56 protein-coding genes, 4 pseudogenes and 1 other annotated feature (1 of these 61 cut by a window edge) are annotated in these 56,989 nt (G+C 53.1%); of the genes and pseudogenes, 27 read left to right on the forward strand and 33 right to left on the reverse strand.

The genetic code is table 11. From position 1 onward, the window contains the following. The 7 genes and pseudogenes from DOU50_RS23895 to DOU50_RS17520 all read left to right on the forward strand — a co-directional run. A pseudogene (locus tag DOU50_RS23895) lies at positions 1–110 on the forward strand (phage baseplate assembly protein V); the annotation flags it as partial. After that, positions 107–304, forward strand: a pseudogene (locus DOU50_RS17495) (baseplate assembly protein); the annotation flags it as partial. The pseudogenes DOU50_RS23895 and DOU50_RS17495, both read left to right, overlap by 4 nt. Before the next feature lie 123 nt (positions 305–427). After that, a pseudogene (locus tag DOU50_RS23720) lies at positions 428–613 on the forward strand (phage tail protein); the annotation flags it as partial. Next, positions 610–1,766, forward strand: a pseudogene (locus tag DOU50_RS17505) (phage late control D family protein); the annotation flags it as partial. The pseudogenes DOU50_RS23720 and DOU50_RS17505, both read left to right, overlap by 4 nt. Positions 1,767–1,854: 88 nt before the next feature. Next, on the forward strand, positions 1,855–2,076 hold the full coding sequence (locus tag DOU50_RS17510; RefSeq protein WP_069602140.1) for a DNA-binding transcriptional regulator: 222 nt from the start codon (positions 1,855–1,857) through the stop codon (positions 2,074–2,076). A gap of 74 nt (positions 2,077–2,150) precedes the next feature. Continuing rightward, a complete protein-coding gene (locus DOU50_RS17515) occupies positions 2,151–4,292 on the forward strand; it encodes a CHAT domain-containing protein (protein WP_148769830.1) in 2,142 nt (713 codons plus the stop codon). A gap of 231 nt (positions 4,293–4,523) precedes the next feature. Continuing rightward, a complete protein-coding gene (locus tag DOU50_RS17520; RefSeq protein WP_148769831.1) occupies positions 4,524–5,489 on the forward strand; it encodes a bifunctional helix-turn-helix transcriptional regulator/GNAT family N-acetyltransferase in 966 nt (321 codons plus the stop codon). 29 nt (positions 5,490–5,518) lie between these two features. Here DOU50_RS17520 and DOU50_RS17525 read toward each other — a convergent pair whose 3' ends face one another. Further along, positions 5,519–5,815, reverse strand: coding sequence for a YciI family protein (locus DOU50_RS17525; protein ID WP_024907101.1), 297 nt, complete (start codon positions 5,813–5,815; stop codon positions 5,519–5,521). 220 nt (positions 5,816–6,035) lie between these two features. Between DOU50_RS17525 and tonB the strand changes: the two genes are divergently transcribed. Then, positions 6,036–6,758, forward strand: coding sequence for a TonB system transport protein TonB (gene tonB / locus DOU50_RS17530; RefSeq protein ID WP_024907102.1), 723 nt, complete (start codon positions 6,036–6,038; stop codon positions 6,756–6,758). A 39-nt stretch (positions 6,759–6,797) separates the two neighbouring features. Here tonB and yciA read toward each other — a convergent pair whose 3' ends face one another. The 4 genes from yciA to DOU50_RS17550 all read right to left on the reverse strand — a co-directional run bounded on the left by yciA (position 6,798) and on the right by DOU50_RS17550 (position 9,067). Then, entirely contained in the window at positions 6,798–7,193 is a 396-nt protein-coding gene (yciA, locus tag DOU50_RS17535; protein WP_008502796.1) for an acyl-CoA thioester hydrolase YciA, read from the reverse strand. 104 nt (positions 7,194–7,297) lie between these two features. Continuing rightward, entirely contained in the window at positions 7,298–7,837 is a 540-nt protein-coding gene (locus DOU50_RS17540) for a septation protein A (protein ID WP_032647595.1), read from the reverse strand. A 56-nt stretch (positions 7,838–7,893) separates the two neighbouring features. Beyond that, positions 7,894–8,637, reverse strand: a complete 744-nt coding sequence (locus DOU50_RS17545) for a YciC family protein (protein ID WP_148769832.1) — start codon at positions 8,635–8,637, stop codon at positions 7,894–7,896. A gap of 25 nt (positions 8,638–8,662) precedes the next feature. Beyond that, complete coding sequence (locus DOU50_RS17550; protein WP_032645143.1) at positions 8,663–9,067, reverse strand: YkgJ family cysteine cluster protein; 405 nt, start codon at positions 9,065–9,067, stop codon at positions 8,663–8,665. A 281-nt stretch (positions 9,068–9,348) separates the two neighbouring features. On the opposite strand from DOU50_RS17550, the gene ompW reads away from it, so the two are divergent. Then, complete coding sequence (gene ompW / locus DOU50_RS17555) at positions 9,349–9,981, forward strand: outer membrane protein OmpW (RefSeq protein ID WP_024907105.1); 633 nt, start codon at positions 9,349–9,351, stop codon at positions 9,979–9,981. A gap of 46 nt (positions 9,982–10,027) precedes the next feature. Here the strand turns inward: ompW and DOU50_RS17560 are convergent, their stop codons facing one another. The 3 genes from DOU50_RS17560 to yedE form a co-directional block, all read right to left on the reverse strand. After that, the gene (locus tag DOU50_RS17560; RefSeq protein WP_063621876.1) at positions 10,028–10,366 is read right to left on the reverse strand and encodes a hypothetical protein; all 339 of its coding nucleotides are present in this window, start codon (positions 10,364–10,366) and stop codon (positions 10,028–10,030) included. 126 nt (positions 10,367–10,492) lie between these two features. Next, a complete protein-coding gene (gene yedF / locus DOU50_RS17565; protein ID WP_003856774.1) occupies positions 10,493–10,726 on the reverse strand; it encodes a sulfurtransferase-like selenium metabolism protein YedF in 234 nt (77 codons plus the stop codon). Then, on the reverse strand, positions 10,723–11,934 hold the full coding sequence (yedE, locus tag DOU50_RS17570) for a selenium metabolism membrane protein YedE/FdhT (protein ID WP_090416685.1): 1,212 nt from the start codon (positions 11,932–11,934) through the stop codon (positions 10,723–10,725). Before yedE ends, yedF begins: the two co-directional genes overlap by 4 nt. 249 nt (positions 11,935–12,183) lie before the next feature. Between yedE and DOU50_RS17575 the strand changes: the two genes are divergently transcribed. Further along, positions 12,184–12,600 carry a hypothetical protein gene (locus DOU50_RS17575; RefSeq protein ID WP_048990757.1) on the forward strand — a complete coding sequence of 139 codons (417 nt, stop codon included), beginning with the start codon at positions 12,184–12,186 and terminating at the stop codon, positions 12,598–12,600. Positions 12,601–12,676: 76 nt separating this feature from the next. Here DOU50_RS17575 and DOU50_RS17580 read toward each other — a convergent pair whose 3' ends face one another. From DOU50_RS17580 to trpL, 7 genes are all read right to left on the reverse strand, one after another. Next, positions 12,677–13,591 (reverse strand): GNAT family N-acetyltransferase, encoded by a 915-nt coding sequence (locus DOU50_RS17580; RefSeq protein ID WP_148769833.1) that lies wholly within the window; start codon positions 13,589–13,591, stop codon positions 12,677–12,679. 178 nt (positions 13,592–13,769) lie between these two features. Further along, entirely contained in the window at positions 13,770–14,579 is an 810-nt protein-coding gene (trpA, locus tag DOU50_RS17585) for a tryptophan synthase subunit alpha (RefSeq protein ID WP_048990761.1), read from the reverse strand. Continuing rightward, entirely contained in the window at positions 14,579–15,772 is a 1,194-nt protein-coding gene (gene trpB / locus DOU50_RS17590) for a tryptophan synthase subunit beta (RefSeq protein WP_024907111.1), read from the reverse strand. Before trpB ends, trpA begins: the two co-directional genes overlap by 1 nt. A gap of 10 nt (positions 15,773–15,782) precedes the next feature. Further along, positions 15,783–17,141, reverse strand: a complete 1,359-nt coding sequence (trpCF, locus tag DOU50_RS17595) for a bifunctional indole-3-glycerol-phosphate synthase TrpC/phosphoribosylanthranilate isomerase TrpF (protein ID WP_148769834.1) — start codon at positions 17,139–17,141, stop codon at positions 15,783–15,785. Positions 17,142–17,144: 3 nt separating this feature from the next. Continuing rightward, positions 17,145–18,740, reverse strand: a complete 1,596-nt coding sequence (gene trpD / locus DOU50_RS17600; RefSeq protein ID WP_032647582.1) for a bifunctional anthranilate synthase glutamate amidotransferase component TrpG/anthranilate phosphoribosyltransferase TrpD — start codon at positions 18,738–18,740, stop codon at positions 17,145–17,147. Further along, positions 18,740–20,302 carry an anthranilate synthase component 1 gene (locus tag DOU50_RS17605; RefSeq protein ID WP_048990764.1) on the reverse strand — a complete coding sequence of 521 codons (1,563 nt, stop codon included), beginning with the start codon at positions 20,300–20,302 and terminating at the stop codon, positions 18,740–18,742. The genes trpD and DOU50_RS17605 overlap by 1 nt, the downstream gene beginning before the upstream one ends. A gap of 25 nt (positions 20,303–20,327) precedes the next feature. Beyond that, positions 20,328–20,421, reverse strand: a sequence feature (Trp leader region). Beyond that, complete coding sequence (gene trpL, locus DOU50_RS24020; protein WP_106993556.1) at positions 20,398–20,442, reverse strand: trp operon leader peptide; 45 nt, start codon at positions 20,440–20,442, stop codon at positions 20,398–20,400. It overlaps the preceding feature by 24 nt. A gap of 139 nt (positions 20,443–20,581) precedes the next feature. Here trpL and rnm point away from each other — a divergent pair, with 139 nt between their 5' ends. From rnm to rluB, 3 genes are all read left to right on the forward strand, one after another. Continuing rightward, complete coding sequence (gene rnm / locus DOU50_RS17615) at positions 20,582–21,463, forward strand: RNase RNM (protein WP_032647580.1); 882 nt, start codon at positions 20,582–20,584, stop codon at positions 21,461–21,463. Continuing rightward, positions 21,460–22,080 carry an L-threonylcarbamoyladenylate synthase gene (locus DOU50_RS17620; RefSeq protein ID WP_148769835.1) on the forward strand — a complete coding sequence of 207 codons (621 nt, stop codon included), beginning with the start codon at positions 21,460–21,462 and terminating at the stop codon, positions 22,078–22,080. The genes rnm and DOU50_RS17620 overlap by 4 nt, the downstream gene beginning before the upstream one ends. A gap of 96 nt (positions 22,081–22,176) precedes the next feature. After that, positions 22,177–23,052, forward strand: coding sequence for a 23S rRNA pseudouridine(2605) synthase RluB (gene rluB, locus DOU50_RS17625; protein WP_023312076.1), 876 nt, complete (start codon positions 22,177–22,179; stop codon positions 23,050–23,052). A 34-nt stretch (positions 23,053–23,086) separates the two neighbouring features. Here the strand turns inward: rluB and cobO are convergent, their stop codons facing one another. After that, a complete protein-coding gene (cobO, locus tag DOU50_RS17630; protein ID WP_024907116.1) occupies positions 23,087–23,677 on the reverse strand; it encodes a cob(I)yrinic acid a,c-diamide adenosyltransferase in 591 nt (196 codons plus the stop codon). Then, on the reverse strand, positions 23,674–24,435 hold the full coding sequence (locus DOU50_RS17635; RefSeq protein WP_024907117.1) for a YciK family oxidoreductase: 762 nt from the start codon (positions 24,433–24,435) through the stop codon (positions 23,674–23,676). Before DOU50_RS17635 ends, cobO begins: the two co-directional genes overlap by 4 nt. Before the next feature lie 251 nt (positions 24,436–24,686). Here DOU50_RS17635 and sohB point away from each other — a divergent pair, with 251 nt between their 5' ends. Next, a complete protein-coding gene (gene sohB / locus DOU50_RS17640; RefSeq protein WP_148769836.1) occupies positions 24,687–25,733 on the forward strand; it encodes a protease SohB in 1,047 nt (348 codons plus the stop codon). A gap of 34 nt (positions 25,734–25,767) precedes the next feature. On the opposite strand, the gene DOU50_RS17645 is transcribed toward sohB, so the two are convergent. Further along, the gene (locus DOU50_RS17645; RefSeq protein WP_023312072.1) at positions 25,768–26,019 is read right to left on the reverse strand and encodes a YciN family protein; all 252 of its coding nucleotides are present in this window, start codon (positions 26,017–26,019) and stop codon (positions 25,768–25,770) included. A gap of 399 nt (positions 26,020–26,418) precedes the next feature. On the opposite strand from DOU50_RS17645, the gene topA reads away from it, so the two are divergent. The 5 genes from topA to acnA all read left to right on the forward strand — a co-directional run bounded on the left by topA (position 26,419) and on the right by acnA (position 33,904). After that, complete coding sequence (gene topA, locus DOU50_RS17650; RefSeq protein WP_024907119.1) at positions 26,419–29,016, forward strand: type I DNA topoisomerase; 2,598 nt, start codon at positions 26,419–26,421, stop codon at positions 29,014–29,016. Between the two features lie 187 nt (positions 29,017–29,203). After that, positions 29,204–30,178: an HTH-type transcriptional regulator CysB gene (cysB, locus tag DOU50_RS17655; RefSeq protein WP_024907120.1), complete on the forward strand. Its 975-nt coding sequence runs from the start codon at positions 29,204–29,206 to the stop codon at positions 30,176–30,178. 338 nt (positions 30,179–30,516) lie between these two features. Beyond that, positions 30,517–30,657 carry a YmiA family putative membrane protein gene (locus tag DOU50_RS17660; RefSeq protein WP_213327741.1) on the forward strand — a complete coding sequence of 47 codons (141 nt, stop codon included), beginning with the start codon at positions 30,517–30,519 and terminating at the stop codon, positions 30,655–30,657. A 311-nt stretch (positions 30,658–30,968) separates the two neighbouring features. Further along, entirely contained in the window at positions 30,969–31,067 is a 99-nt protein-coding gene (gene ymiC / locus DOU50_RS23905) for a small membrane protein YmiC (protein WP_032623144.1), read from the forward strand. Between the two features lie 161 nt (positions 31,068–31,228). Continuing rightward, positions 31,229–33,904 carry an aconitate hydratase AcnA gene (gene acnA, locus DOU50_RS17665; protein WP_148769837.1) on the forward strand — a complete coding sequence of 892 codons (2,676 nt, stop codon included), beginning with the start codon at positions 31,229–31,231 and terminating at the stop codon, positions 33,902–33,904. Between the two features lie 35 nt (positions 33,905–33,939). Here acnA and ribA read toward each other — a convergent pair whose 3' ends face one another. Then, positions 33,940–34,530 (reverse strand): GTP cyclohydrolase II, encoded by a 591-nt coding sequence (gene ribA, locus DOU50_RS17670; RefSeq protein WP_148769838.1) that lies wholly within the window; start codon positions 34,528–34,530, stop codon positions 33,940–33,942. Between the two features lie 197 nt (positions 34,531–34,727). Between ribA and pgpB the strand changes: the two genes are divergently transcribed. From pgpB to yciH, 5 genes are all read left to right on the forward strand, one after another. After that, positions 34,728–35,495 carry a phosphatidylglycerophosphatase B gene (gene pgpB, locus DOU50_RS17675; protein WP_024907122.1) on the forward strand — a complete coding sequence of 256 codons (768 nt, stop codon included), beginning with the start codon at positions 34,728–34,730 and terminating at the stop codon, positions 35,493–35,495. Positions 35,496–35,643: 148 nt separating this feature from the next. After that, positions 35,644–35,952, forward strand: a complete 309-nt coding sequence (locus tag DOU50_RS17680; RefSeq protein WP_023312067.1) for a LapA family protein — start codon at positions 35,644–35,646, stop codon at positions 35,950–35,952. Between the two features lie 6 nt (positions 35,953–35,958). Then, positions 35,959–37,128, forward strand: a complete 1,170-nt coding sequence (gene lapB, locus DOU50_RS17685; RefSeq protein ID WP_023335944.1) for a lipopolysaccharide assembly protein LapB — start codon at positions 35,959–35,961, stop codon at positions 37,126–37,128. A 185-nt stretch (positions 37,129–37,313) separates the two neighbouring features. Next, positions 37,314–38,051 (forward strand): orotidine-5'-phosphate decarboxylase, encoded by a 738-nt coding sequence (gene pyrF / locus DOU50_RS17690; protein ID WP_148769839.1) that lies wholly within the window; start codon positions 37,314–37,316, stop codon positions 38,049–38,051. After that, positions 38,051–38,377: a stress response translation initiation inhibitor YciH gene (gene yciH / locus DOU50_RS17695; protein ID WP_061714980.1), complete on the forward strand. Its 327-nt coding sequence runs from the start codon at positions 38,051–38,053 to the stop codon at positions 38,375–38,377. Before pyrF ends, yciH begins: the two co-directional genes overlap by 1 nt. A gap of 105 nt (positions 38,378–38,482) precedes the next feature. Here yciH and osmB read toward each other — a convergent pair whose 3' ends face one another. From osmB to DOU50_RS17710, 3 genes are all read right to left on the reverse strand, one after another. Next, entirely contained in the window at positions 38,483–38,701 is a 219-nt protein-coding gene (gene osmB, locus DOU50_RS17700) for an osmotically-inducible lipoprotein OsmB (RefSeq protein ID WP_008501216.1), read from the reverse strand. A gap of 263 nt (positions 38,702–38,964) precedes the next feature. Continuing rightward, positions 38,965–39,717 (reverse strand): DNA-binding transcriptional regulator YciT, encoded by a 753-nt coding sequence (locus DOU50_RS17705; protein WP_048991911.1) that lies wholly within the window; start codon positions 39,715–39,717, stop codon positions 38,965–38,967. Positions 39,718–39,760: 43 nt separating this feature from the next. Next, positions 39,761–39,943, reverse strand: a complete 183-nt coding sequence (locus DOU50_RS17710; RefSeq protein ID WP_024907126.1) for a hypothetical protein — start codon at positions 39,941–39,943, stop codon at positions 39,761–39,763. 193 nt (positions 39,944–40,136) lie between these two features. On the opposite strand from DOU50_RS17710, the gene DOU50_RS17715 reads away from it, so the two are divergent. Beyond that, on the forward strand, positions 40,137–41,006 hold the full coding sequence (locus DOU50_RS17715) for a crotonase/enoyl-CoA hydratase family protein (protein ID WP_048991912.1): 870 nt from the start codon (positions 40,137–40,139) through the stop codon (positions 41,004–41,006). Here the strand turns inward: DOU50_RS17715 and pdeR are convergent. The 6 genes from pdeR to DOU50_RS17745 form a co-directional block, all read right to left on the reverse strand. Then, the gene (gene pdeR / locus DOU50_RS17720; RefSeq protein ID WP_048992047.1) at positions 41,003–42,994 is read right to left on the reverse strand and encodes a cyclic di-GMP phosphodiesterase; all 1,992 of its coding nucleotides are present in this window, start codon (positions 42,992–42,994) and stop codon (positions 41,003–41,005) included. The two genes, DOU50_RS17715 and pdeR, sit on opposite strands and share 4 nt — an antisense overlap. 322 nt (positions 42,995–43,316) lie before the next feature. Further along, the gene (locus DOU50_RS17725; RefSeq protein ID WP_148769840.1) at positions 43,317–45,251 is read right to left on the reverse strand and encodes an exoribonuclease II; all 1,935 of its coding nucleotides are present in this window, start codon (positions 45,249–45,251) and stop codon (positions 43,317–43,319) included. Between the two features lie 88 nt (positions 45,252–45,339). After that, positions 45,340–46,326, reverse strand: coding sequence for a CMD domain-containing protein (locus DOU50_RS17730; RefSeq protein WP_024907130.1), 987 nt, complete (start codon positions 46,324–46,326; stop codon positions 45,340–45,342). A gap of 154 nt (positions 46,327–46,480) precedes the next feature. After that, positions 46,481–47,269: an enoyl-ACP reductase FabI gene (fabI, locus tag DOU50_RS17735; RefSeq protein WP_003856831.1), complete on the reverse strand. Its 789-nt coding sequence runs from the start codon at positions 47,267–47,269 to the stop codon at positions 46,481–46,483. Between the two features lie 270 nt (positions 47,270–47,539). After that, entirely contained in the window at positions 47,540–50,635 is a 3,096-nt protein-coding gene (locus tag DOU50_RS17740) for a multidrug efflux RND transporter permease subunit (protein ID WP_148769841.1), read from the reverse strand. Positions 50,636–50,730: 95 nt separating this feature from the next. Further along, entirely contained in the window at positions 50,731–51,117 is a 387-nt protein-coding gene (locus DOU50_RS17745) for a transporter (protein ID WP_194266155.1), read from the reverse strand. A gap of 271 nt (positions 51,118–51,388) precedes the next feature. Between DOU50_RS17745 and DOU50_RS17750 the strand changes: the two genes are divergently transcribed. Together DOU50_RS17750 and DOU50_RS17755 are read left to right on the forward strand one after the other, a co-directional pair. After that, a complete protein-coding gene (locus tag DOU50_RS17750) occupies positions 51,389–52,093 on the forward strand; it encodes a response regulator (protein WP_024907133.1) in 705 nt (234 codons plus the stop codon). After that, positions 52,090–53,154, forward strand: a complete 1,065-nt coding sequence (locus DOU50_RS17755) for an ATP-binding protein (RefSeq protein ID WP_048991917.1) — start codon at positions 52,090–52,092, stop codon at positions 53,152–53,154. The genes DOU50_RS17750 and DOU50_RS17755 overlap by 4 nt, the downstream gene beginning before the upstream one ends. Here the strand turns inward: DOU50_RS17755 and DOU50_RS17760 are convergent. From DOU50_RS17760 to sapB, 5 genes are all read right to left on the reverse strand, one after another. Continuing rightward, complete coding sequence (locus DOU50_RS17760) at positions 53,135–54,076, reverse strand: ATP-grasp fold amidoligase family protein (protein WP_148769843.1); 942 nt, start codon at positions 54,074–54,076, stop codon at positions 53,135–53,137. The two genes, DOU50_RS17755 and DOU50_RS17760, sit on opposite strands and share 20 nt — an antisense overlap. Before the next feature lie 148 nt (positions 54,077–54,224). Continuing rightward, the gene (gene sapF, locus DOU50_RS17765) at positions 54,225–55,031 is read right to left on the reverse strand and encodes a putrescine export ABC transporter ATP-binding protein SapF (RefSeq protein WP_023312051.1); all 807 of its coding nucleotides are present in this window, start codon (positions 55,029–55,031) and stop codon (positions 54,225–54,227) included. Position 55,032: 1 nt separating this feature from the next. Further along, positions 55,033–56,025 (reverse strand): putrescine export ABC transporter ATP-binding protein SapD, encoded by a 993-nt coding sequence (sapD, locus tag DOU50_RS17770; RefSeq protein ID WP_008501228.1) that lies wholly within the window; start codon positions 56,023–56,025, stop codon positions 55,033–55,035. Further along, positions 56,025–56,915, reverse strand: a complete 891-nt coding sequence (gene sapC, locus DOU50_RS17775) for a putrescine export ABC transporter permease SapC (protein ID WP_024907136.1) — start codon at positions 56,913–56,915, stop codon at positions 56,025–56,027. The genes sapD and sapC overlap by 1 nt, the downstream gene beginning before the upstream one ends. After that, positions 56,902–56,989, reverse strand: partial view of a putrescine export ABC transporter permease SapB gene (sapB, locus tag DOU50_RS17780; protein ID WP_024907137.1) — the 3' end only. It continues 878 nt past the right edge of the window; 88 of the gene's 966 nt are visible here — the last part of the coding sequence; its start codon lies beyond the right edge, outside the window — the gene reads right to left on this strand; its stop codon occupies positions 56,902–56,904. Before sapB ends, sapC begins: the two co-directional genes overlap by 14 nt.

Genomic DNA, 56,989 nt, shown 5'->3' on the forward strand with positions numbered 1-56,989 from the left:
GGCACATCGAGCACACCGGCGGGACACTGAAATCAAACGGCGTGCAGGTGGATAACCACGCACATGGAAACGTTCAGAGCGACGGAAGCTGGACTAAGGGGACGCAATGACGGTGCGTTATCTGGGAATGAACAGCCAGACCGGGCTCAGTATCTCTGAGGTTGAGCTTATCCGCCAAAGCTTGCGCGACATTCTGGTCACGCCGATTGGCTCGCGCGTCATGCGTCGTGAATACGGCTCGCTCCTTTCGCAAATGATTGGCCAGCTGCAGACCCCGGCGCTGCGCCTGCAGATTATGGCCGCGTGATATTCCGCGATCCAGAAGTGGGAGCTGCACGTAAATCTCTCGGCCATCGACAAAGTGAGGGAGCTGCACGTAAATCTCTCGGCCATCGACAAAGTGAGGGAGCTGCACGTAAATCTCTCGGCCATCGACAAAGTGACGCACACGCACACCGAGTTATTCAGCGACGGGGCGGCGAGAAAAATCGAGTTTAGCCTATCCCTTAAACGGGTCGATAAATCGCTGGTGGCCATTTATGGCGACATGAAAACGCAGGCCGACAATCTGGTCACGTCTGCCAGTGACTGGCTGGGAGGGCTGGCAGGATGATTACAGGTATGGATATTCAGGCCGGGGCGAAGATAGCTCCGGCGTTTATGCTCAAGCTGGATAACGAGGATATCACGCAGGATTTCAGTGACCGCCTTATCAGCCTGACCATGACCGACAATCGCGGATTCGAGGCCGACCAGCTCGATATCGAGCTCGATGATACTGACGGCCAGATAGCAATGCCGCCGCGCGGAACATCCCTGACACTGTGGTTAGGCTGGCAGGGTGCAGCGCTGATAAAAAAGGGACGTTCACGGTCGACGAAATCGAGCACAGGGGCGCACCTGATACGCTGACCATCCGGGGGAGAAGCGCCGATCTTCGCGGGACGCTGAACTCGCGCCAGGAACAGTCATGGCATGACACCACGCTCGGGCAAATTGTGGAGACGATTGCGGCACGCAATAAACTGACGGCCAGCGTGGCCGACACGCTGAAAGCCGTCACAGTTCCTCACATTGACCAGTCGCAGGAATCCGACGCGGTATTTCTGTCCCGCCTGGCTGACCGGAACGGGGAGGCGGTCTCGGTAAAAGTGGGGAAACTGTTATTCCTGAAAGCGGGGAGCGGTAAGACGGCCAGCGGGAAGCGCATTCCGCAGATGACGCTTGAGCGGGGTGATGGCAATCGTCATCAGTTTGCCATTGCTGACCGGGAAGCCTATACCGGCGTGTCGGCAAAATGGTTGCACACCAAAGACCCGAAGCCGCAAAAGCAAAAGGTGAAGCTCGCGCGCAAACGGAAAGAGCAGCACCTCCGCGCGCTGCAGCACCCGAAAGCGACCAAAGCCCCGGCAAAGGCCAAAGCCAAAAAAGAGCAGGAAGCGCGCGAGGGTGAGTATATGGCCGGTGAGGCTGACAACGTGCTGGAGCTGACGACCATTTACGCGACAAAGGCGCAGGCCATGCGCGCCGCTCAGGCGAAGTGGGACAAGCTGCAGCGAGGTGTCGCGGAGTTTTCAATCTCGCTGGCGATCGGCCGGGCAGATTTATTTCCTGAAACGCCAATCGCGGTGAAAGGGTTTAAGCGCGTCATAGACGAGCAGGCGTGGATAATCAGCCGGGTGGTGCATAACCTCAACGGGAACGGCTACACGACGGGCTTAGAGCTTGAGGTTAAGGTTTCGGATGTGGAGTATGAAAGCGAAGAGTTAACGCAATGGTATATTTTTAACTATTTGTTATATAAAGATAAATTTAGTAAAATTAACGCATCAGAAATTAAATGAGGTGCTCGACATGTTTCACTGTCCAAAATGCCATTTCGCCGCTCACGCCCGCACAAGTCGCTATTTTACTGACACGACCAAAGAGCGGTATCACCAATGCACAAACATCAACTGCAGTTGCACATTTGTTACGACTGAAACTATCGAGCGATTTATATCATTACCAAACGTGATAGAGCCTGCGCCAGCGCACGCTGATAAAAATGGGCAGCAACAAATGCACTGGGTATAATCGTATTCATTAACAAATATCGTTGTGATTTGGTTATGTACAATTATTAGCTTCGTGTGATTGAGGGTGTTAACATGGAATTACTACAAGGTCAAGGGGATATACTTAAGCTCGTTTTGATGCCAACTACTGGCGAGCAATCAATTCTTCAAGGATTTGATATAGGAGTAATAAATTCCAATGTTAGTGAGATACTAATGTTGGTTGGCAAAGCGCCAAAACATATTAGAGATATATTTGTTTTGGATGATGGTGAGCAAAGAACTAGACTAGAGACTCAAAATCCAATTGTATTAATTTCAAAAGAGAATATATATAATATTCCAGGCTTGTTTGAAACAAATTTTTGTATAATTTTCTGTATTTCAAAAGACTATCATTATGTGAAAGAATTTTCTAAGCAGTTTGTAATACCGCCCATTATTTGTTCCGATAGTAAGTTGGCAGAACTAAAATTCGGTGAGATCAATAGCATTTATTCATACGATAAATTTATTTTTTCAAGGCTTAAACTCATAGAAAGTAAAATCATAAAAAAAAGTGGAGAAAAAAAATTATTAACTAGGTTTAAAAGACGTGGGGCGACGTTTAAACGGTGTGGGTTGAGCTCAACGTTAAATAATACGACATTGCCCAATGAGTTACTTATTGAATCGTTAGGCTTCATGCTTTCTCCTCCAAAGAGAATTAAAGACGGGAGTAGTAAGCGTGAGTTCATAAATTCTATGTTGGATGGTGTCGTCACTTATAAAAACTGTTTAGAAGAATTAGGTAAGGAACCACCGTCAGAAATAATTCTATATGCACCAGGAATGTATTCCTACCTTTATGATACAGATAATGAGATATATGAGTTTATTGAAGAAAACTTAAATATCGATCAAAAGAAATTTTTGATCAGTGGTGTGTTAAGAAATCCAGATTATTCAGGTTTTAGAATTGTCATGGAACATGATGGTGGTAAAAAAAATAACATATCTAGAGATCCTGTGTTTAGGTATTTAATTAAGCTCAGACGCTCTGAGATGCGATTGACCACTACCGCAATAATGTTTTTAAGCATGAATAAAAAAATTCCAGCCATAAGATTGCCAAATGCTATAAATCATCAAAGCAATATCATAAAGAAAATTGAAGATCTAGCACGCCAATACGACATTAAACACCCGGTATTTATAAAGAAAGTTAAGGCTTTTAATACAATTATAAAAAGAATACTTGGAGCAAAGTTAAGAGATCATATATCGAAGAACTATAATGATATTACTTTTGTTACTGATACTCCTTTGGATTGGATAAGAATAGGTCATCTGCCAATTATGTTCAGCCACGAAATATCTAGAGTTAATACAACGCCAGGAAATGTGTTATTACAAAATGCAGCTTCATTTCCACGGGTTTTAATAAAATCATCCGAACTAAAAAAAGTGTTAATTATACGATCTTTTGAACCAGATGACCATATTAAATTCCATTTGGAACATGCTTTGGATTGTTTCATGCCTCACATGCCCGATTTGCAGTATGAAATAGTTGATGTTAGAACCAAAAAGGAATTTATGGAAGCATTAAATCATTATGATGGTTATTTATTAGTGCTTGATTGTCATGGCGATCACGGAGGAGATAAAAGTCATGGCTGGCTAATAATTGGAGAGGAGAGAATTGATACATGGGAGCTGAGAAAAATTGTTAGAGTGCCTCCTATTGTAATTCTTAGCGCTTGCTTAACTTCAGCTCTTAGTGGATCTCATGCTTCTGTGGCAAATGGTTTCTTAATAAGTGGAGCAGTAAGTGTCATAGGAACATTACTTCCTGTTAATTCGGTAGATTCTGCAGCATTTGTTAGCCGTTTAATCTATAGATTTCATCAATTTCCATCGAGCTTACCGACTATGTTTACTCACATGAATTTAAGACTTTTCATCTCATTATTTTTTAGAATGTCTTATGTGACTGATTTGATGAGAGCTTTCGAACTGGAGGGCGTAATACCTCAAAATTCTTGGGAGGAGGATGCAATTGAAATAAATATGCACATAAACATGTTCGACCCTGATTGGTATGGTCAGACTCTTCGCGCCTTAACTAAACTATCGGGACTGGAAGAGTATGAAGTTGTTAATTTAATTAATGAGAAATTCTTCATTACAGAAACTATGTGTTATAGCCAGATAGGATTTCCTGAGGCTGTCACCATAAGTGTAAAAGAATGATTCTTGCCAATCTAAGCAATCATTCTCATTTACTTACCTGAATTCAAAGAGAAATGCCCGCTAGGGGCATTTCATATCGATGTGGTCAGTTTGTGGACGTGACTCGAAATAATTCCTTTTATTTCAGTTTGTTATGAAACGTTAAAAAGCTCCTGCGGGAGCCTTTTTCATTCTTTTTGACAACGCCTCACCATTTAGTTGTATAGTACAACTAAATGGTGAGGACAGAACATGCACAGCGAAACCCCGGTAGTCAGCGTTATTCGACGTTCCTCGCGCCTCATGGTGCGAGAGTTAGGTTTTATGGGTTCTACCCTGGCTTCAACGAGCTACTCACCTTCGGCCGTCCATACCCTGGTCGAAATCGCCTTACGCAAACAGATGACGGCGAGTCAGCTGGTGCAACTGCTGGGCCTGGAAAAGTCCAGCGTCAGCCGGATGCTTGCTCGCCTGATTGCCGCGGGCGAACTCGAGGAAGTTATTTCTACTGAGGACGCGAGAGCAAAGAGCCTCAGGCTGACCGCGAAAGGTCACGAGACGGTCAGCAAAATTAATGCCTTCAGCAACGAGCGCGTGGTCTCAGCAATAAAATGTCTTGCTCCTGCCCAGCAGCAGACCATTTCGGAGGGGCTCACCCTTTATGCCAATGCGCTGCAGGCATGCCGTGAGTCGGGCAACGAGATGCACCCTGACGAGCTTCCGATAGTGCAGGGGTATATCCCCGGCATGATTGGCCGTATAGCGGAAATGCACGGGAGTTATTACGCTCGTGAACATCATTTTGGCCGCTTTTTTGAGGCCAAAGTGGCGACAGGACTCGCAGAATTTAGTGAACGGTTGGATAAGCCGTGCAACCAGATCTGGCTGGCAATGATGAACGGCAGGATAGTGGGGTCAGTGGCGATCGATGGCGAGGATCTGGCACCGGGTGAAGCCCATCTTCGCTGGTTTATTCTTGATGATGGCTGTCGGGGACACGGCGTGGGGAAAAAACTGCTGAATGAAGCGATGCGTTTTTGCGACAGCGCCGGTTTTTCAGCCGTGCACCTCTGGACATTCAATAAGCTGACCGCCGCCCGGCGTCTGTACGAGTCGTTTGGGTTTACGCTGGTAAAAGAGTGGGAAGGCGACCAGTGGGGAAGCCTAATTACAGAGCAGCAGTTTACCCGGTATAAAGACGCACAACCGGCGCTATAAAAAAGGCTCCTTGCGGAGCCGCTTTGGTATCAGAACACTTTCTTATACGGTCGAACCGTCACTTTCGCATATACACCTGCCGCAACATACGGATCTGCGTCAGCCCAGGCCTGAGCGGCTTCCTGGGATTCAAACTCAGCAATAACCGTAGAGCCGGCAAAACCGGCGGCGCCCGGATCGTTACTGTCTACTGCAGGCATAGGGCCGGCGGTCAGTAATCGACCTTCATCCTGAAGCAACTGCAAACGTGCCAGATGCGCAGGGCGCACAGCCTGGCGTTTTTCGAGCGAATCAGCAACATCTTCAGAGTAAATCACGTAAAACACGGCGAAGCTCCTTAACCGGTAAAAGTGTCAGTTACGTTATGTGAAAGGGCAAACGACTGCAATGTAAAATAAAAACAATGTTAATACCCTGATCTGAATGCGCCTTTTTTGGCCTCTCATGCGCTAAAGTTGCGTCAGAACAAAGTGTCTTATTGAATATGATTGCTATTTGCATTTAAAATCAGTGTTCGGTTTTTTAACGTTGATGATTATGACTTCGATGACCCTTGATTTACCTCGCCGCTTTCCCTGGCCGACGCTGCTTTCTGTCGTGATTCACGGTGCCGTTGTGGCGGGTCTGCTGTATACCTCGGTTCATCAGGTTATTGAAATGCCAGCGCCCGCGCAGCCGATTTCGGTGACGATGGTATCGCCAGCGGATCTCGAACCGCCGCAGGTTGCCCCTCCGCCGCCACAGCCGGTGGCTGAACCGGAGCCAGAACCCGAGCCTGTTCCGGCGCCACCGAAGGAAGCCCCGGTGGTGATCCACAAGCCTGAACCGAAGCCAAAACCTAAGCCGAAGCCAAAACCGGTGAAGAAGGTCGAAGAGCGTCCGAAACGCGAGGAACGTCCGGTTGAACCGCGCGCGACCCAGCCGGTAGAAAATGCAGCGCCTTCACGTCCGGTGATGAACAATACGGCAACGACTTCAAAGCCAACGGTTACCGCGCCAGCGGGCCCGCGTGCCGTAAGCCGCAACCAGCCCCAGTACCCGGCGCGAGCTCAGGCCTTACGTATTGAAGGTCGCGTACGGGTGAAATTCGACGTGACCGCGGATGGGCGCGTGGATAACGTGGAAATCTTGTCCGCTCAGCCTTCTAATATGTTTGAGCGCGAAGTGAAATCTGCCATGCGCAGATGGCGCTATGAGCCTGGCAAGCCGGGCAGCGGATTGATTGTTAATATCGTTTTCCGCCTGAACGGCGGGGCGCAGATGGAATAAAAAAAGCCTCCGAAAGGAGGCTTTTTTTTTGCCTGTCGATCAGGCTTGTGGAAGTTGACGAGGTTTACCCTCGCTGTCCACTGCGACATAAATAAACAGCGCTTCAGTGGCCTTATAACGCTGCCCAATCGGCTCAGAAGAGACTTTCTTCACCCAGACTTCGATGTTGATGGAAATGGAGGTATTGCCGCGTTTCACGCAGCGCGCGTAGCAGCAAACCACATCCCCTACCGCAACCGGGCGCAGGAAGGTCATGCCGTCCACCCGCACCGTCACCACGCGCCCGTGGGCGATCTCTTTTGCCAGAATTGCGCCGCCCATATCCATCTGCGACATCAGCCAGCCGCCAAAAATATCGCCATTGGCATTGGTGTCAGCGGGCATTGCCAGTGTGCGTAAAACCAGTTCGCCCTGAGGGGCGTTAGTTGTTGTCATTGTTTTAACTCGTAACGGAAGACTTCAGGCGGGATGCTACTATGATTTCACAGCGGAGAGAATAGACCAGAACACCTGTCGTTGACGTTCTGGTCAGTCAGTAATCAGTGCTTGTCGTCCTGCGGCATGTGGCGATAAATATATACGCCGCTTAACAGCGTGAAGATAAGCGTCAGCGCGGTCAGGCCAAAGACCTTAAAATTGACCCAGATATTCTGCGGCAGCCAGAAAGCAATATAGATGTTAGCGAGACCGCAGAGAATAAAGAAGACCGCCCAGGCGATATTCAGACGGGACCAGACGTGTTGAGGCAGCGTCAGCTCTTTGCCCAGCATGCGCTGGATCAGCGGCTTTTTCATCACCCACTGGCTGATTAACAATGCGCCCGCAAACAGCGCGTAAATGACGGTCACTTTCCACTTAATAAATTCATCATTGTGGAAGAAAAGGGTAAGCCCACCGAAAACGGCGACCAGGACGAAGGTGACCAGCGCCATTTTTTCGACTTTACGATAGCGAACCCAGCTGTAGATCAGTACGACGGCGGTTGCAACGATCAGCGCAGTGGTGGCGGCATAAATATCGTACAGCTTATAAAAAGCAAAAAAGACCACGAGCGGTAAAAAATCAAGAAACTGCTTCATTCTGTGATTCCATCTTCTGAGTGGGGCGGGAGACAGCGATGCCCCCCGCCTCGGGATTACTGACGAATTAACATATACAGGCGGAACAGATAGACCAGCAGTACCGCTGAAATCAGATTGCTCAGCGTATTCGCCACTACCGCGCCAACATTGGGCGTTAATACCGCAAAATTCGGCGCAAACAATAACAGCAGCGTTTTGGCCAGCAGCCAGCCGATCACGGCGGGCGCCACCAGACGCATATTAGCCCATGCCAGTCTGATGCTGCTGCGCATCGCGGTAAAAATCCCCATTTTATCCTGCACGACCATCACCGGCGCAAATGAGAGCACGATAGCCAGTAACACACCCGGCACCACGACCAGCATAATCCCCATCTGCACCAGCAGGGTGGTTAAAAAGATCAGGATAAACAGCTTAGGTAAGACCGGCGCGCTGGCACCAATCGCCCGCAAGGCGCTGACCCGGTGACCCGCCGATACCAGCTGAATCATCAGCAAAACGCCGCCCGCCAGAATTGCATTACCAATCAGGCCTGAGAACGTGGACGCGGCAGAAGCGCGCAGCAGAATTTGCTGCTGCTCAGGCGTCATGTTTTGCACCAGTTCAAACAACCCCACGCTACCCGCAAGGTGGTCGCCCTGGCTGAGGCTGGCAATCTGTTCTTCACTCGGTGAGAAGGCATGGCCCAGCACCACCGTGATAAAGGCACATAGCAACGCGATCAGTAAAAAGATTATGAACTGATTGCGGAAAAAGTTTCCCGTGTCACGGTAGACAGACTTCGCCGTGATAGACATGCACTCTCCTTGAGTATTGCAGGTGTTAATTAGCCGGCAATTGTACACCGGATGCACCTGCTGTGGCAGCATCAAGGCTTGTATGGAAAAGCATATCTTTGTAAAGCGGCGGTAATCCAACGCGCGCGCGGGCGCGGTTACAGGCTTCGTTGACCTGCCCATCTTCCCCCGACATGGCAAATTCCCGGCACGGGCTGGGGCGATCCTCATAGATAGAACACCGGGTAGAGACCCCAGGCTCGCCTTGTAGCGCGACGCAGCGGACCTGCTTTTGGTTTGTGCCGCTCATGCAGCGCAGAAAGGGGGTTAACGGCTCAGTAAGATGAACCGGAACGGCACCGCCGCCATCGCTGGCTTCGGCCCAGTAGAAAGAGACTCGAAAATACGCACAACAGGCTCCGCACGTCATGCACGGGTTAATATCACTCATGGCACACCTGCAAAAGAAGAACGCATCAAATCAACTTGTGAAGCGATAAATTATCCAGCCGCCAGAGGAAGAGCAAGAGGGGGAAAAGGGAAAATTTTGTAACCGTGAAATGCCAAAAATTGACATGGAAACAACTTATTGGTTTTGGATGCGTAACAAAAAATTAATCCAGATCAATGAATGTTAAGTTACTGGTTTTAATGTGATCTGTGGCAGATCACTTATTACCCTTTTGTGAGTATATTCTCACCCGCGATTAAAACCACAACGATGGAGCGGATATGAAAAAATTAGCGGTGGCAGCCCTTGTATTAAGCAGTCTCTCTGGCGGCGCGTATGCGCATGAAGCAGGCGAATTCTTTATTCGTGCCGGTTCGGCTACGGTTCGCCCAACTGAAGGATCGGATAACGTGCTGGGTATGGGCGGTTTTAGCGTCAGTAATAACACCCAGTTAGGTTTAACGTTCACCTATATGGCGACGGATAATGTTGGTGTTGAGCTTCTGGCAGCAACGCCGTTCCGTCATCGCGTGGGTCTCGGGCCGACCGGTGATATCGCCACGGTTCACCATTTACCGCCAACGCTGATGGCGCAATGGTACTTTGGTGACTCAAGCAGCAAGGTGCGCCCTTATATTGGCGCCGGTGTGAACTACACCACCTTCTTTGATGAGAAATTCAACGATACCGGTAAAGAGGCGGGTCTGACGGATCTCAGCCTGAAAGATTCGTGGGGCATGGCGGGACAGGTCGGTCTGGATTACCTGATTAACCGCGACTGGCTGATCAACGCCTCGGTCTGGTACATGGATATTGATACGGACGTACGCTTCAAGGCGGGCGGTCAGCAGCAAAGTATCAATACCCGCCTGGATCCGTGGGTGTTCATGTTCTCTGCGGGTTATCGTTTCTGATCCCCCGTCAAACTGGCCACAGGGTGGCCAGTTAGCTTTGCTCACTTCAAAACGACGGATAAACCGGCCGCTCATCAAGCTTTACGCAATGCCTCAGGATCGTTTCCCCATCATATAAATAGCTGAAAGCGTCGCTCGACAGGGAATGGAAGAGAATATCGCCGTTGGCAAACGGGATAATTTCGGTATCACCCGCACGTTTGTGCCCCGCGCCGGTTTCAAAATGACCGTGCCATCGTTCCTGAGTGTGGTCATAAACGTGAAGAATAACCTCGACGAGTCCTCTTTGCGGACAATTAAGGCGCAGGAAGGTAGAAGAGAAATTCAGGGACAGTGCATGGAAGGGGATCAATAAGGCGAAAACCAGTAAAGCTCGTAAATACATCAAACCGCGAAAACCTCCTTCAAAAGGGAAATGAGATTTTACTTAAGTCGAAAACTGCGTTTTTGCCGTGGATCAAGATGTCTTATAATTCAATACGATAAAGGCCCCTTACGAGGCCCTTAGCGATCATTTTTGAATCAGATAGCGAATGGTGGGTCCATCCTGCTGGATATCCAGCACCGTATAACCGTGGTTTTTCGCATCCAGCGGTATGTTGTTGATGGACTGCGGGCAGTCGCTGACCACCTCCAGAATTTCACCTTTCTTAAGCTGCGGTAGTGCTTCAAGCGTAGCAACCGCCGGATAAGGACAGGGCTCACCGACCATATCCAGACGGTAATCAGGCACGATCTCTTTCATGCGACGTTCTCCTGCGTTTCAGGTTTGACAGTGGCACGGCGGAAGAAGCGTTTCTCCTGTGCGACGACCAGTAAAAAAGCGACCAGCAGCAGGGCGTAGGTGACCAACAGGCCGCCGAGAGGCCCGAAGGTATTCAGCAGGTTGACCTTGTCCCAGCTGGTGGCCAGGACGGGAGACAAGTTATCCCAGTAATACGCCAGGATCGTAGAACCAATCACATTTCCCAGCCCCACCCACCAGTAATGCACCTGGCCTTCGACGGCGCGATACATCCAGCCTGTTTCACACCCGCCAGCCAGCACGATCCCGAAGCCGAACAGCAGGCCGCCAATGACCGCGTTAGGACCGGCCCACATGATTTTTGGTTCGACGCCCAGTTGAACATAGCTGAAGATGCCGATGGCGCTGACCGCCATCCCGGCGATAATCGCCTTCGCCATCATCGTGCGCCCGGTGATCCACATATCGCGAAACGCGGAGGTGAAGCAGATCTGCGCGCGTTCAATGAGCAGACCAAAACCCACACCGAACAGCATCGCCAGACCGAGTTTGGGCTGATTCAGAGCGGTGCAGAGCGCCCATGCGATCATGGCGAAAAAGACCAGCATTCCGAGGCGGAAACGGTGGCGTGCCTGAGAGGGCTTCTGGGTTAACGGAGACGCTGCGCTGACTTTTACCATTTTTACTGGAATGCGAAACAGCGGCAGTAGAGTGAATTTTGCACCAAAGTAAGAGCCAATGGCCGTGGCGACAGCAAAGAACCAGGCGTGAAGCGAAAACTGCGGGATCCCGGTAAAGAAGGCGGCAAGGTTGCACCCCATCGCCAGGCGCGCGCCGAATCCGGCAATTATGCCGCCGATAATCGCCTGTAGAATGCGGATCCGGCTTTTGGGCATACGCAACTTAACGTTGTTTGCCCACAGCGCCGCCGCGAAACAGCCGCCGAACATGCCGATGATCATCATCCCGTCGATGCGGGTGAGCGGCGTACCGTCCAGATGAATGAGTTTAAAGTAGCCCCACTCTTCGGCATGTACGCCAGCGAGTTGCAGCAGTTGGCCACCCCAGCGGGTGAACTCGCCGGTTACGGCCCAGAAGGTACCGGTAATGCCAAAATAATAAGTAGAGAGAATGCCTGCCGCGATAACGGCCGGAACAGGTGACCAGAACTTAACCAGGTAAGTCTGTTTGAAGAATTGCCATGACATGAAGAAGCCTCTGAACTCAGAAGGAATATGTGGAATTAACGGACTGGAATATATAACTTTTTTCCTTACTCTAAAACCTCGCTGATGCCTTTCTCTAAAATACATCCCTTTTTCATGACTTTTATCACTAAACCGAGCGGCTTATTCAGCCTCGCCTGGCTTCAGGAGGCGACAGCACAGGCGTTGAATAAATATTTAAATAGTTAATGTTATGTTAAGGCATGCTAAAGCTCGATGCAGGCGTTTTCAATGGCGAAAACTGATTCTATAACCACTGATGAATTCATGGCCATTCATCAGAAGTTGTACCGAATTTCAAAGACGTGGGGTGATTTATGGTTGACGTTATTTTTTTTACGTACTGAAAGCTGCCGGGTTGTAAACATAAAATACAGTGATATTAACGATGATCTGTTGTATCTTGCGGCAACACCAAAATTTGAGTCGCGGACAGTGAGACTGTGCAAGATACTGCGGCAATTATTTAATAAAAGAAAGCTAGCTAACCCCCTGGATATCTATGTTTTTCAGAGTAAATCAAATCGCGTAAAAGGCGTTGCAAAGCCAGTAACAACGGTGGCGATGAATATAGCCCTTAAAGAGGCCGCAAGAGAAATTGCAAACAAAAATGTCACCATGAAAAGTGCTCAGCAGATAATGGATTAAGAAGTTTGCAAAGATCCGAGTGGCCGTAGTCTTATTTTTTATAAGACGTACAGCTAAGGTACGTCATAAAATTTCATCAAAATACACGTCTCAGAGGAATGATATTACACCACTGTTTTTTATACTCCATTCCGGCGAAGTTTTTTCCCAATGAGAATATGATTTGTTTCTCATCCCGCGCACACAGCTCTCGGGCGCGATTATAATTTTCCCAGAGCAAGACGCTCCCCGCACCAATGTCATTATATTGGGGATCATATCCACCATTGATGTCATCGAAATAAATCCATTCGGGGCATTCAGTTTTGAATATTAAATCAATTGCTATGATTTTTTTATTGAATGCGAGCGCGGAGCCAAAAACCATATGCCTCAGATTTTCAATAGCATCCAGCAGGTTCTCTCTTGGATAGGGTGATATCTTACCGCGCCAGCGAGCATTAAATAAGTTTATGTAACTGTCGCAAATTTCCTCAGCAGAAAGAGTGTTCACATCCAGTATTTCCCCTCCAAGCTTGAGGAAGCGATTCCTTTCGCCATTTCTTTTCTTAATCGTTTTTGGAGAAAATACAGATTTCATATGACATATCTCATCATTCAGCATTTTACTGCTGAATGAATTGATGAACACGTTTTTCTGTAATGGCGAAAGTTTTTTTGTCCTGACGGGAAGGAAAAATTTTGAATGAGGGGCGCTGGGTAATATTATATCCTCAAAAACAAACGGGTGCGATTTTGAATAGAGATTCAGGGATCCACTGATGGAGTAAGTTGATGAGACAATAATACCATCTTTTTTTCTACAGAAAAAACGAATGTCTTTTTTTCGTTTGTTTGCCAGGTAAGTTAGCACATCCGGGTGTGTGCATACACTTCCGCCATAAACAGAATAAGCCTGACGGTAAATACTCAGGTCACACTCTTCCCATCCACAAATTAAACTTCTTAACATTTTGACCAAATATTTTTTTGCAATAACAGATATACGCATACTTTATACATTCTTTGCAGTATGTAAATCGACAAAGAGATATTGTTGACTACTTGTTTAGTGAAGGGATGAATTAAGTATTAGTGTGCTATTTATTGCAACTGATATGAATGCTGGAAATGAAGAGAGTGTGTAAAAAAAGAGGACCGTCTGGCTGGGATGCCAGACGGTCGAAGGGTTAGGCTTTACGCGTCGCCGCTTTCATTGCAGTCACAAACGCTTTCAGCTCGGCCAGCATCTGCTCGGGCTTGTCCACGTTCTTTTCGATGATCTTCACAATCGCAGAGCCGGAGATGGCACCTGCCGCTTTCGCCTCAATCGCTGCGGTGACCTGATCCGGGGATGAAATCCCGAAACCCTGCAGCGGAGGCGCGGCATGGTACTCGGCCAGCTTCTCCACAAGGTGATGCAGCGGCAGCGCGGCTTTATTCTCGGCACCGGTCACGCCTGCGCGGGAGAGCAGGTAGGTGTAACCGCGCCCGTAAGAGGCTATCTGGCGCAGCAGCTCATCGTCCGCGTTTGGCGGGCAGATAAAAATAGGGGCGACATTGTGACGCATCGCAGCCTGGCGGAATGGCGCAGACTCCTCAACCGGCACGTCGGCCACCAGAACGGAGTCGACGCCCACGCGCGCGCACTCGGCGTAAAACTCATCGATACCGCGGTTGAATACCAGGTTGGCGTACATCAGCAGGCCAATCGGGATAGTGGGGTGCTTCTGACGGATCGCCGCCAGCATCTCGAAGCACTGGGTCGGCGTGACGCCCGAGGCAAACGCGCGCAGCGTCGCATTTTGAATGGTCGGGCCATCCGCCAGCGGGTCAGAGAACGGGATCCCCAGCTCCAGCGCATCGGCACCGGCTTCAATCAGGGTGTCGATGATCTTCAGCGACTGTTCAGGGCCAGGGTCGCCCAGGGTGACGAAGGGAACGAACGCGCCTTCCTGGCGGGATTTCAGTTCTGCAAATACGTTATCGTAGCGTTCCATCAGATTTCCCCTCGTGCTTTCAGAATATCGTGAACGGTGAAGATATCTTTGTCACCGCGACCGGAAAGGTTCACCACCAGCAGCTGTTCTTTTTCCGGATTGTCTTTCATCATTTTCAGCGCATGGGCCAGAGCGTGTGAAGACTCCAGCGCCGGGATGATCCCTTCGCTGCGGCACAGCGTTTTGAACGCCTCCAGCGCTTCGTCATCGGTAATGGAGACATAGTCCGCGCGACCGGTACTGTTCAGATAGGCGTGCTGCGGCCCGACGGATGGGAAGTCGAGGCCGGCAGAGATAGAGTAAGACTCTTCAATCTGGCCTTCATCGGTCTGCATCATCGGGGATTTCATGCCGAAGTAGATCCCCACGCGGCCATGCTTCAGCGGCGCGCCGTGTTCACCCGATTCAATGCCGTGACCCGCAGGCTCGACGCCAATCAGACCCACGCTGGTGTCGTCGATAAAGTCTGCGAACATACCGATGGCGTTAGATCCGCCGCCGACGCAGGCGATGACCGCATCCGGCAGGCGACCCTCTTTTTCGAGGATCTGCGCTTTGGTCTCTTCCCCGATCATGCGCTGGAATTCACGCACGATGGTCGGGAACGGGTGCGGGCCCGCCGCGGTACCGAGCATATAGTGCGCGGTTTCGTAGCTGCCAGACCAGTCGCGCAGCGCTTCGTTACAGGCATCCTTCAGCGTCGCGGAGCCGCTGTGCACCGGGATCACTTCCGCACCCATCAGACGCATACGGAAAACGTTCGGAGACTGACGCTCAACGTCTTTCGCCCCCATATAGATGCGGCATTTCAGGCCGAGCAGGGCGCTGGCGAGCGCCGAGGCCACGCCGTGCTGGCCTGCGCCGGTTTCGGCGATGATTTCGGTTTTACCCATACGCTTCGCGAGCAGCGCCTGGCCCAGCACCTGGTTAGTCTTATGTGCGCCGCCGTGCAGCAGGTCTTCACGCTTCAGATACAGCGTGGTTTTGGTGCCTTCCGTCAGGTTGCGGCATTTGGTCAGGGCCGTTGGGCGGCCTGCATAGTTTTTCAGCAGGTCGGTAAATTCCGCCTGAAACGCCGGATCCTTCTGCGCACTAACAAACGCTTCTTCCAGCTGGCGCAGCGCGGGCATCAGGATTTGCGGGACGTACATCCCGCCGAACTCACCAAAATACGGGTTAAGTAATGTCGTCATCTTCTCTTCCTTAATATGCACGCAGAGTTTTAAAAACCGAGGCCAGTTTGCTGGCATCTTTAATACCCGGCTGGGACTCTACGCCTGAATTGAAATCGAGGCCTGCGCAGCCGGTTTTCGCGGCTTCTACACAGTTGTCCGGGCTTAATCCGCCCGCCAGCAGAACGTTGTCCAGCTTTTCGCCGTTCAGCAGAGACCAGTCAAAACGCTGGCCGGTTCCGCCCTGGCCGTTATCGAGGACGTATTTATCCACGTGGTTCAGGTTACGCGGGGGCAACGTATCGTCAACGCGTTGCGCTTTCCAGATCTGTACCTGCGGTGCCAGCGTGGCGCGCAGGGCATCGATATAGGCCTGATCTTCTTCGCCGTGGAGCTGCACCGCGCTCAGGGATAACGCGTCGGCTTTTTCAACCACCTCTGCGATGTCTGCGTTGCGGAACACGCCAACATAGCTGAGCGGAGCCGCGGCGATGACCTTACGCGCCTGCTCTTCGCTGACCGAGCGAGGAGAGGAATCCACAAAAATCAGCCCGCCATAAATCGCTCCGGCTTCATACGCGGCCTGGGCGTCCTGTTCGCGGGTTAAGCCGCAGACTTTGTTTTCACCCAGCAGCACGCGACGTACTGCCGCATTGAGATCGTCATGTTCCATCATGGCGGAGCCAATCAGGAAACCGTTGGCGAAGTGGCTCAGCTCGCGCACCTGGGCGTAGCTGTTAATGCCGGATTCGCTGATGACCGTGACGCCAGCGCCCAGACGCGGCGCCAGCTGGCGCGTGCGGTTCAGGTCAATGGACAGGTCACGCAGATCGCGGTTGTTAATGCCAACCACTTTGGCTTCCAGCGCAATCGCGCGTTCCAGCTCTTCTTCATTACTCACTTCGGTCAGCACGCCCATGTTCAGGCTGTGCGCCACGGCGGAAAGCTGGCGGTACTGCTCGTCGTCAAGTACCGAGAGCATTAGCAGGCAGGCGTCGGCCTGGTAAAAGCGCGCCAGCCAGATCTGATACGGATCGATAATAAAGTCTTTGCACAGGATCGGCTGCGGCGCGATGCAGCTGACGATCGGCAGAAAATCGAAGCTGCCCTGGAAATATTTCTCATCCGTCAGCACGGAGATGGCTGACGCATGATGCTTATAAATGCCGGCAATACGTGCCGGGTCGAAATCGTCACGAATAACGCCTTTTGACGGGGAGGCTTTTTTGCACTCAAGAATAAACGCGGTGCGCGCACCCTGCAGGGCATCATAGAAACGACGTTGGCTTGGTACGACGTCGTTCTGGAAACTGGCAAGCGGCTGCTGTTGCTTGCGGGCTTCCACCCAGATGGCCTTATCGGCAACGATTTTCGCTAAAACGGTCTGCATTCTTTACCCTCTTGCCGCAAGTGCGGTAACGCGATCGTAAGCTGCACCGGAGCGCAGTACATCCAGAACTTTTTGAACGTTGGCCTTCAGGTCTTCCTCACCGTGCAAACGCATCAGCATGGCGACGTTGGCAGCAACGGCGGCCTCATGAGCGACCTCTCCCTTACCTTGTAATAAGCGCGTCAGAATGTCACGGTTTTCTTCCGGCGTACCGCCGGCCAGCGCTTCCTGGTGATACGGGGTTAAACCAAAGTCAGCGGCTTCCAGCTGGTAGCTCAGGATTTCACCGTCGCGCAGTTCGGCTACCAGCGTTGGCGCATGCAGTGACACTTCGTCCATACCACCGCTGTGCACCACGGCGGCACGCTGGTAACCCAGCACGCGCAGCGTCTCGGCAATCGGCAGTACCAGTTCCGGACTGTAGACGCCAATCAGCGCCAGCGGCGGGTGCGCCGGGTTGATCAGCGGGCCGAGCACGTTAAACAGCGTGCGGGTTTTAAGCTGCTGACGAACCGGCATCGCGTGGCGGAAACCGGTGTGATACTTCGGCGCAAACAGGAAGCAGACGCCCAAGTCATCCAGCGCTTCACGGGAACGCTCGGCGTTCATATCGAGATTAATACCGAATGCGGCGAGCAAATCGGAAGAACCAGACCGGCTGGAAACGCTGCGGTTACCGTGTTTTGCGACCTTTAAACCACACGCCGCCGCCACGAAGGCGCTGGCGGTGGAGATATTGATGCTGTTACTGCCGTCTCCCCCGGTGCCAACAATATCGGCAAACTGATAGTCCGGGCGCGGGAACGGGGCGGCATTTTCCAGCAGGGCCGTAGCGGCACCGGCGATCTCCTGCGGGCTTTCGCCGCGCACTTTCATGCTCACCAGCGCGGCCGCCAGCTGCTCAGGCTTCAGCTCGCCGCGAACCACGGCGGAGAAGAGCTGGTGGCTCTCCTGCTGGCTCAGGGTCTGCGCCTGGTACAGTTTTTCCAGAATCGGCTGCAGGGTATTGGTCTGCTCCAGCTTCTGTAACGCCCAGTCGAGCGTCTGCTCCAGCAGGCGGGCGCCGTGGGAGGTCAGGATCGATTCCGGGTGGAACTGCAGGCCGCAGACGCGATCCGCATCGTGACGTACCGCCATCACCATCCCTTCAAACGAGGCGTTAATGGTCAGCCCGGCGGGAATATTGCTGCCAACCAGCGAGTGATAGCGCGCGACCGGGAGCGGGTTCGGCAGCCCGGCAAACATTGCCTGGCCGTCATGTTCAATGCTGGACGCTTTACCGTGCAGGATCTCACCCGCCTGGCCGACGTAGCCGCCGTAGGCTTCAACAATTGCCTGATGGCCGAGGCAGATGCCGATAATCGGCAGCTTGCCGCGCATGCGGGTCAGCAGCTCCGGCATACAGCCTGCTTCGCTCGGTGCGCCTGGCCCGGGGGAGAGCATCAGCACCGGGTTTTGCATGGTTGCCAGACGGTCAATCAGGGTCTGCGCCGGGACGTGGTTGCGGTAGATAACAACGTTGTGGCCATTCGCACGCAGCTGATCTGCCAGGTTATAGGTAAAGGAGTCGATATTATCGAGCAGCAGAATGTCAGCCATCAGAAAATCTCCTGTGCATGGTGTGCGGTAGCAATGGCGCGAAGGACCGCACGGGCTTTGCTGCGCGTTTCGTCAGCTTCAGACTGCGGAACAGAATCAAGAACAATTCCGGCACCCGCCTGGACGGTAGCAATGCCGTCTTCGACATAGGCGGAGCGGATCACGATGCAGGTATCGAGGTCACCGTGGGCCGTGAAGTAGCCCACCGCGCCGCCGTAGCTTCCGCGACGGCGTCCTTCGGCCGCGGCAATCAGCTGCATGGCGCGTACTTTCGGCGCACCGCTCAGGGTGCCCATGTTCATGCAGGCGCGGTAGGCGTGCAGGACGTCGAGGTCGTGGCGCAGCTCGCCAACCACGCGAGAGACCAGGTGCATCACGAACGAATAGCGGTCGACTTTAGTCAGGTCCGCCACGTAGCGGCTGCCTGGAGTGCAAATACGGGCCAGATCGTTACGCGCCAGGTCAACCAGCATAAGGTGCTCGGAGAGCTCTTTATGGTCGGTACGCATTTCCAGTTCGATACGGCTGTCCAAATCACGATCAAGAGAGCCGTCGGCGCGACGTCCACGCGGACGGGTTCCGGCAATCGGGTAGATCTCAATCTGACGACTGGTGGCGTCGTACTTCAGCGAGCTTTCCGGCGAGGCGCCGAACAGCGTGAAGTCGTTGTCCTGCATAAAGAACATGTACGGGCTCGGGTTGCTCTTTTTCAGCACGTCGTAGGCGGCGAGCGGCGACGGGCAGGGCAGTGAGAAGCGACGGGACGGTACCACCTGGAAAATTTCCCCGGCGCGAATCGCCTTTTGCATCTGGCGAACCACGGCACCGTACTGATCGTCAGTCTGGTTCACATCGCAGGTCATTTTTTCCACCCGCTGCACCGGAAGTGCAGGGGGCGCTTCCGTCATCTGCTGCTGGAGCTGCGCGATGCGGTGCTCAAGACGGTTTTTCTCGGCTGTCGAAGGCGTGAACAGGCTGGCCTGGATACGGGTGTATTGTTTCTGATGGTCGATCACCAGCAGGGTTTCAGCCAGATAGAAACAATAGTCCGGGCAGCGATTACCCTGTTCGGTTTCCGGCAAATCTTCAAATCCGGCGACCAGGTCATAGGCAAACAGCCCACCAAAGAACATCGCCTCACGCTCGTCTTCCGGCACGGTAACCAGGTTCTGCAGCAGGCGGAAGGCATCGAAAACGGACAGGGAGCAGAGGCGCGCGTCTTCGTCCAGCAGTTGGCTCACCGGCGGGAAATGCAGAATGCGCATTTCTGGATGACGTTCGTTTTCAATGCCTGAAGGCAGGGCGGCATCCAGCAGCGGCAGCAGCGATGCGCCGTTATCTGACAGCGCCTTAATTGTGACAGTGTCACCTAAAGCGGTAATGCGCAGCGCGCTGTCGACCAGCAGCAGGCTCTTGAGATCGTCTTTGCTGTCGATGTCTGCAGATTCCAGCAGCAGCGTTGCCGGACGTGCCCCGCACACCTGATGAAACAGCGCGGTGGGGTTGTGGCGATAGGCCGCCTCGCAGGTCAGCAATTCGAGATGAGGTTTGGCTGTTTGCATGTTGGTGTTCTCATTTATTCTGTTCAAAAAAAAGCCCGCTGAGTAGCGGGCGGGTATCTGTTTGCATTTCGCAGACGCGTGACACTGCCCGATGATCAGGAAGTACGCCACCAACCGTGCAGAGTGAAATGTGCTGTCATTTTCAGATACCTTTCTCGTGTGAACTTGCGTACTAGTTAACTAGTTCGATGGCGTGTTGTCAACCCTTGATTTCAGAATTTCGCGTGAAGTCGGTATCATGGGGTTTTCGGATGTCTCCAACCTGTTATGGGAAGTGCTTTGAGCGATACCACCTACGCCATTATTTATGATTTACACAGCCATACTCAGGCCTCTGATGGCCTGCTGACACCCGAAGCCCTGGTTCATCGTGCCGTTGAAATGCGCGTCGGTACGCTGGCGATAACCGATCACGATACGACAGATGCCATTCCGGCGGCGCGCGCTGAGATCGCCCGCAGCGGGCTGGCGCTGAATCTTGTGTCCGGCGTTGAGATTTCGACCGTCTGGGAAAACCATGAGATTCATATCGTTGGCCTGAACATCGATATAGACCATCCGGCACTTATTGCCTTTTTGCAAGAACAAAAAACGCGCCGCAACCAGCGCGCAGAGATGATCGGCGAGCGTCTGGAAAAGGCGCATATTCCGGGCGCGCTGGAAGGTGCGCAAAAGCTGGCGAACGGCGGGGCAGTCACCCGCGGTCATTTCGCCCGTTTTCTGGTTGAAGCAGGCAAAGCGACGACCATGGCGGATGTTTTTAAAAAGTATCTGGCGCGCGGGAAAACCGGATACGTTCCGCCACAGTGGTGTACAATAAAACAAGCTATTGATGTGATTCATCATTCTGGCGGTAAGGCCGTACTGGCCCATCCGGGGCGGTATAATCTTTCTGCTAAATGGCTGAAAAGGCTGCTGGCACACTTTGCCGAATGCGGTGGCGAGGCGATGGAAGTCGCCCAGTGTCAGCAGGCGCCCAACGAACGCGCGCAGCTCGCGACCTATGCCCGCCAGTTCGGTCTGCTTGGGTCACAGGGTTCTGATTTCCATCAGCCCTGCGCCTGGATCGAACTGGGGCGCAAGCTCTGGCTGCCTGCTGGCGTTGAGCCGGTCTGGCAGCTCTGGGAACAGCCGCAGCAAATTGAAGAGAGGGAAGTATGAGTCAGTTTTTCTATATCCATCCGGATAACCCACAGCCACGTCTGATCAACCAGGCCGTGGAGATCGTCCGCAAAGGCGGCGTGATTGTCTATCCGACCGATTCAGGCTACGCGCTGGGCTGCAAAATTGAAGATAAAGGGGCGATGGAACGCATTTGCCGTATTCGCCAGTTGCCGGACGGCCATAACTTTACCCTGATGTGCCGCGATCTCTCTGAGCTGTCGACTTATGCGTATGTCGATAACGTGGCGTTTCGCCTGATTAAGAACAACACGCCGGGCAACTACACCTTCATCCTGAAAGGGACGAAAGAGGTGCCGCGCCGCCTGCTGCAGGAAAAGCGTAAGACTATCGGCATGCGCGTGCCGTCTAACCCGATTGCGCAGGCGCTGCTGGAAACCCTCGGCGAGCCGATGCTGTCTACCTCGCTGATGCTGCCGGGAAGTGAATTTACCGAGTCCGATCCGGAAGAGATCAAGGAGCGTCTGGAGAAGGTGGTCGAGCTGATTATTCACGGCGGCTATCTCGGCCAGCAGCCGACCACCGTGGTCGACTTAACCGAAGATGCACCGGAAGTGATTCGTGAAGGCGTGGGTGATGTAAAGCCTTTCTTGTAAAGGTATAAGCAGATATACTACGCGGCCATCAAAGCAGGGCTCAGCCCTCTTTTGACCTGATTCGACGCCTGTGAAGGCGACACCTGAGGAAGCTCAATGAGCGAGAAGTTACAGAAAGTGCTGGCGCGTGCCGGCCACGGCTCACGCCGTGAAATCGAAGCCATTATTGAAGCGGGTCGCGTGAGTGTGGACGGTAAAATCGCCACGCTGGGTGACCGCGTTGAAATCGTACCGGGGCTGAAGATCCGCATCGACGGTCATCTTATCTCCGTGAAAGAGTCCGCTGAACAAATCTGTCGCGTGCTGGCTTACTACAAGCCGGAAGGCGAGCTGTGCACCCGCAACGACCCGGAAGGTCGTCCGACGGTGTTTGACCGTCTGCCTAAACTGCGCGGCGCTCGCTGGATTGCCGTTGGTCGTCTGGACGTGAACACCTGCGGTCTGCTGCTGTTTACCACCGATGGTGAACTGGCAAACCGTCTGATGCACCCAAGCCGTGAAGTAGAACGTGAATACGCGGTGCGCGTATTTGGCCAGGTTGATGAGAATAAACTGCGCGATCTGTCGCGTGGCGTTCAGCTGGAAGACGGTCCTGCGGCGTTCAAAACCATCAAATTTACCGGTGGGGAAGGCATCAACCAGTGGTACAACGTGACCCTGACCGAAGGCCGCAACCGCGAGGTGCGTCGTCTCTGGGAAGCGGTAGGCGTTCAGGTTAGCCGTCTTATCCGTGTCCGTTACGGCGATATCCTGCTGCCGAAAGGTCTGCCACGCGGTGGTTATACCGAACTGGATCTGACCCAAACCAACTACCTGCGCGAGCTGGTCGGCCTGACGCCGGAAACCACCTCAAAAGTGGCGGTGGAAAAAGATCGTCGTCGCATGAAGGCGAATCAGATCCGTCGCGCGGTGAAGCGCCACAGCCAGGTGAGCAGCAGTCGCCGCTCCGGCAGCCGTAATAACAACGGTTAATGTAAAAGCCCGGTGAACTCACCGGGCTTTTTCTTTAGTAATCAACGCCAATTTGCGCTTTGATACCCGCATCAAACGCATGTTTGACCGGACGCAGCTCGCTGACGGTATCGGCCATCTCCAGAATATCCCGATGACATCCGCGCCCCGTGACGATAACCGTCTGGTGTACAGGACGGTTCTTCAGAGCATCCAGCACGGCTTCCAGCGGCAGGTAGTCGTAGGCGACCATATAGGTTATCTCATCCAGCAGAACCATATTCAGCGAGGGATCGGCCAGCATTCTCTTTGCATGCTCCCAGACTGCGAGACAGGCGGCGGTATCCGTTTCCCGGTTCTGGGTATTCCACGTAAACCCGGTTGCCATTACCTGAAACTCGACGCCGTGAGGCTCCAGCAAATTGCGCTCGCCGTTGGGCCATGTGCCTTTAATAAACTGGATCACGCCCACTTTTTGCCCGTGTCCGACGGCGCGTGTCGCCGTACCGAATGCGGCGGTGGTTTTCCCCTTGCCGTTGCCGGTAAAGACAATGACGATCCCACGCTCGTCCTGTGCCGCCGCGACGCGCGCATCGACCTGTTCTTTCAGACGCTGCTGGCGCTGCTGATGACGTTCTTCACTCATTGCGAAATTCCTGGTTTACGGCCCGGCTGGGCGTCAAAGGTCATCCCGGTTTTGCGGCGGCTGTCGTCGCCCATCAGCCAGAGATAGAGCGGCATAATGTCTGCCGGGGTTTTCAGCTTCTGCGGATCTTCGCTCGGGAACGCACTGGCGCGCATTTTGGTGCGCGTACCGCCCGGGTTGATGCAGTTTACGCGCAGATGGCGGCTCTGGTACTCCTCCGCCAGCACCTGCATCATGCCTTCGGTCGCGAATTTTGATACGGCATAGGCTCCCCAGTTTGCGCGTCCCTCACGGCCAACGCTGGAGGAGGTGAACACCAGTGAACCTGAATCCGATTTGAGTAATAAAGGAAGCAGTGCCTGGGTCAGGAAAAACGTCCCGTTGACGTTGACCTGCATCACCTGCTGCCAGATATCAGGATCCTGTTCATCCATCGGACGCACTTCGCCTAACAAACCGGCGTTATGCAGTACGCCGTCGAGTCTCGGATAGTGGGCGCTGATGCGCCGGGCTAATTCCTGGCATACTTCGGGCGTGCAGGTCAGTAAATCGAGTGTATACCACGGGGCCGGCGTGCCGCATACAGCCTCAATCTCCTGAGCGACGTTTTTCAGTTTTTCTTCGTTGCGCCCGATCAGAATGACGTTCGCGCCGTAATCGGCGTAGGTCAGGGCCGCCTCGCGGCCAATCCCGTCGCTGGCACCGGTGACAAGAATAATCCGGTTTTGCAGCAGATTTTTTTGCGGTTGATAATGCACGGTGACTCCTCAGGCGACCGGTGATGCAATGGCGCCTTTATGATGACTTTTCGGCTTTATGCCCGAATTAGCCTAATAATTCAATCAGTCTACAGGACGCATTACTGTAAAATTAACAATTTGCAAATATTTAAACGCCAGTGCGGGGATTCCTGAAGGCGGCTCGCAGAGGTAATGTCACGAGCGAGACGCATGGGCAGGGCTGATGTACACTGCCGTGAAAGATTCGTGGTTAAATCAAGGTGGAACGCGTGGAATTACTTTCTCAATATGGGTTGTTTTTGGCCAAAATCGCGACGGTGGTGATTGCCATTGCGGTGGTTGCCGTTCTGATTGTCAACCTGACGCAGCGCAAGCGTCAGCGAGGGGAGTTACGCATCACCCGCCTGAGTGAGCAGTATAAAGAGATGCAGGAAGAGATGTCTCTGGCGCTGCTTGATAGTCATCAACAGAAACTCTGGCTGAAAGCGCAGAAGAAAAAGCATAAACAGGAAGCCAAAGCGGCAAAGGCAAAAGCGAAGCTCAATGCGCCGCAGGATAAGGCCACGCCGCGTGTCTATGTGCTCGATTTTAAAGGCAGTATGGATGCGCATGAGGTTTCCTCTCTGCGGGAGGAAGTGACTGCCGTTCTGGCCGTGGCGACACCGCAGGATCAGGTTGTCGTGCGTCTTGAAAGTCCGGGCGGAGTGGTTCACGGTTACGGACTGGCAGCCTCACAGTTGCAGCGCCTGCGTGAAAAACAGATCCCGCTGACCGTGGCCGTTGATAAAGTGGCGGCCAGCGGAGGCTACATGATGGCCTGCGTGGCGGACAAAATTGTGGCCGCACCGTTCTCTATCATTGGCTCGATCGGCGTGGTCGCGCAAATTCCGAACTTTAACCGCTTCCTGAAAAATAAAGAGATTGATATCGAACTTCACACGGCGGGTCAGTATAAACGTACCCTGACGCTGCTGGGGGAAAATACGGAAGAAGGGCGTCAAAAGTTCCGTGAAGATCTCAACGAAACGCATCACCTCTTTAAAGATTTTGTACATCGTATGCGCCCGACGCTCGATATTGAACAAGTTGCGACAGGCGAGCACTGGTACGGCGTCCAGGCGCAGGAGAAAGGGCTGGTGGATGAAGTCGGAACCAGCGACGATCTGCTGCTCAACCTGATGGAGGGCCGGGAACTGGTGGGCGTGCGCTTTACCCAGCGTAAGCGACTTCTTGACCGCTTTACCAACAGTGCGGCAGAAAGCGCGGACCGCCTGCTGCTGCGCTGGCTACAGCGCGGACAAGAACCGCTGCTGTAAACAAAAACGCGAGGCACATGCCTCGCGTTTTGCGTTAATCGACCAGGTGATATTTCTCGGAAAGCGTATGCGCCAGGTATTTAAACATGTTAAACACGGCGGTGCTTTTCGGGGTCGGCAACCCCTGTTCGTCAAGGAAGTATTCGCCGCTGAAAATCAGCACGCCATTACGCTGCTCTACGCCGGTGGCTTCAATACCCGCCAGCGTATCTTCGTGGTCACGGATAAGCTTGTTTGCTTCGATAAGCAGAGAGGCTCGGTCAATAGGTTGGGTCGTATTCTGCATAATCCACTCCTTAAACAGTGACAATAGTCTACGCCGAGGGCGCTTTGGGGGCAAATTTTCCCTGTAATGTGAGGGGATAAGGTACAGGGACCTGGCTGGCGGGATTTGCTTTTGCATGCTAATAAAGTTGCGTAACGAATTTTATCAGGTAGAGTGTGCGCTTTCGTCATTCTGGCAACAGAATTGCTTGACATTCAACCGGGAATTCGTCACGAATTACACGAGATGTGAGAAAAATACCCGAGAACTCAATCACCTGGGCGTCTTTTCTTCAACGCCCGGTAAGACAAAGGGGTTGATATCTCCTGACGCAGTCGCAATATCATTGGCTCGTCGTCAGCGGAAGGGAAATCAACGTGCGGCGTATTCCTGGAAGAATTAAATTAGGTAAAGGTGAATATGGGTAAAGCTCTCGTCATCGTTGAGTCCCCGGCAAAAGCCAAAACGATCAATAAGTATCTGGGTAATGACTACGTGGTTAAGTCCAGCGTGGGTCATATCCGCGATTTGCCGACCAGTGGCTCAGCCAGCAAAAAGAGCGCAGACTCTACCTCCACCAAAGGGGCTAAAAAGCCTAAAAAGGATGAACGTAGCGCGCTTGTCAACCGCATGGGTGTTAACCCATGGCATAACTGGGACGCACAATATGAAGTGCTGCCCGGGAAAGAAAAAGTCGTTAACGAGCTGAAGCAGCTGGCTGAAAAAGCAGACCACATCTATCTCGCAACCGACCTTGACCGCGAAGGGGAAGCCATTGCGTGGCACCTGCGGGAAGTGATTGGTGGTGATGACAAACGCTACAGTCGTGTAGTGTTTAACGAAATTACGAAGAATGCGATTCGTCAGGCGTTTGAGAAGCCGGGCGAACTGAATATTGACCGTGTAAATGCACAGCAGGCACGTCGCTTTATGGACCGCGTTGTGGGCTACATGGTTTCTCCACTGCTGTGGAAGAAGATTGCCCGTGGCCTGTCAGCAGGGCGTGTGCAATCCGTCGCCGTGCGTCTGGTCGTTGAGCGTGAGCGCGAAATCAAAGCTTTCGTGCCGGAAGAGTTCTGGGAAGTTGACGCTAATGTGACCACGCCGGGTGGTGACGCTCTGCCGTTGCAGGTCAGCCATCAGAACGATAAGCCTTTCCGTCCAGAAAACCGCGACCAGACCATGGCCGCCGTAGCGCTGCTGGAAAAAGCACGCTACCAGGTGCTGGAACGTGAAGACAAACCGACCAGCAGCAAGCCGGGTGCGCCGTTTATTACCTCAACGCTGCAACAGGCTGCAAGCACGCGTCTGGGTTACGGCGTGAAGAAGACCATGATGATGGCTCAGCGCCTGTATGAAGCGGGCTACATCACCTACATGCGTACCGACTCAACCAACCTGAGCCAGGACGCGGTCAACATGGTGCGCGGTTACATCAGCGACAATTTCGGTAAGAAATACCTGCCGGAAAGCGCTAACCAGTTCGCCAGCAAAGAGAACTCTCAGGAAGCACACGAAGCGATTCGTCCTTCTGATGTCTCAGTGTTAGCGGAATCACTGAAAGACATGGAAGCCGACGCGCAGAAGCTGTATCAGCTGATCTGGCGCCAGTTCGTGGCGTGCCAGATGACCCCGGCACAGTATGACTCCACCACGCTGACCGTTGGTGCGGGTGATTTCCGTCTCAAAGCGCGTGGCCGTATCCTGCGTTTCGACGGCTGGACGAAAGTGATGCCTGCGCTGCGTAAAGGTGATGAAGACCGAACGCTGCCGGCAGTGAACAAAGGGGATGAGCTCTCGCTGGTAGATCTCGTGCCAGCCCAGCACTTCACCAAGCCGCCTGCGCGCTTCAGTGAAGCATCTCTGGTAAAAGAGCTAGAAAAACGCGGTATTGGCCGTCCGTCGACCTACGCGTCGATCATCTCTACGATTCAGGACCGTGGTTACGTACGCGCTGAAAACCGTCGTTTCTATGCGGAAAAAATGGGTGAGATCGTCACCGACCGTCTGGAAGCTAACTTCCGCGAGTTGATGAACTACGATTTCACCGCGCAAATGGAAGACAGCCTCGACCAGGTTGCCAGCCATCAGGCGGAATGGAAAAAGGTCCTCGACAGCTTCTTCAGCGACTTTACCGACCAGCTTGAGAAAGCGGAGAAGGATCCTGAAGAGGGTGGCATGCTGCCTAACCAGATGGTTCTGACCAGCATCGACTGCCCAACCTGTGGTCGCAAGATGGGGATTCGTACTGCCACGACGGGCGTGTTCCTTGGCTGCTCCGGCTACGCGCTGTCGCCAAAAGAGCGCTGCAAAACCACCATCAACCTGGTGCCTGAGAACGAAGTTCTCAACGTGCTGGAAGGTGACGATGCGGAAACTAACGCTCTGCGTGCCAAACGCCGCTGCAAAAAATGCGGCACGGCAATGGACAGCTACCTGATCGATCCAAAACGTAAGCTGCACGTCTGCGGTAATAACCCAACGTGTGACGGGTATGAGATCGAAGAGGGCGAGTTCCGCATTAAAGGCTATGACGGCCCGATTGTAGAGTGCGAGAAGTGTGGCTCTGAAATGCACCTGAAAATGGGGCGTTTCGGTAAGTACATGGCCTGTACCAACGACGAGTGTAAAAACACGCGTAAAATTCTGCGTAATGGTGAAGTGGCTCCGCCGAAGGAAGATCCGGTTCCGCTGCCAGAACTGCCGTGCGAGAAATCCGACGCGTACTTTGTGCTGCGTGACGGCGCTGCGGGTGTCTTCCTGGCCGCCAACACCTTCCCGAAATCGCGTGAAACGCGTGCGCCGCTGGTGGAAGAGCTGCATCGCTTCCGCGATCGTCTGCCTGAGAAACTGCGTTATCTGGCCGATGCGCCACAGCAGGATCCGGAAGGCAACAAAACCGTGGTACGGTTTAGCCGTAAAACCAAGCAGCAGTATGTTGCGGCCGAGAAAGAGGGTAAAGCGACCGGATGGTCAGCTTTCTTTGTCGATGGCAAATGGGTTGAAGGCAAGAAATAATCTTCCCTTACCGTAACTTACCTGTAAAAGGGCCGGATTTCCGGCCCTTTTTTATTGCCTTGTTATTATTTTTTGTTCCGTACTATACAGTCAGGCTATAAATGATATAGTGGTTATAGTTAACCTGTTTCTTATTATTAAATCGTCTTAAGCGATTGACCGCATGCGCTAAATCGGATGGTCTGGCATGAAATTACAGCAGCTTCGTTATATCGTTGAGGTGGTGAATCATAACCTTAACGTCTCTTCTACCGCCGAGGGGTTGTATACCTCGCAACCGGGTATCAGCAAACAAGTTCGTATGCTGGAGGATGAGTTAGGTATCCAGATATTTGCCCGCAGCGGTAAGCATCTCACTCAGGTGACGCCTGCGGGGCAGGAAATCATCCGCATTGCGCGGGAAGTCCTCTCTAAAGTCGATGCGATTAAGTCAGTGGCAGGGGAACACACCTGGCCGGATAAAGGTTCGCTGTATATTGCCACGACGCATACTCAGGCGCGCTATGCGCTTCCCGGTGTCATCAAAGGCTTTATCGAGCGTTATCCCCGCGTCTCTTTGCATATGCACCAGGGCTCGCCAACGCAAATTGCAGAAGCCGTTTCCAAGGGTAATGCAGACTTTGCCATCGCCACCGAAGCGCTTCACCTTTATGACGATCTGGTCATGCTTCCATGCTACCACTGGAACCGTTCCATCGTGGTGACCCCGGATCACCCCCTGGCGGGTAAAGGGTCGGTCTCTATCGAAGAGCTGGCCCAGTATCCATTGGTGACGTATACGTTTGGCTTTACCGGCCGCTCCGAGCTTGATACGGCCTTTAACCGGGCAGGGCTAACGCCGCGCATTGTCTTTACCGCGACGGATGCCGACGTGATTAAGACCTATGTGCGGCTTGGTCTGGGAGTAGGCGTCATTGCCAGCATGGCGGTGGATCCGGTGTCAGACCCTGACCTGGTGCGTCTTGATGCGCACGATGTTTTCAGTCATAGCACCACAAAGATTGGATTCCGTCGCAGCACCTTCCTGCGCAGCTATATGTATGATTTTATTCAGCGCTTTGCCCCTCATTTAACGCGTGATGTGGTTGATACCGCCGTTGCATTACGCTCAAATGAAGATATTGAAGAGATGTTTAAAGACATCAAACTCCCCGAAAAATAATCACACCCGGTATCTTTCCCTTAGGGAAAGATACCGAAATAACGCCTCAAAGCTAAATTAGAATTATCATCATCTACGTATCCTCTGTCATATAATGTCATTATCCATTTAATCCGTAAGGTTATAATGTCGTGAATTGGCGACAAAAGTAGAAACTAATTTACGCCTTCGCAAATTTTTCTTTTCAATTATTTATTTCTGGTCAAAAGATTGAATATTTCATACCTCCCGGTGCGTAAATTCACTGGCTTTTCGGCTAAAGTTTCTTTAGGATTTATCTCAACAGATGATTAATTGTACCAATTGTTTGGTCCTAAATGATAAGCGATGTCGATTGTATGAGGTTAGCAATGCCTTCAGGAAGTGAAGAACCGCAAAGGGATCCTGCGCTCAAGCGTAAAGCCTGGCTGGCGGTCTTTCTCGTCTCTACCCTGTTTTGGGTGGTGGTTGCTCTCCTGGCCTGGAAATATTGGGGTTAAATATGGCAGTGACGGTACGTACAGCTTCGGTAAAACAGATGTGTCAGCATCGTGACAATGGCCACAGAGGGCGTAAAGCACCTGCGACTGTTGTACCCGCGTCCTGGAAACTGACGCCGCAGCAGCAAGCGTTTATTGATGTGTTCGCAGAAGACGAACCCAAAAAACAATAATTTAGTTAATTGCGTAATGATGCAAATAGTCTGAATATCGACTCTGCACTTTTGTACTCTTTAATAAATACACATCAGCAATATAGCACTGAGGTCAAACCTCGGAACGTTTTATAAATAATGCCTGGTGTCCCTATGATGAATAACATGACGTCACACAAATACTGGTCATGGATCGGCGTTTTTACCGTGTCGATTCTGTTCTGGAGTCAGCTCATCTGGTTGGCCCTCCACTAAATTGTAAAACCTCGCTACGGCGGGGTTTTTTGTTTTCCTGTTCTGGACCAATCCTAAATTTATCAATTTGGGTTGTTATCAAAACGTTACGACATCTTTGTGTTATCTTTAATTACGGCCCTGATGATTGTCGGGGCATCTCTGTGATTAAGGAGGAGCTTATGTCGTTAACCCTACGCGAAGCCAGTAAGGACACATTACAGGCAGAAAACAAAACCTGGCATTACTACAGCCTGCCGCTGGCTGCCAGAACGCTTGGGGACATTTCGCGTTTACCCAAGTCATTGAAAGTTTTACTGGAAAATCTATTGCGCTGGCAGGACGGTGACTCTGTCACCCTCGATGATATCCAGGCGCTGGCAGGGTGGCTTGAGAAAGCCCATGCCGACAGAGAAATCGCCTACCGCCCGGCAAGGGTGCTGATGCAGGACTTTACCGGTGTCCCTGCCGTCGTTGATTTAGCCGCAATGCGCGAGGCCGTTAAGCGTCTCGGCGGAGATACGGCAAAAGTGAATCCGCTTTCCCCTGTTGACCTCGTCATTGACCACTCCGTAACCGTCGATCGCTTTGGTGATGATGACGCCTTTGGCGAGAACGTGCGTCTGGAGATGGAGCGTAACCACGAGCGCTACGTGTTTCTGAAGTGGGGGCAGCAGGCGTTCAGCCGGTTTAGCGTGGTCCCGCCAGGTACCGGTATTTGTCACCAGGTTAACCTTGAATATCTGGGTAAAGCCGTCTGGAGCGAATTGCAGGATAAAGAGTGGGTCGCCTATCCGGACACGCTGGTGGGTACGGACTCCCATACCACCATGATCAACGGTCTGGGCGTGCTGGGCTGGGGCGTCGGGGGGATCGAAGCGGAAGCGGCCATGCTCGGCCAGCCGGTGTCCATGCTTATCCCGGATGTGGTGGGCTTCAAGCTCACCGGCAGGCTGTCTGAAGGGATTACCGCCACCGATCTGGTGCTTACCGTCACCCAGATGCTGCGTAAGCATGGTGTGGTAGGCAAGTTTGTCGAATTCTACGGGGACGGACTGGATTCACTGCCGCTGGCCGACCGCGCCACCATTGCCAATATGGCGCCGGAATACGGTGCAACCTGCGGCTTTTTCCCTATTGATGATGTGACGCTGGAATACATGCGTCTTAGCGGACGTAGCGAAGAGCAGGTCGCGCTGGTGGAAGCGTACACCAAAGCGCAGGGCATGTGGCGCAATCCGGGTGATGAGCCTGTTTTCACAAGCACGCTTGAACTCGATATGGGAAGCGTCGAAGCGAGCCTCGCAGGGCCGAAACGCCCGCAGGACAGGGTTGCGCTGAGTGACGTGCCAAAAGCCTTTGCCGCCAGCAATGCGCTGGAAGTAAACGTGGCGCAGAAGGACCATCGTCCCGTCGACTATGTTCTGAACGGACATCAGTATCAGCTTCCGGATGGTGCGGTGGTGATTGCCGCCATTACCTCCTGCACCAACACGTCCAACCCCAGCGTATTGATGGCAGCTGGTCTGCTGGCTAAAAAGGCGGTAGAGCTTGGGCTAAAACCTCAGCCATGGGTCAAGGCCTCGCTGGCCCCGGGATCCAAAGTGGTGTCGGATTACCTGGCGCAGGCCAAACTGACGCCGTACCTTGACGAGCTGGGCTTTAACCTCGTGGGCTACGGCTGTACGACCTGTATTGGTAACTCTGGTCCACTGCCTGAACCCATTGAAACGGCGATTAAGCAGGGTGACCTGACGGTAGGCGCGGTCCTGTCCGGCAACCGAAACTTTGAAGGGCGTATTCACCCGCTGGTAAAAACCAACTGGCTGGCCTCACCGCCGCTGGTGGTTGCTTATGCCCTGGCAGGGAACATGAATATCAACCTGGTGACCGATCCGATTGGCCACGATCGCAAGAATGACCCTGTCTACCTGAAAGATATCTGGCCATCCTCGCGGGAAATCGCGCTGGCCGTTGAAAAGGTCTCAACCGAGATGTTCCGCAAAGAGTATGCGGAGGTCTTTGAAGGCACGCCGGAATGGAAAGCCATCAACGTCATTGGCTCTGATACCTATGACTGGCAGGATGACTCGACCTACATTCGTCTGTCGCCGTTCTTTGATGAGATGCTGGCCGAGCCGGCGCCGCTTAAGGATATCCACGGCGCACGTATCCTGGCGATGCTGGGGGATTCTGTCACAACTGACCACATCTCTCCGGCGGGGAGTATTAAAGCCGATAGCCCGGCGGGTCGTTATCTGCAAAGCCGGGGCGTCGAACGTCGTGATTTTAACTCCTACGGATCGCGCCGCGGGAATCATGAAGTCATGATGCGCGGGACGTTTGCCAACATCCGCATTCGTAACGAAATGGTACCGGGCGTGGAAGGGGGCATGACGCGCTATCTGCCGGGGACGGAAGTAGTGTCGATTTATGATGCGGCGGTCAAATATCAACAGGCAGGTACGCCGCTGGCGGTGATCGCCGGGAAAGAGTACGGTTCCGGCTCCAGCCGCGACTGGGCGGCGAAAGGTCCGCGTCTGCTTGGCGTTCGCGTGGTCATCGCCGAATCGTTCGAACGTATTCACCGCTCGAATCTGATTGGTATGGGGATCCTGCCGCTTGAGTTCCCGCAGGGCGTCACGCGTAAAACGCTGGGACTGACCGGGGAAGAGCAGATTGACATTAGCGGCCTGCAAAACCTGCAGCCGGGTAAAACGGTGCCGGTAACGTTAACGCGGGCAGACGGCAAAACCGAGGTGCTGGAGTGCCGATGCCGTATTGATACGGCAACCGAGCTGACCTACTACCAGAACGACGGCATTTTACATTACGTGATTCGTAAGATGCTGGATTGATGAACGAGCCCGGCACGCGTGCCGGGCTTTTTTTATCACTCTTTCAGCAGATGGCCCATTTTGGCAGCTTTAGTATCCAGGTAGTGGGCGTTTTTCGGGTTACGGCCGACAATCAGCGGTACACGCTCGACGATGTTGATCCCCGCTTCGGTCAGGATCTCCACTTTTTTCGGGTTATTGGTCAGCAGACGAACTTCGTCCACGCCCAGCAGCTTGAACATATCGGCGCACAAGGTGAAGTCGCGTTCGTCAGCGGCGAAGCCGAGCTGATGGTTTGCTTCCACCGTATCGTAGCCCTGGTCCTGAAGCGCGTAAGCGCGGATTTTATTCAGCAGACCAATATTACGACCTTCCTGACGGTGATAAAGCAGCACGCCGCGGCCTTCTTCTGCAATATGAGACAGGGCGGCTTCCAGCTGGAAACCACAATCACAGCGCAGGCTGAACAGCGCGTCGCCGGTAAGACACTCTGAATGGACGCGGGACAGCATCGGCGTCTGCCCTGAAATATCGCCATACACCAGCGCGACATGATCCTGTCCGGTTGCCAGTTCTTCAAAACCCACCATCAGGAAATCGCCCCATGGGGTTGGCAGTTTGGCTTCTGCCACACGTTTAAGCTGCATGTGATTCTCCAGAGTAGGCTGACACGTTTCGTGCCTTTGCCCTGTTTTGCTTTCTGTATCAGTTCATTTTGCCACAAGCTCAGCAGGTTCGCCTAATAGGCACCATGCTATATGAACGTTAAACGCACGATCCGACATATCCACCCATCGAATGAATTTCAGTTATGATTGTGAGGCTTAGCGAAAAAGGAGAAGACATGCTTTCAATCGCCAGACGTACGGCAGCAGGCGCGGCCATTTTACTGATTATGCCCCTGGCCGTATGGCTTTCAGGCTGGATGTGGCAGCCGGGGCAGAATGCCATGTGGCTGAAAACGTTATACTGGATAACGGAAACGGTCACCCAGCCGTGGGGAATTATTACCCATGTCCTCCTCTGCGCCTGGTTTCTGTGGTGCTTGCGCTTTCGTTTGCGTGCGGCGCTGATGCTTTTTGCGATCCTCGGAGGCGCTATCCTTGTTGGTCAGGGCGTGAAGTCCTGGGTAAAAGATCGCGTTCAGGAACCGCGTCCTTTTGTCGTCTGGCTGGAAAAAACGCATCATGTTCCGGTGGATGAGTTCTACAATTTAAAGCGTAAAGATCGCGGAACCCTGGTGAAAGAACAGCTTGCGGAACAGCAGGATATCCCGAAATTCTTGCGTAAACACTGGCAGAAAGAGACGGGATTCGCGTTTCCTTCCGGTCACACCATGTTTGCGGCCAGCTGGGCGTTACTGGGGGTGGGGCTGCTGTGGCCAAGGCGTCGAACGGTCACGCTCGTGATTTTACTGGTCTGGGCGACAGGGGTTATGGGCAGCCGCTTACTGCTGGGGATGCACTGGCCCCGGGACCTGGTCGTTGCCACGCTTATCTCATGGCTGCTGGTGACGCTGGCGACCTGGCTCGCTGAACGATTCTGCGGCCCGCTTACACCACCGCCAGAAGAGAAAGAAGAAATAGCCGAAAGGGATCAAACGGACGCCTGACGGTTGATAAACCGTATTATGCCCATAGATACATGACTGGCGCGTCACTTTTTCCGTTTCGCGCCCGTCGCTAAAATGGTAGTTTATAAGGCTGATTGCGTTGAGTTGAACACACTTTATTCGCTTGAACCACATAACGGGAAGTAATGTGAAATATTTACTCATTTTCTTACTGGTATTGGCGATTTTTGTCATTTCAGTCACGTTGGGTGCACAAAACGATCAGCAGGTGACGTTTAACTATCTGCTGGCTCAGGGTGAGTATCGCGTCTCGAGCCTGCTGGCGGTCTTATTTGCTGCTGGCTTTGCCATTGGCTGGCTGGTTTGCGGTCTGTTCTGGTTGAAAGTCCGTGTTTCTCTTGCGCGCGCTGAACGTAAAATTAAGCGACTCGAAAATAACATTGCCCCTGCGTCTGACATCCCGGAAAGCTCTGGTGTGCCGGTCGTGAAGGAATAATCGACTATGCTGGAGTTGTTGTTTCTGCTTTTGCCTGTAGCCGCAGCCTATGGCTGGTATATGGGCCGCAGAAGTGCGCAACAAACAAAACAGGATGAGGCCAACCGGCTCTCCCGCGACTACGTTGCGGGGGTGAACTTCCTCCTGAGCAATCAGCAAGACAAAGCGGTAGATCTGTTCCTCGATATGCTGAAAGAGGATACGGGGACGGTTGAAGCGCATCTCACCCTGGGTAACCTGTTCCGCTCGCGCGGCGAGGTCGATCGCGCCATTCGTATTCACCAGACCCTGATGGAAAGCGCCTCGCTGACCTACGATCAACGTCTCCTTGCGGTGCAACAGCTGGGGCGTGATTACATGGCCGCGGGGTTGTACGATCGCGCAGAAGATATGTTCGCGCAGCTGGTGGATGAAACAGATTTCCGCATCGGCGCGCTGCAGCAGCTCCTGCAGATTTATCAGGCCACCAGCGACTGGCAAAAAGCCATTGATACGGCTGAACGTCTGGTGAAGCTGGGTAAAGATAAGCAGCGCGTTGAGATAGCCCATTTCTACTGTGAGCTTGCGCTTCAGCAGATGGGTAACGACGACATGGATAAAGCCATGGCGCTGCTGAAGAAAGGCGCCGCCGCTGACCGCAACAGCGCGCGAATCTCCATCATGATGGGGCGCGTCTTTATGGCGAATGGCGACTATGCCAAAGCCGTTGAAAGCCTGCTGCGGGTTATCGACCAGGACAAAGAGCTGGTCAGTGAAACGCTGGAAATGCTGCAAACCTGCTATCAACAGCTGGACAAGCAGGAAGAGTGGGTGGCATTCCTGCGTCGCTGCGTGGAAGAAAATACCGGCGCCACCGCTGAACTGATGCTCTCAGACGTTGTTGAGCAGTATGAGGGAAGCGACACCGCGCAGGTGTATATTACGCGCCAGCTGCAGCGTCATCCGACCATGCGGGTGTTCCATAAGCTGATGGATTACCACCTGAACGATGCTGAAGAAGGGCGCGCCAAAGAGAGCCTGATGGTCCTGCGCGACATGGTTGGCGAGCAGGTGCGCAGCAAGCCGCGCTATCGTTGCCAGAAGTGTGGTTTTACCGCGTATACGCTCTACTGGCACTGTCCTTCCTGCCGTGCCTGGTCCACCATCAAGCCCATTCGTGGCCTGGATGGGCAGTGATTTTTTAAAACGCCCCATTTTAGTTACAACATACTGATGGTTTTTACCATATCCTTTACTCCGTGCGGTTTGCCGGCCTGGCAGGCGCGTAAATGGATCCTGTCAATTTGCGGCGTCGGCAGGTAGAATGCTGGCCGTTTATCTGTTCCGCGCCGCTGCGCGCCCATAGACGAAAAGGGCTGGTCATGACGTCTGTTACATCCTCCACTTCCCGCGCAATTACGGATTCTCCTGTTGTTGTTGCGCTTGATTACAATAAGCGTGACGCCGCACTGGCGTTTGTCGACGGTATCGACCCTCGCGACTGCCGTTTGAAAGTTGGCAAAGAGATGTTCACGCTGTTTGGACCGCAAATCGTTCGCGATCTGCAACAGCGCGGCTTTGACGTTTTCCTCGACCTCAAATTCCATGATATCCCGAATACTACGGCCCACGCCGTTGCCGCAGCCGCAGAGCTGGGCGTATGGATGGTCAACGTCCATGCGTCGGGTGGGGCAAGAATGATGACCGCCGCTCGTGAGGCGCTCCTGCCGTTCGGTAAAGATGCGCCGCTGTTGATCGCAGTCACCGTGCTGACCAGTATGGACGAAAGTGATTTACGCGACCTTGGCGTGACGTTGTCACCTGCGGAACATGCCGAACGTCTCGCGCGTCTGACGCAGCAGTGTGGCCTGGATGGCGTCGTCTGCTCCGCACAGGAAGCGGTTCGTTTCAAATCAGCGCTGGGCCGGGATTTTAAACTGGTCACGCCGGGGATCCGCCCTGCAGGCAGCGACGTGGGGGATCAGCGCCGCATTATGACGCCTGAGCAGGCGCTGGCTGCAGGTGTTGACTACATGGTCATCGGTCGTCCGGTGACGCAGTCTGCAAACCCTGCTGAGACGCTTAAGGCTATCAACGCATCGCTGAAAAAGGGGGCGTAATGACCGATTCCAACAGTCGTCTGGTCTATTCAACCGAGAGTGGGCGTATAGACGAACCGAAAGCGAAAGTGGAACGTCCTAAGGGGGACGGCATCGTTCGGATCCAGCGCCAGACCAGCGGACGAAAAGGGAAAGGCGTTTGCCTGATCTCCGGCATTGACCTGGATGATGCTGAACTGACAACGCTGGCGGCCGAGTTGAAAAAGAAATGTGGCTGCGGCGGTGCCGTGAAAGATGGCATTATTGAAATCCAGGGTGATAAACGCGATTTAATAAAATCGCTGCTGGAAGCCAAAGGCATGAAAGTCAAACTGGCAGGCGGCTAAAATAAATGAGCCACGGCAGATGCCGTGGCTCGTGTTATATACGTGCGTATGTCAGACCTGAAATGCGTTTAAATACCGCAATATCGAGGAAGGCTTAGATAATAATTATTTGCCAACCTGGTGACCGATAATACCACCGACAGCAGCGCCACCTAATGTACCCAGCGTACTACCATCCGTTAATACTGCACCACCGAGAGCACCGGCACCGGCACCAATAGCGGTGTTACGGTCACGTTTAGACCAGTTAGAGCATGCGCTCAGGGACATTGCTACAGTGATTGCCAGAACAGCGGCGGCTAATTTTTTGCTGGTTAAGGTCATAATACTTTCTCCTGAATTATCGATTCACGGAAAGATGTACACGTTAAGTATAGACGAATCGAATACTTAATTCTGTTCTCCGTGAAAGCTGGTCGCGCAGGCGTTACGTAATCACGCAGGTGATAGTCACTTCCTGTTATATCGCTAACATTAATTTTACGACTTTAAGGCGGGTTAAACAGGTAAAAACTCTTAAAGCAGGGTTAAGAATCATCTCAGAGAAAGAAGGGCGTATGCGCCCGAAATTCGGGCGCGGAGGGAACTCAGGCGGTCGTTTTAATAATATTGACGATCAGTCCGTCATCTTCCAGTTTATTTCGGTGCGCGTCGCTCAATCTTTCGTCGGTAATCACGCGGCTAAAGCGTGAAGCGGGGCCCATCGTATACGGGTGAACGGCGCCAAATTTAGAGCTGTCGGTGAGCACAATGGCTTCACACTCTTTTTCCAGCACAGCATTCACAACGTCAGAGCGCATCATATCCCGACCGGTGAAACCTGTCTCCGGTTGCCAGCCGTCAATCCCGATAAAGGCCTTGCTGAAATGAACCTGCTGGACATACTGACGGGTCAGCGGGCCTACCATACTTTCGCTTTTTTTCTGGTAAATACCCCCGAGCAGAATCACCTCGCAGCGCGTCTCTTTGAGCAAATGCGCGATATAGCTGCTGACGGTGATGATAGTAACGTCCTTTTGATCGGCAAGCGTGCGTGCCAGAAGGGCATTACTGCTGCCGTTTTCAATAAAAACGGTCTCGCCGTTGTTCACCAGGGACGCGGCAAATTCCGCCAGTTCACGTTTGAGCGCGTAGTTATTCATCATGCGCGTCTCAACGTCATCACTGTCCAGCGGGACAGCATATCCGTGCGCGCGACGCAGGTAGCTCTGTTTTTCCAGCAGATTAAGATCCTGACGGATTGTGACTTCAGACACGCCGGTGGTTTTAGCGAGATCGACTACGCTGACGCGTCCCTGATCGATGACCATCTGCAAAATGAGTTGTTGTCGGGAATTCATAGCATCCATTTAATAAAGCGAAACGAGGTCGGAGACGGTGGGGTTAAACTTCCCACGGCGCTTTTGGCTGTCTGTTTTCAGGCGCGTTGTCAGCACCATTCTGAGCAAGAAGTTCAGACTTCAGGATCTCGAGATTACGGATAGCAGAGTGATAATCGCCCGCCACCAGGATATCCAGCACGGTATCAATTCGTTGTGCTACAGCTTGTGCGTCAATAGTAGACATAATCTCACCCCAGGCGCGAAAAGTTAATATTTTCAATGATGCAGAAATTAGGATCAAAAGAGAAGGGAAAAAATGCAATAACTAAATTACATAAACGTAAGTGATAAATTTATTCCCCCTCATGCAGTGGGCTTATTGAGTGGATTAGTCTAAAACGGCGCGCAAGGCGCTTTTTTATAAGAGGAATTAGACTATGACAGTTATCAATCAGCCTACCTGCACACTGTTTACCGATACTGAACGGTTCACGCAGCTGTCAGGGTATTACGAAGCGGAGCGTCACACCGTCTGGATGATGTTGCGGGCCCAGCCACGGCCTTGTTTTAACCATGCGTTAATTGAGGAGATCATGAACTTCTCATGGCTGGTTCGCCAGTCTGGCTTTGCGGTTGATTTTTGGGTAACCGGTTCGCTGGTTCCCGATATGTACAATGTGGGCGGTGATTTACAGTTCTTCGTCGAGTGCATTCAGAACGGACGTCGGGAGGCGTTACGGGCGTACGCTCGCGCCTGCGTTGATTGCGTCCATGCGGCCTCACGGGGGTTTGATTCAGGGGCCATCTCTCTGGCGATGGTCGAAGGCAGTGCGTTAGGGGGCGGGTTTGAGGCCGCTCTGGCGCACCATTTCGTCCTGGCTCAGCGCGATGCCCGTCTGGGTTTTCCGGAGATTGCCTTCAACCTGTTTCCGGGTATGGGGGGATATTCCTTGGTTGCACGCCGTTCTGGCATGAAGCTGGCGGAGGAACTCATCTATAAAGGGGAATCCCATACGGCTGAATGGTATGAACAGCACGGGCTGGTGGATGTCCTGTTTGAACCCGGACAAAGCTATGTCTCCACCCGAACCTTCATCGATACGCTGCGGCCAAAACTGAATGGCGTAAGGGCGATGCTGCGCGCCCGTACGCGCGTTCTGCAATTGCCCCGCAGTGAACTGATGGATATTACGGAAGACTGGGTTGACGCCGCTTTCTGCCTTGAGCCGAAAGATATCGCCTACATGGAGCGTCTGGTCACGCTGCAAAACCGCCATCACGCGGCGGGGTTGCGTAAAGCCAGTTAACGTTGATTTCGCGCTTGATATCGTTTTAGCCATCGCTCGAATGCGGCAGCGGGCATCGGCTTAGCAAACAGAAAACCCTGCCGTTCGTTGACGCCGTTCTTGGTGAGAAAGGCGTCTTCTTTTGCGCTTTCCACACCTTCGGCAATCACCTGCAGATTTAACGCCTGCGCCACCGCGACGATAGCGCGCACCAGAGACTGGGAGATGGACTGCTTATGAATATCCCTGACAAACGATTGATCGAGTTTAATGGCATCGATAGGGAAGCGGGCCAGTTGAGAAAGGGAAGAGTAGCCGGTGCCAAAATCATCCAGATGAATTTGCGCCCCGAGTCGGCTGAACTGCTGGATCACGGACAGCGCCAGCTCTTCGTTCTCGATAAGACAGCTTTCGGTTAATTCGACATCGACAGGGCAGTATTCAAAATTCAGATCCTTCAGCGCCTGCTTTAAGTCACTGAAAATAGTCTGGTCGGCCAGCTGGCGTGCAGAGACGTTCACCGCCACGCGCAGGTTTATGCCCTTATCACGCCATTTCGCCACCTGGCGAACCACATCGAGCATCACCCAGCGGCCCAGCGGCACAATCAACCCCGACTCCTCGGCATAAGAGATAAACTCCAGCGGCGGGATCAAACCCCGTTCTGGTGATTGCCAGCGGACCAGCGCTTCAAGGCTTCTGACTTCCCCGCGCCAGGTGATTTTCGGCTGGTAGTGAATCAGGAGCTGATCGTTATCCAGCGCCTTACGCAGGTTGGTATCCAGCCAGAGATACTCAAACACGCGCTGGTTCATCTCGGGCGAGAAGACGCAGAACTTGCCCCGGCCGTTCTCTTTGGCGGTGTACATGGCGGTATCGGCGTTACGAATGACGCTTTCCCGGTCGTTGCCATGCTGAGGGGCGAGGGCGATGCCCAGGGAGCAGCCGGTATAAATCTCAATCAGCCCGATTCGGAACGGCTGGCGCAGACGGGTTAAAATGCGCGATGCCATCGCCTCCAGAGAGCCCTGAGAGGTATTGGTGGCCATGACGATAAACTCATCACCGCCAAGTCGCGCCAGCACCTGTTCCTCATCCAGACAGCTCAAAATGGCGAGGGCAACGGCCTGTAACAGCTGATCGCCAAACATATGCCCGTAAGCGTCGTTGACCTTTTTAAAATTATCCAGATCGAGATACACCACGCCCACCTGCGTGTCCCCGCGGTTGGCGATGGCGTCAGAAATCAGGTCGTGGATCGCATTACGGTTTGGCAAGCCGGTGATGGTATCGGTATTGGCCAGCACGCGCAGCCGCTCCTGAGCGCGGCGCTCCTCGGTAATATCGGTACCGGAACAGATAAGGAAAATTTCATTTTTACCGCTGCCGCTGTGTACGAATTTGTTTCTGAACAGAAACAGCCGTTGCCCTTTACGCGTTTTGATCCAGCGTTCGACTTCGTATGAGCTGCCGTTGCGAAAAAAACCGGTAATATTGCGCTTTGAAGCTGCCGCTTCGCTGCGGCTCATAAACAGCTTAAAGACGTTCTGGCCAATGACTTCATGTTCTTTCAGGCCGGTGTACTCTTCGCTAAGCCGATTAAAACGCTGGATATTGCCGTGCCGATCGAGAATAACAATGACGGAGTTAGCCTCTGAGACAACCTGTTCCGCGAAAGAGAGCCCCTGAGCCAGATCGCGTGCCACGGAGGGGGTATCGTTCCAGGCAGAAGCGGTTCCGGCCCACTCGTTACGGGTAATTTTACGGCCCACAAGATGAACCGGAACATCTTCCCCGTAGAGGGAGAGCGACATTGAAATACTGGAGGTAATAACGGTTAAATGACGGATGAGATCGGCCTGTTCATCGTCCAGCGCCACGACCTGCGTGACATCGGCATTTTCGCTGGTGGAAAGGTGCAGAGCGTTGCTGTCAGCTGACAAGCGCCACCACGGGCTGTGAGTCCCCATGTAGCGAAACAGCAAATTCGGCTCCAGATCGTCCATCATGTTTTCTCCCGCAGCTTTCATTAGCGCACAAATTATTCATTTGCAGTCGACTTTTCCGTTGAGGAACAGCGGCAAAACCGAAGTGAACTTATTGTTTTTCCCTAATTTCTTATAATAAAACGAGTCAGGCTAAAAAGGATACTGAGCGTATAAAAATTCACGTAACCGAATATAACAACACTCTTTTACTGTAGATAATTATGGCGAATTTGGGCGAAGGGAGACTGAAAATAGTAAGGAAAAATAATGATTTTGTGGCGGGGATAAACAGAAAAATTGCCGGCCTTTCCCCGAAGGAAAGGACCGACAATTGAACCGGTTATCAGGCGACAGGACGCGCGATAATACTGCGGGTTTCCATGCGAACTTCGGCGATAGTAACGTCAATCACGTCGGTGACCTTGTAAACTGTTTCACCTTTAATTTGCACGGTACCGTTTTCCTGACTACAGACCATTTCGTCACGAACCGCATGCAGGAACGGCGCAGGAATAAACGCGACAGCACCGTTATCGACCAGGCGGACGCGCATCCCCCCGCGGCTGATGTCGATGATCTCTGCGGCGAAACGGGTATCCGTCCCGGCTTTATCCTGCAGGAAGCGTGCGTACAGCCAGTCTCCAACGTCACGTTCCGCCATGCGATTCAGACGGCGGCGATCGGCCATCTGCAGCGTGGTGTCCTCCTGAGGACGAGCAACGGTTTCGCCTTTGATAATCGCTTTCAGCAGACGGTGGTTAACCATATCGCCATACTTACGGATTGGCGATGTCCAGGTGGCGTATGCTTCGAGGCCAAGACCAAAGTGCGGGCCCGGCTCGGTACTGATTTCCGCGAATGACTGGAAGCGACGAATGCGGCTGTCCAGGAAGCCCGACGGCTGCGCGTCCAGTTCGCGGCGAAGCTTGCAGAAGCCTGGCAGGGTCAGCACTTCTTCCGGATCAACATGCACATCGTGATTCTTCAGCAGGGCCGCCAGCGCTTCGGTGTTCGCCGGATCAAACCCGGTGTGGACGTTGTAAATGCCAAAGCCCAGCTTGTCGCGCAACACGCGTGCGGCGCAGATGTTGGCGGAAATCATCGCTTCTTCAACAATGCGGTTCGCAATGCGTCGCGGTTCGGCCACGATATCCAGCACTTCGCCTTTCTCACCCAGAACAAAGCGATAATCCGGGCGATCTTTGAACACCAGCGCATGGGTTTGACGCCACTCGCTGCGGTTGAGACAGATGCGATGCAGCCGACGGATCTGCGCGGCAATGGCGTCTGATTCAGGTTTCCAGCTACCGGTATTTTCAAGCCAGTCGGAAACGTTATCGTAGGCCAGCTTGGCTTTCGATTCGATAGTGGCAGCAAAGAACTCGATATCGTCTTCAATCGCGCCATCCGCAGCAATGGTCATGCGGCAGGCAAGGACCGGGCGCACTTCATTTGGACGCAGCGAGCAAAGATCGTCTGACAATTCGCGCGGCAGCATCGGAATGTTGAAGCCCGGCAGGTAGTTTGTGAAGGCGCGGATTTTCGCCGCGTCATCCAGCTTGCTACCTTCGGCAATCCAGGCGGTGGGATCGGCAATGGCAACGGTCAGGTGCAGTTTGCCATCGTCGCTCTCTTCAGCGTAGAGCGCATCGTCCATATCTTCGGTGCTGGCGCTGTCGATGGTGACAAACTCCAGCGCGGTGAGATCGCGACGCGTCAGACCTTCGTCCTGCATCTCGGTCGCTACGCCGTTCGGCGCTTCTTTTTCAAGATTGTGGCGTGCCAGCGTGACCCACCATGGCACGAAATGGTCGGCGCCAAAGGTGATGAATTGAGTCAACTCAGCATAAAAACCGCGATCGCCTTTCAGAGGATGACGGCGCATTTCTGCTACGGCCCAGTCACCTTCTTTAAAATCATGCTCAACGCCACGGGCGGCGCGGCAGGGAATGGCATCTTTCAGCAGGGGATGATCCGGCACGATAGAAAGCCGATCGTCTTTTCTCTGCACCTTACCCACAAAACGGGTCAGGAACGGTTCGATCAGTTCTTCTGGTTCAGCGGACTCGCGATCCTTCTCGGTATGAATGACGGCCATGACGCGATCGCCATGCATCACTTTCTTCATCTGCGGTGGCGGAATGAAGTAGCTTTTCTGCGCGTCAACTTCAAGGAAGCCAAAGCCCTTTTCCGTGGCTTTTACGACCCCTTCTGCACGCGGCGTCTGGGAATGCAGTTGCTGTTTAAGCTGCGCTAGCAGCGGGTTGTCCTGAAACATAATGTTCTATTTTCGTAGCCATTGAGCGGCTGACAGTTTTACGCGATTCTCACTGTCTCAGCAAGCGGTCTTTGGGTAATGAGTGTGGTTATTCCTCTTTACCAAACGCTACTTTCAGACGATTGAGCCAGCCATCAAACGCACTTTGGGTAAGCAGCGTGATGGCATATTCGCCCTGGAGTCCTTGATCCGTGAGCGGGGTAAACTGCGCGGCGCTGAAGCGGTCCGGAGAGCGGGTCAGCAGTTCGACCGCCGCCGAAAGTGCGGGTGACGTCTGCGGGATCTCTGCGCGGCTGTTTAACAGGATCTCTCCGGTCAGGTCGAGCAGCGACGGCTCATGGCAAAGCACCGGCGTCAGCGCCTCCAGCGCGGGTTCGGCCTGCCAGCGAGACAGCGACTCAAGCTGATGCGCACTCGCATAGCGCAGCTCCACGACGGGCAAAAGCGGCACCCATGCATCGTGGCTCGCGGGAAGCGTGTGCGGCTGAATATGATGGCCTGGCAACCAGCGAACAGGGTGTCCCAACAGCGCCTGAAAAATCGCGACCACGCGCGCCTGAAAACCGATAAACCCGATAATCTGGTTAATCACCACGATGTCGTACGTGGACAGACCCACCTCATCAAGCTGGTTCTGCGCTTTATCATCAATGACATCAGGAGAGCTGGCGAGCTGGCGGGCATACTGGGTGATCTGTGCCAGGCGGCGGTTGCTTTCGCGCGAGGAGTCCGGGCCGGGAAGCGGGGCGAGGAGGGCGGCGTAATGGTTACAGAGCCGCTGAACGCCACAGGCCTGTGCGACCGTTAGCGCGGTACTGAGCCGATCGTAAGCGCTGAGCGTATGCAGGCGGTTCACGGGGATCGAGAGCGGAAACAGCTGGTGGCATAAGGCTCTGGCAGGGGTAAGCCAGCCAGAACAGGCGGCGACAATCTCATCAGGCAAGGCTAAATCGAGCAAAAAACGATCGTCGACGTTAGCGGCTTCGGGCACCAAGGGCAGAACATCCGTCTGCGCGTGGTTTGACTGGGTTTCGTGATACCAGTGGCCTTTGCCGGAAAAACGGCGTTGTTCCATGTGCGTTCCTTGATCTCAAAATGGCGATCAATATCCTGGCGTAAGGCAGATAAAGGGAAAAATATTGTTAGGTGATAACAAATAGCAGAACGGAATAACGAAGGGGTGACGCGGGGGGAAATACTCTCTTCCCGGGCGGGAAGAGAGTCACAGCTTATTTAATTTCCAGCTCGTTCATTGCAGCGATGTTGAAGCCGCCGTCAACGTGAACCACTTCGCCGGAGATACCCGCGGAAAGGTCAGAGCACAGGAATGCTGCAGAGTTACCCACATCTTCAATGGTAACGGTACGACGAATCGGGGTAACCGCTTCGCAGTGTGCCAGCATTTTACGGAAATCTTTAATACCGGAAGCGGCCAGGGTGCGGATAGGACCTGCAGAGATGGCGTTAACGCGCACGCCTTCAGGACCCATTGCGTTCGCCATGTAGCGTACGTTCGCTTCCAGAGACGCTTTAGCCAGACCCATAACGTTGTAGTTAGGGATAGCACGTTCAGCGCCCAGGTAGGACAGGGTCAGCAGGGCTGCGCCCGGGTTCAGCATCGCGCGGCAGGATTTCGCCATCGCAACGAAGCTGTAGGAGCTGATGTCGTGCGCGATTTTGAAGCCATCACGGGTAACCGCGTTCACGTAGTCGCCGTCCAGCTGGTCGCCAGGAGCGAAGCCGATGGAGTGAACGAAACCGTCGAATTTAGGCCATGCTTTTGCCAGTTCAGCAAACATGCCGTCGATGCTTTCGTCTTGTGCAACGTCACATTCCAGAACAATGCTGGAACCCAGCTGCGCGGCAAACTCTTCAACACGGCCTTTCAGCTTGTCGTTCTGGTAGGTGAACGCCAGCTCAGCGCCTTCGCGATGCATTGCCTGTGCGATGCCGTATGCGATGGACAGTTTGCTGGCAACGCCAGTCACCAGAATGCGCTTACCGGAAAGAAAACCCATAGCTTTAATCCTTATATTCATTGCTAATTTTGCCTTGTAATTCATAGCGTTACAGGCAGTATTTCAAAATCATTCGAAATTAGCTCGAAATTATAGCCCACTCACAGCCCCTTGTGTCACGATATTTCTCGCACTTCTCCGAAGACGCCTGCCCCGAAGAATGCACCGCGGACTCGCGGGGGCTCAAAATTTCAGCATTCGTCCAGTATATCACCCGGCAACAGCTTCGCCTCATCCAACCAGAGAGGCAGCGTGATTCCACCAGGGTATTCACGCTTTCCTGATGTTGTCGACGAAACGCGCAATGACGATAAAGAAAACCGGTACGAAGAAGATCGCGAGAAGCGTACCGCTAATCATGCCGCCAAATACGCCGGTACCGATGGCATGCTGCGTACTGTCGCTCGCCCCCCTGGCCAGCATCAACGGAACAACCCCTAAGCTGAAGGCTAACGATGTCATCAGAATCGGACGCAGGCGCTGGCTGGCGGCATGAATGGTTGCCGCCAGCAGGGGCTGCCCCTGGCGATGGAGCTGCCTGGCAAATTCAACAATCAGAATGGCGTTCTTGGCCGACAGGCCGATAAGCGTAATCAGGCCGACCTTAAAGAAAACATCATTCGTCATGCCGGCAACAAACACCGCTATCACCGCGCCGATAAGACCCAACGGAACGACCAGCATGACCGCAAAAGGAACAGACCAGCTCTCATACAGGGCGGCGAGCACCATAAACACGACCAGTATCGACAGGACAATAAGGCCCGGAAGCTGAGATTCCGATTTTCTCTCCTGCAATGCACTCCCGGCCCACTCGCCCGCCATGCCCTGAGGTAACTCTCTGGACAAACTCTCCATAACCTTCATTGCGGTGCCGCTGGATACTCCTGACGCCGTATTTCCGGTAATGCGAAGAGCAGAATAACCCTGATAGCGCGTCAACTGCTGCGGCGCAACGTTCCAGGAGATCGTCACGAACGTTGATAACGGCACCATCTCACCCATCCGGTTTTTCACTGATAGTTTCAGTATCTGCTCAGGCTGCATTCGGTAGGGCGCATCGGCCTGAATAATCACCTGTTGAACGCGGCCGTTGTTCGTATAGTCATTGACGTAATTTGAGCCCAGGGTGACGGAGAGCGTCTGGTTGATTTCATCAAATGAGACGGCCATCGCTTCCGCTTTTTCCCGGTCAACCTGGAGCGCAAGGCTGGTTCCTTCCGGCAGACCGTCTATATAGACGTCACTCAGTTCAGGACGCTGATTGGCTTGCAGGACCAGCGCGTCGGCAGCGCGCTTTAACGCCTCGTAGCCCAGTCCTGCTCTGTCCTGCACGTACCAGGTGAAGCCTGAGGAGGTGCCCATATCTGAAATGGCTGGCGGAAGCAGGCTCATCGTGACGGCATCAGAGACGTTCGTCATGCTGGCCTGTATATGGTCGGCTTCATCCTGGGCCGTCGAGCCCCGTCGATTTTTCCAGTCTTTCAGGGTGGTAAAGGCCATCGCCGAATTTGGCCCGGAACCCGAAAACCCAAACCCCAGGATCATAATGTTGCTTTCAATATCCGGCCGGGCCGCAATTTCCTCTTCAAACTTTTTAACCACGTTAAGGGTGCGCTGCATCGTGGCATCTGAAGGCAGCTGGATTGAAGACATAAAGTAGCCCTGATCTTCGTCCGGCAGAAAGGACGACGGTAACGAAGACAAACCCAAAAACAGCGCAGCACAAAGCGCAACGTACAGGAGCAGCATACGCCCGGTTCGCTTCAGAACGGCACCCAGCCCGGCTTCGTAACAGGTGGTAAGCCTATGAAAGCGCGCATTAAACCCTGCCGCGAACCGCCCACCTCCGCTCTTTTCTCCCTGATGCGGCTTGAGTAGCGTAGCGCACAGGGCAGGCGTCAGCGTCAGGGCAAGAAACGCGGACAACAGTATGGAGACTGCCATGGAAATACAAAATTGCCGGTAGATAATCCCGACTGATCCTTCAGCAAACCCCATGGGGATAAAGACGGCGGTGAGCACCAGCGTGATCCCGATAATCGCCGGGGTGATCTCCTGCATGGCTTGCCGGGTAGCGTCCCGTGGGGACAGACTTTTTTCCTCCATCAGTCGTTCAACGTTCTCCACAACCACAATGGCATCATCAACGATAATCCCTATCGCCAGCACCATGCCGAACATCGTCAGAATATTGATGGAGTATCCGCTCAATAACATCACCGTGAAGGTGCCAAGAAGTGCGACGGGAGCAACAATCGCCGGGATAAGCGTACAGCGTATCTTGTGCAGAAACAGCAGCATAACCAGGAAGACGAGGACCATCGCTTCCACAAATGTCTGAACAACCTTCACGATAGAAAGTTTCACAAACGGCGCGGTATCGAAAGGAACCGTAAACACCATTCCGTCGGGTAACACCCGGGAAAGCTCGTCGATGCGCGCACGCACGCCTGAAGCCGTACTCATTGCGTTGGCGCCTGGCGACAGCTGGATTGCCGCCGCCGTCGAGGGCACGCCATTTTCACGGATACCAAAAGCGTAGCTTTGCAGGCCGGATTCAATCCGCGCAATGTCGGATAATTTCATGCGGGCGCCGGATGCGTCAGACTTCAGGGTGATATTCCTGAACGCCTCGACCGAGGAGAGCTGTCCCTTTACGGTGATGGGATACGTTACCCCTTGTCCTTCAGATGCGGGCTCATCTCCCGTTTTGCCGGGCGAAACCAGGGCATTTTGCTGGCCAACAGCAGTAAGCACATCGCTCACCGAAAGGCCGTAGCTGTGGAGCTTCATTGGATCCAGCCAGATACGCAGCGCTTTTTCGCCGCCAAACAGCTGGACTTTCCCTACGCCGGGCACGCGACGAAGCTCGTCACTAACGCTTCGGGCAAAATAGTCGCTTAAGTCGGCTTCCTCTAATTGACCGTTGGTGGACTTCAGTCCCACCATCATTAAAAATCCAGAATTAGCGGCCTCTACGTTAATGCCATTTTGTCTTACCGCCTGAGGAAGACGAGGCTCGACGATCTTAATCTGATTCTGTAGATCCATCTGTGCCAGCTTGATGTCCGTGCCGGGTTTAAACGTGACGGTAATCGATGCCGAGCCGGTTGTGTCACTGGATGATTCGAAATAGAGCAAGTTATCGACTCCAGAGATTTCTCGCTCGATTAACGACACCACCGACGTATTCATGATATCGGGGCTGGCCCCCGGGTAACTGACGGAAATGATGATGCCTGGCGGCGCCACCGCCGGATACTGCGCAACCGGCAAACGAGGAATAGACAGGAGACCCGTCAGGACGATAAACAGCGCCACTACCCAGGCGAAAATGGGACGTTCGATAAAAAAATGAGGCATTGAGTTATTTTTGTGCAAAAGAGTGAGGTAGAGACTCTACCGCGCACCTGTTTAGCGGAAGTGGGCGGTTTATGGAGGCCGTGTGGATCAAGGGCTCAAATCATTCTCATAATGAGGTACAGCGGTGATCCGCCAAAAAAAATGACCAAATAACACTCGTAATAAAAGACCAGATCCTCGATATCGGGCATCGCGTTTAACAGCACGGTGAACGTAATAATGAGATAAACAAAAATCACCATCAGCCAGAAGGCGACGACAAATAGCTCAGTTAGCGCACCAGCTTTATTTTGGATGATCAGTGAGACCACCGACAACGCGATGCAGCCATAGATAATAGGGGAAGAGAGCAGCGTCGAGGCGACTTTTTCATCCACTCTGTGTACCAGCACCAGCCAGGTATAAAGTAATCCCCACGATAGCAGCAGAAACAGGGAATATATGCCCAGTTTTTTAGGAGAGAAATATTTTGAAAGTTCCATGTTCATTATTTCAGCCAACTTCATAAAATCTTTAAGAAACAGTGGTAATTTGCAGCGCGCAATGCACAACGCGTTATGCCTCAATAGCGATTTTGAACGGACATTGTCGAGTCTTTATTGACTGAATGTGTAGGCTGTGTGGAGAAATAACCGGGCATTTAAATCAACCGGGAAATTTTCGTAACTACGGCACTTTTTCCCGGAGGCTGTGTCTTATTGTGCTAAAGATATCTGATAGCGTGCTTAAAGGGATTTCACCCGCGGAGATAATATGAACAAAAATACGCTGATCCTTGTTGTTGAAGATGAAGACGAAATCGCCGATATACTGATGAGCTACTTAGAGCGTTCGGGAATGAAAACGCTGAGGGCAAGGCAGGGCGAGCAGGCGATAACGCTTAATCGCCTCCATAAACCGGATCTCATCTTGCTGGACATTCACCTGCCCGTGTGTGACGGCTGGAGCGTGCTTACTACGCTTCGCCACGAAAGTGCAGTCCCCGTCATTATGGTTTCCGCTCTCGATCAGGACGTCGATAAGCTTATGGGTCTGAGGCTCGGGGCGGATGATTACGTAATCAAACCCTTTAACCCCTCTGAGGTTGTCGCACGGGTTGAGGCGGTGCTGCGCAGGACAAAACCTGCGCTTCAGCAGGCGGGTTCCCTGCCGCTCAGAACGCCATTTATTACGGTCTATCCGGATGATTTCTACGTGGAAGTTACCGTGGGCGAAGAGGTTATCTCCCCGGTATTAACGACAACCGAATTTAAATTACTTACCTGGCTGGTGCGTTATCCGCGAAAGGTCTGTTCCCGTGAAGAGTTACTCAACGCGTGTCTGCCGGAAGGCGATACGCTCGACAGAACGGTCGATAGCCATATGAGCAAGTTGCGTAAAAAACTGGAGCTTGCCGGTCTTTACGGTGTTCCCGAGAGCATCAGAGGCATGGGCTACCGGCTTGGGGAAAAGAAATGAATAAAGAGTCTGTCCTGAGTCGTCAGATCTTAACGTATATGCTGTTGCTGACGTTTACGATAATTGCCATCGCCATCCTGGGCTCCTGGTTTTTTTACTCCTTTATTCTGGATCACCTCCCGGGCGGCCCTGCTGCGGGCGATGATGAACAGATGACGATGTGGGACTGGGCATGGATTGGGACCGCGACTACGATCAGTATGATTATTGCCCTCTTTTTCACGGTCAAACTGTCATCGCGAATACTCACCCCGCTAAACGCGGTCGCGTCCAGCCTGAAAAAGATTTCTCAGGGCGATCTGGATGCCCGGGCATTCTGTGCCAGTTCCCGGCTGGGTGAGATCAATCACCTTGTGACGGATTTCAATGAAATGGCGGAAAAATTACAGACGCTGGATATTCAGAGGAAATCCTGGAATGCGGCTATTGCGCATGAGCTGAGAACCCCGGTCACGATCTTACGCGGAAGGCTTCAGGGGTTGGTTGATGGTGTTTTTACCCCGGACCCGGTGCTGTTTAATAATCTTCTCAAACAGACGGAAGGGTTAACCCGCCTGATTGAAGATCTCCGGGTTGTCAGTTCGGATGGCGGGGCGGGATATACGCTATACCAGTCGAGAACGGATTTAAAAGGGACAATACAGGACGCGCTCGATACCTTCATGCCCGAGTTCAGCCGTAAGGCATTTACCGTCAATACAGAACTGAGGGATCAGCAATGCGTATTCGATCCGTTACGCATCAATCAGTGTCTGACCGTTTTATTTGACAATGCCTTACACTATTCTACCTCGCGCAAACTCATCGTGAAAAATGGCGTTTCTGATAAAGGCAATTATATCCTTATTCAGGACGGGGGGCCGGGCATCCCCAGGGAGTTTCATGATTTCTTATTTCAGCCGTTTCAGCGCGATAATGGCGCCAGGCAGTTGAACCCGGAAGGCTGTGGTTTGGGCTTGTCGGTGGTAAAAGCCATCATGCTGGCGCATGGTGGCGATGTTACCTATACCTTATCGACGCAAAACCACTCGATATTTAAACTTACCTGGCCCGACTCGTGAGTTTCAGCGGCAGGTCAAATGCACCTGCCGGCGATAAATGCCATATTTTTCCTAACTTAGCATCCCATTCCTGCGGGGTAATCGTCAGTTTACCGCGTCTCGGGCTTAAGGTTATTTCACTGAAATAGATGTCTTCTTTTTTTAGCATGAGGTCAACGCGGCAGTAGTCAATGCCATCCGCCAGCTCCTGGGATGCCAGCAACGCTTGTCGGAACAAGACCGGTTCGTCTGGATTTACTGAAGTATTCGGATACTCCATCTGGAAGGGTTGTAAGTTCCAGTGCCTGTCGTAAACGTTGATAAAACCGTTGCCGTTATCATCCGTAAAATCCGCTTCAACATAGTGGGCGACGCCATGAAAGCAATGGATCCTCAGCATTTCGGGCGTCGTATTCCTGTCAGCATCATCGAAGAGATCGACGAATGGCTCGCAAAGTATACTCGGCGTAATGTTTTTGTACTGCCACTCACGCGTGGTGTAGTACAAATTTTTCTTTAACGCGAGGCTCAGTTTTTTACGCGCTTTCTTGTCGTTAAATTGCGCTTTGTTCGTACATATTATTGTGCTGCCACTATCATGGTTGCACTTAAGGACGAATTTGTCAGGGAGCACGGAAAAATCAATCTGCGACGCCCTGGTATAAACGCCAATTAATGGCACCGTTTTCACGCACGTTGTTCTGGAGGAAACGTATGCCCGAACGGCGAGTTTATCGGCAAGCATCGTGTAGAGGTTATTATGGTCATAGACCAGACGATGACATATTTTTTCACTCAACGTCGTGGGTGATTGAATATCAGGTTTTGTCCCGGATGTTTTCTTGAGCCTCACAGTATGAAAGTGCAGGTCCGTCATTAAGAATGAACGGCATTTTCTGATGAGATACTCTGTGTATTTTAGAGCATAAGTGGCGGTATTCATTTCTTCTCCTCCGTAATGTCCGGATATTCTGGAGAAGAACTGTTGAATGATATTGCTTAAAAGATGGAGCAGGGATGGAGACGAAAATTAAAAGGATTAAATAGCGTGTAAAGGCTATTTAATCCTTATTGAGCGGTGCAACGTTTGTTTACCGGTCTTTGCGCCATGCATCGGCGGTTAATGCTTCACCGAAATGACCGGCTATCAGTCGTTTTGTCAGCTCATGAAGCGGGGAGGCCATCACATCCGCCGTGCTGCCGCGCTCGACAACCTCTCCCTGGTGCATGACCATCACCTGATCGCTGATGTGCTTCATCATTCCCAGATGTTGGGTGACATAGATATACGAGATACCCTGTTTTTCCTGCAATTCCAGCATCAGGTTAATCAGCTGAGAGCGCATCGACATATCCAGCGAGGCAAGCGCTTCATCAGCAATGATCACTTTTGGCCGCAATATCAACGCACGCGCCAGACCCAGACGCTGTTTCTGGCCGGGGGCCAGCATATGCGGGTAGTAGCTTTCGTGATCCGGTAACAGCCCAACCATGCGCAGAGTTTCAAATACGCGCTTACGGCGCGCCTCTGGCTCCAGGTCGGTGTTCAGACGCAGCGGAAAATCGAGGATCTGCGAAATGCGCTGGCGTGGATTAAGCGAGGTAGACGGATCCTGGAAGATCATGCGGATGCGCTGGCTGCGGAAAGAGTAATCCCCGAACGTCAGAGGATGATCGTCAATTAACACTTCGCCTGCGGTCGGTTCAACCATGCCGGCGAGCATTTTCGCCAGGGTGGATTTCCCGGAACCGTTTTCGCCAATGATCGCCAGCGTCTGTTTTTCACGCAGCGTAAAGCTCAGCGGCTTCACCGCGTCGACAGTTTGGCGATGAAACAGCCCCGTGCGGTAGCGAAAGGTCTTACTCAGGTTGCGGACTTCCAGTAAGGTTTCGACCATTTCACTCTCTCTCCATGTTCAGCGGGAAATGACAGGCGTAAAGATGATTTTTCGCCCCGGTCAGGCGTGGCGTCTCGATACATTTACGCTGAGCATAGGGACACCGCGGCCCCAGACGACAGCCTATCGGCAGGGATTCCAGCAGCGGAATCGCCCCCGGCAGGGTATTCAGGCGGCTTTTATGCGGCATCGCGCTGCCAAAATCCGGAATCGCACGGATAAGCGCCTGCGTATACGGATGATGCGGCGCGGTGATCAGGTCTTCACTCGGCGCGGTTTCGACCGTTTGCCCGCAGTACATCACGTCAATTTTATCCGCCCATTTGCTGAGCATTTGCAGGTCATGGCTGATCAGCAAAATGGTGGTGTTGTTATTCTGGTTGAGACGCGACAGCAGGCGGAAGATTTGCGCCTGCGTGGTGGGTTCCATCGCGTTGGTGGGCTCATCCGCAATCAGCAAACGCGGCTGATTGGCCAGCGCGATGGCAATCATTACTTTCTGACATTCGCCGTCGGTCAGCTCATAAGGGAAGCTGCGCATCGCATCTTTGTGATCTTTGATCCCGACGCGGTGTAAAAGCTCGATGGCGCGACGCTTGCGCCAGCCAACGCGCTGCCACCAGCGGCCTTTATAGGTCCAGCCGGGGATGTTCTGCATCAGCTGTTTGCCCACGCGTTCGGACGGGTCGAGACAGGACTGCGGCTCCTGGAAAATCATCGAGACGTTATGCCCGACCAGCTTACGCCGCTCGCGGGGGGAGAGGCGCAGCAGATCGATATCATCAAAACGCATACGGTCTGCCGTCACGCGCCAGTTGTCTTTCGCCACGCCACAGATGGCTTTGGCGATCAGGCTTTTGCCTGAGCCGGATTCACCCACCAGCCCGCGAATTTCACCCTCCGCGAGGGTGATGCTGATGCGATCGACGGCTTTAACCCAGCCTTCACCGGTTTTGAATTCAATGGTGAGGTTGCGAATATCAAGAAGCGGCATTATTGCACCCCCGCATTAATCGCACGGCGAATACCGTCGCCCAGCAGGTTGATGAGCAGCACGCTCACCATAATGGCCGCACCCGGCAGCATAACCGTCCACGGTGCCACGTAAATTAACTCCAGCGCGTCACCGAGCATCGCACCCCATTCGGGCGACGGCAGCTGCGCGCCGAGGTCGAGGAAGCCGAGCGCCGCGATGTCCAGGATCGCCATCGACAGGGCGCGGGTGATCTCAGTGACCAGTCCGGCGGCGATGTTAGGCAGCACGGCAAACCACAGAATGTTGAAGGTCGTCGCACCGTCCAGACGGGCTGCGACGACATACTCTTTTTCCAGTTCATCATGCACCATGCTGTAAACCGAGCGCACGATGCGGGGCAGGATAGCCAGCCAGACGGCGAACATGGCATGCGACAGATGCGGACCGGCAAAGGCAACCACAATGATCGCCAGCAGCAGGGACGGAATCGACAGTAACGTATCCAGAATGTGGTTAAGCACCGCCGAGCGCAGGCCATGCGTGGATCCTGCAAAAATACCGAGCGCCAGCCCGCAGATCGTTGCCGCGAGCGTCACCACAAATGCGCCGCCAACCGTCGGGGCTGCACCGCTCAGCAGGCGGCTCAACACGTCACGTCCGAGGTCGTCCGTTCCCAGGAAGAAAGAGACTTCACCGTAGCGCGACCAGGACGGTGGCAGAAGCTGATAGCCAAGGAACTGCTGGTCAATGCCGTACGGTGCAAACCACGCGCCAAAGACGCACAGCAACACCAGACCGGCACAGCCATAAAGGCCGATCATCGCCGTGGTGTCACCATAGAATTTACGCCACACGGTACGCAGCACGCCGGGCGTGCGCTTTTCACTGTATACGCTATCGTAAGGCATACCATTCCTTATGCTTCAATGGGTTAGCCATAGCACCCAGAATATCGGACAACACGTTGACAATAATCACCAGC

This window comes from Enterobacter sp. C6 (assembly GCF_008122455.1).
Classification (GTDB): domain Bacteria; phylum Pseudomonadota; class Gammaproteobacteria; order Enterobacterales; family Enterobacteriaceae; genus Enterobacter; species Enterobacter pseudoroggenkampii.

Coding starts and splice junctions, on each gene's coding strand:
- DOU50_RS17510 (WP_069602140.1), top strand. CDS start 1,855: ATGTTTCACTGTCCAAAATGCCATTTCGCCGCTCACGCCCGCACAAGT.
- DOU50_RS17515 (WP_148769830.1), top strand. CDS start 2,151: ATGGAATTACTACAAGGTCAAGGGGATATACTTAAGCTCGTTTTGATG.
- DOU50_RS17520 (WP_148769831.1), top strand. CDS start 4,524: ATGCACAGCGAAACCCCGGTAGTCAGCGTTATTCGACGTTCCTCGCGC.
- tonB (WP_024907102.1), top strand. CDS start 6,036: ATGACCCTTGATTTACCTCGCCGCTTTCCCTGGCCGACGCTGCTTTCT.
- yciA (WP_008502796.1), bottom strand. CDS start 7,193: ATGACAACAACTAACGCCCCTCAGGGCGAACTGGTTTTACGCACACTG.
- DOU50_RS17540 (WP_032647595.1), bottom strand. CDS start 7,837: ATGAAGCAGTTTCTTGATTTTTTACCGCTCGTGGTCTTTTTTGCTTTT.
- DOU50_RS17545 (WP_148769832.1), bottom strand. CDS start 8,637: ATGTCTATCACGGCGAAGTCTGTCTACCGTGACACGGGAAACTTTTTC.
- DOU50_RS17550 (WP_032645143.1), bottom strand. CDS start 9,067: ATGAGTGATATTAACCCGTGCATGACGTGCGGAGCCTGTTGTGCGTAT.
- ompW (WP_024907105.1), top strand. CDS start 9,349: ATGAAAAAATTAGCGGTGGCAGCCCTTGTATTAAGCAGTCTCTCTGGC.
- DOU50_RS17560 (WP_063621876.1), bottom strand. CDS start 10,366: ATGTATTTACGAGCTTTACTGGTTTTCGCCTTATTGATCCCCTTCCAT.
- yedF (WP_003856774.1), bottom strand. CDS start 10,726: ATGAAAGAGATCGTGCCTGATTACCGTCTGGATATGGTCGGTGAGCCC.
- yedE (WP_090416685.1), bottom strand. CDS start 11,934: ATGTCATGGCAATTCTTCAAACAGACTTACCTGGTTAAGTTCTGGTCA.
- DOU50_RS17575 (WP_048990757.1), top strand. CDS start 12,184: ATGGCGAAAACTGATTCTATAACCACTGATGAATTCATGGCCATTCAT.
- DOU50_RS17580 (WP_148769833.1), bottom strand. CDS start 13,591: ATGCGTATATCTGTTATTGCAAAAAAATATTTGGTCAAAATGTTAAGA.
- trpA (WP_048990761.1), bottom strand. CDS start 14,579: ATGGAACGCTACGATAACGTATTTGCAGAACTGAAATCCCGCCAGGAA.
- trpB (WP_024907111.1), bottom strand. CDS start 15,772: ATGACGACATTACTTAACCCGTATTTTGGTGAGTTCGGCGGGATGTAC.
- trpCF (WP_148769834.1), bottom strand. CDS start 17,141: ATGCAGACCGTTTTAGCGAAAATCGTTGCCGATAAGGCCATCTGGGTG.
- trpD (WP_032647582.1), bottom strand. CDS start 18,740: ATGGCTGACATTCTGCTGCTCGATAATATCGACTCCTTTACCTATAAC.
- DOU50_RS17605 (WP_048990764.1), bottom strand. CDS start 20,302: ATGCAAACAGCCAAACCTCATCTCGAATTGCTGACCTGCGAGGCGGCC.
- DOU50_RS17620 (WP_148769835.1), top strand. CDS start 21,460: ATGAGTCAGTTTTTCTATATCCATCCGGATAACCCACAGCCACGTCTG.
- rluB (WP_023312076.1), top strand. CDS start 22,177: ATGAGCGAGAAGTTACAGAAAGTGCTGGCGCGTGCCGGCCACGGCTCA.
- cobO (WP_024907116.1), bottom strand. CDS start 23,677: ATGAGTGAAGAACGTCATCAGCAGCGCCAGCAGCGTCTGAAAGAACAG.
- DOU50_RS17645 (WP_023312072.1), bottom strand. CDS start 26,019: ATGCAGAATACGACCCAACCTATTGACCGAGCCTCTCTGCTTATCGAA.
- topA (WP_024907119.1), top strand. CDS start 26,419: ATGGGTAAAGCTCTCGTCATCGTTGAGTCCCCGGCAAAAGCCAAAACG.
- cysB (WP_024907120.1), top strand. CDS start 29,204: ATGAAATTACAGCAGCTTCGTTATATCGTTGAGGTGGTGAATCATAAC.
- DOU50_RS17660 (WP_213327741.1), top strand. CDS start 30,517: ATGAGGTTAGCAATGCCTTCAGGAAGTGAAGAACCGCAAAGGGATCCT.
- ymiC (WP_032623144.1), top strand. CDS start 30,969: ATGAATAACATGACGTCACACAAATACTGGTCATGGATCGGCGTTTTT.
- acnA (WP_148769837.1), top strand. CDS start 31,229: ATGTCGTTAACCCTACGCGAAGCCAGTAAGGACACATTACAGGCAGAA.
- ribA (WP_148769838.1), bottom strand. CDS start 34,530: ATGCAGCTTAAACGTGTGGCAGAAGCCAAACTGCCAACCCCATGGGGC.
- pgpB (WP_024907122.1), top strand. CDS start 34,728: ATGCTTTCAATCGCCAGACGTACGGCAGCAGGCGCGGCCATTTTACTG.
- lapB (WP_023335944.1), top strand. CDS start 35,959: ATGCTGGAGTTGTTGTTTCTGCTTTTGCCTGTAGCCGCAGCCTATGGC.
- pyrF (WP_148769839.1), top strand. CDS start 37,314: ATGACGTCTGTTACATCCTCCACTTCCCGCGCAATTACGGATTCTCCT.
- yciH (WP_061714980.1), top strand. CDS start 38,051: ATGACCGATTCCAACAGTCGTCTGGTCTATTCAACCGAGAGTGGGCGT.
- osmB (WP_008501216.1), bottom strand. CDS start 38,701: ATGACCTTAACCAGCAAAAAATTAGCCGCCGCTGTTCTGGCAATCACT.
- DOU50_RS17705 (WP_048991911.1), bottom strand. CDS start 39,717: ATGAATTCCCGACAACAACTCATTTTGCAGATGGTCATCGATCAGGGA.
- DOU50_RS17710 (WP_024907126.1), bottom strand. CDS start 39,943: ATGTCTACTATTGACGCACAAGCTGTAGCACAACGAATTGATACCGTG.
- DOU50_RS17715 (WP_048991912.1), top strand. CDS start 40,137: ATGACAGTTATCAATCAGCCTACCTGCACACTGTTTACCGATACTGAA.
- pdeR (WP_048992047.1), bottom strand. CDS start 42,994: ATGATGGACGATCTGGAGCCGAATTTGCTGTTTCGCTACATGGGGACT.
- DOU50_RS17725 (WP_148769840.1), bottom strand. CDS start 45,251: ATGTTTCAGGACAACCCGCTGCTAGCGCAGCTTAAACAGCAACTGCAT.
- DOU50_RS17730 (WP_024907130.1), bottom strand. CDS start 46,326: ATGGAACAACGCCGTTTTTCCGGCAAAGGCCACTGGTATCACGAAACC.
- fabI (WP_003856831.1), bottom strand. CDS start 47,269: ATGGGTTTTCTTTCCGGTAAGCGCATTCTGGTGACTGGCGTTGCCAGC.
- DOU50_RS17740 (WP_148769841.1), bottom strand. CDS start 50,635: ATGCCTCATTTTTTTATCGAACGTCCCATTTTCGCCTGGGTAGTGGCG.
- DOU50_RS17745 (WP_194266155.1), bottom strand. CDS start 51,117: ATGGAACTTTCAAAATATTTCTCTCCTAAAAAACTGGGCATATATTCC.
- DOU50_RS17750 (WP_024907133.1), top strand. CDS start 51,389: ATGAACAAAAATACGCTGATCCTTGTTGTTGAAGATGAAGACGAAATC.
- DOU50_RS17755 (WP_048991917.1), top strand. CDS start 52,090: ATGAATAAAGAGTCTGTCCTGAGTCGTCAGATCTTAACGTATATGCTG.
- DOU50_RS17760 (WP_148769843.1), bottom strand. CDS start 54,076: ATGAATACCGCCACTTATGCTCTAAAATACACAGAGTATCTCATCAGA.
- sapF (WP_023312051.1), bottom strand. CDS start 55,031: ATGGTCGAAACCTTACTGGAAGTCCGCAACCTGAGTAAGACCTTTCGC.
- sapD (WP_008501228.1), bottom strand. CDS start 56,025: ATGCCGCTTCTTGATATTCGCAACCTCACCATTGAATTCAAAACCGGT.
- sapC (WP_024907136.1), bottom strand. CDS start 56,915: ATGCCTTACGATAGCGTATACAGTGAAAAGCGCACGCCCGGCGTGCTG.